Origin of the sequence: Pseudomonas grimontii (genome assembly GCF_007858185.1) — a bacterium.
Taxonomy (GTDB): Bacteria; Pseudomonadota; Gammaproteobacteria; order Pseudomonadales; family Pseudomonadaceae; genus Aquipseudomonas; species Aquipseudomonas grimontii.
Map to the genome: position 1 here is coordinate 112,697 of NZ_VFES01000008.1, position 57,146 is coordinate 169,842.

The following is a 57,146-nucleotide window of genomic DNA, read 5'->3' on the forward strand; positions in this document are numbered from 1 at the left end:
TTCTGTCCCGGGCCGCTGAAGAACGCCGTCGTCAGTGCCGCATGACGTTCGGTGGCGCTGAACAGCCAGGCCGAAACATCCAGCAGGACACGGCGGTCGCCATCGACTTCGGTGACCTTGGTCTAGGGAACGCCAATGGCTTCGTACCCGGCGACGATCAGGTCCTCCTTGTCGCGAAAGTGCGCGTAGAAGGTGGAGCGCGCGACCCCTGTACTGTCCAGTATTTGCTGGACCGTAATTCCCTCGTAGCCCTTCTCCAGCGCCAGGCGATACATGTGGTCCAGCAACAATTCCCGGGTGCGTTGGGAACGCAAGGCGTGGCGTTGACTGGCGTGATTTTTATCGGCTGTTTGCACGGAAGCAAGGTGAGACATTCTGAACCTCGGCAGCGCTTTTTATTGGTTTCATGACGGCGGGTACAAGAGCTTCTCGGCGGTGATCAGCACACAATGACAGAGGATGTTTTGCACCAGTAGGGTTGGTTTTAGAACATTTTAAGTGAAAGTGTTAATTAATTCCGTTTGTGCCGTACAGATTTGCGCTTCTGTTCGTTGTGGCTTTGTTCCTGCGGCCTTACCGTTTCTCCAGTCCGATAGAGACCTGGAGAACAATAATGAATAACGCTCCTGAAACGCCTGCACCTGTTCCTGCGCACATTCCCAAGCACCTTGTCCGCGATTTCGATCTATGGGCAGAGCTCACCGCCCAGGGTGAAAATGCTTACACCTGGGCCGCCGAACTGCACCAGACGACCCCACCGATTTTCTGGATTCCACGTCTGGGCTTTTTACCCGGCACTTGGGTACCTCGGCGTGCCGAGGACCTGCGGCGCATTTTGCAAGACCCTCAGACCTTCAGCAGTGTCGGCTTGACACCCTACGCGATGTTGCTCGGGGAAAGCTGGCGCCTGGCGCCACTGGAAATCGATCCACCTGAACACGCCAAATATCGCGCATTGCTCAACCCGCTGTTCACACCGAAAAAGGTTGACGCGCTGGAGCAGAACATTCGCCAGTTGGCCAACCAGCTGATTGACGAGGTGCAAGCCGACGGTCGTTGCGATTTCAACGAAGCGTTCGCCAAACCGTTTCCCACGTTGATCTTCTTGACCCTGATGGGCTGGCCGCTGGAAGACCGGCCATTGTTCCAGCACTGGACGCAGACGCTGATCAAAAGCGTCGACCTGCAAACGGTGACCGACAACGCGGGGGCGATCACCGCCTGGATCCGCAACCACATCGCCGAGCGTCGTGCCGATCCCGGTGATGACTTCTACCAGCTATCTGCTGAACAGTCAGATCGACGGTCGGCCGCTGACGGACGATGAAATGCTCGGCATCAACTCCGACTGCGTAGGTCATGCCCGCTGCAACAACGTCGCGCCCGCGCTCTATCCACTCGATGACAACGGCTACATCGCCAGCAGCGGCTTCAGTGTGCCGATTGGGCAAGAGGGGCTGGCAAAACGCGGTGCCCGTGCCTGCCCGGAACGGGTCATCGAGGTTCGCGATACATCCGACGAACACCGGTGAGTACCGCCCTGGAGATGGAAGGCTTACAGCAACCAGCGAAAGAAGAACCACAATGAGCAAAACCTACGACTACATCATTATCGGTGCGGGGTCATCCGGCTGCATCCTGGCCAATCGCTTGTCTGCCGACTCGACCGTTTCGGTGCTGCTGATCGAGAGCGGACCGGATCACACCAGCCCGTTGATTGCCATGCCCCGTGGCATTGGCAAACTGCTCTGCCCTGGCAATCCGCATGTGTGGAGCTACAAGGCCGCACGCGGCGAGGGTATGACCGACGAGCAATGGCTCAAGGGCAAAACAATCGGCGGCTCCAGTTCGGTCAACGGAATGGTCTATGTGCGCGGAGCGCCAGCCGACTATGACCATTGGGAAGCGCAAGGCTGCGCGGGCTGGGGCTGGAAAGACATGGGCCGGCAGTTTGTCGTCCTCGAAGACCACCAGTTGGGCAAGAGCCAATGGCGCGGAGTCGGTGGCCCGCTCAAAGTCACCGTGCACCCGTCGGGCCACGCCCTGTGCGATGCCGTCATCAACGCGGCCGGTGAGCTGGGTGTGGCGCGTACTGAAGACACTAATCATATCGACTCGGTCACCCAGGGTGGCTTTGGCTATCAGCCGCAAACCACTTGGAAAGGCCAGCGATTCAGCGCAGCTAAAGCCTTTCTCGACCCGGTGCGTACACGCCCGAACTTGACTGTTATGACCAGCACGGATGTGCAACGCATCGAGTTCAGCAATCACCGTGCCTGTGCCGTGCTGGTCAACAACAATGCCGGCAAGGGACGCTTCGACGTGCGGCGCGAGGTGTTGTTGTGCGCCGGTGCCATTGAATCGCCGAAGCTCTTGCAACTGTCTGGCATCGGCCCGGCCGCATTGTTGAACTCGCTGGGTATCAGTGTGCTGCACGACGCCCCCGAGGTCGGGCGCAACCTGCGTGAGCACGTGTACATGGCCATGTAGTACCGGGTCACCCGTGGCAGCTTCAATCACTGCTTCCATGGGATTGGGTTACTCGGTGCAGTGGCCCAATACTTTTTGCGCAAGAAGGGACCGATGACCCATGCCGCCCACGAGGCCGGTGGTTTCTTCAAGACGCGCCCGGAGCTGGATCTTCCGGACGCGCAAATCGGCGTCAGCCTCTATTCCATGGACGGCGACGGCAACAAAGTCGAAATCGACAAGCAGCCCGGCCTGACCATCGGTGGCTATTTCCTGCGTCCGCAGAGCCAGGGTGAGGTGCGCATTCAATCGGCGGACGCCACGGTTCCACCCCGGATCAACGCCAATTACTTGAGCGCCGAGATCGATCGTACCTCCGCGATTGCCTTGTTTCGCTGGTTCCGCCGTCTGGCTGCACAGCCGGTGCTCAAGCCATTCATTGTCGGCGAGCTGACACCGGGGCCGAAGGTAGAAAGCGACGCGCAAATTCTTGCCGCGTTCCGCCGCTTCGGCCAGACCGCCTATCACGTTTCGGGGACCTGTCGCATGGGTGCCGACAGCGCGTCGGTGCTCGACCCCGAACTGCGAGTGCGTGGCGTCGAGGGGCTGCGTGTGGTCGACACCTCGGTGATGCCGTGCCTGGTTTCTGGCAACACCAATGCCTCAGCCATGGCCATGGCCATTGCCATTGCCATGCGCGCTGCAGAAATTATCACCGGCAAAGTCTCAGGAGATCCAACACCATGAGAGTTCCCTTTACCCAGCTGGACAAGCTGTACATCGATGGTGCGTGGGTGGGTGTCAACGGTCCGCGCGAAGCGGTGCTCAACCCGGCCACCGAAGCGGTCATCGGTCATGCACCGAGCGGTGATCTGCACAGCGCCGACGCGGCCATTGCCGCTGCTCGCAACGCCTTTGATAACGGCCCTTGGCCGTGGTTGAGCATGGCCGAACGAGTCGGGTACATGCGGCGGATGCACGCCGCTTTGGTGGCCAAAAGGGAGCAGCTTGCCGCGCTGATCATTGCTGAAGTCGGTTGCTCGCAAGGCGTGACTTACGCCATGCAGGTGGACATGCCGCTGGGCCATGTGCTGACCGCGATCGAGCAGTCTCTGGACAGTGACAGCCTGCAGATTCCGGTGCAGGCCAATCCCAATCCCTTCAACCCGACCGGGCCGATGATCCTCGGCAGCGGCACGGTGGAGCGTGAGGCGATTGGGGTGGTGGCCGGTATCACCGGCTACAACTTTTCGTTTCTGCTCAATCTGGCCAAGGTGTTTCCAGCCTTGCTGGCCGGCAACACCCTGGTGCTCAAGCCTTCGCCATTTACCCCGTACTCGGCGCTGTTGTTCGGTCAGATCGCTGAAGAAATCGGCCTGCCCAAGGGCGTACTCAACATTGTCACCGGCGGTATTGAAGTGGGCAGCCTGCTGAGCAGCGACCCGCGGGTGGACATGGTCTCGTTCACCGGTTCGGAAACGGTGGGCATGAGCATCATGAGTCAAGCGGCGCCGACCCTGAAGCGCGTGCATCTGGAACTGGGTGGCAAATCGGCATTGATCGTGCGCGCCGATGCCGACATTCAGGCCACCGTCTTGGGGGCCGTCGCCGGGCTGGCGGTCAACGCGGGGCAGGGCTGTGCGTTGCTTACGCGCTTCGTGGTGCATCACTCGGTACGTGAGCAATTCGTGCAATGCGCCAAAGCCATTTCCGGGCAGTGGAAGGTCGGTGATCCGGCGGACCCCAGCGTGATGATGGGCCCGCTGATCCGCGAGTCCCAGCGCGCCAAGGTCGAGCATTTCATCGCCAGCGGCCGCGACGCCGGGGCCACGCTGGTGTGTGGTGGGGGGCGGCCTGCGTACCTGAGCCAGGGCTTTTTCAGCGACATCACCCTGTTCGATGACGTGCGCAACGACATGCTGATTGCCCAAGAGGAAATCTTCGGGCCGGTGGGGGGGGGTGATCGGTTTCGACAGCGATGACGGAGCCGTGGCCATCGCCAATGATTCGCGCTTTGGCCTCAACGCTGCCGTGGCCTCGGCCGATGCCGCCACCGCCTACGCCCTGGCCAGACGCGTTCGTGCGGGCAGCGTGTACATCAATGGCGGCAGCGGCAGCCTGCCTTATGCGCCGATTGGCGGCTTCAAACGTTCAGGCCTGGGTCGCGAATTCGGGCCGAACTGGCTTAAAGAGTTCACCCAGGAAAAATCCATCATTTACCCCATCGGGCGCTAGCCATGACGCCCTGCGGCCGGGGTGCAGCCAAAACGACTGACAATAAAAACAAAAGGTGGTTTGCATGAAAAAGATGAGTAAACAGGGGCGCATGCGAGCCCAGCGGGCGATGGTACTGCTGGCGGTCGGGGAAATGGCGTTGGGTTACGGTGGTGCGGTGCTGGCGGCGCCGATCGAACTGTCCAACCCGGACTTTCACCTGCGTTGGGACAACACCCTGCGCTACAACCTGGGGATGCGCATGGAGGACCAGGACCGGCGCATCATGAACAACCCCAACTACGATGAATCCGACGGCAAGTTCGACAAGGGCGACATCGTCACCAACCGCATCGACTTGCTCACCGAACTCGATTTTGCCTACCGCAAGGACTGGGGAGCGCGGCTCAGCGCTGCCGGCTGGTATGACCAGGCGTACCACGATAACGATGTGCGCAGTCATGTTGCCGGCTTCCAGACCAGCTACGACAACGATCACTACAGCTCTGAAGTGAAGCGCTACGTCGAAGGGCCGTCGGGGGAAATTCTCGATGCCTTTGTCTGGAAGAACCTGCGCCTGGGCGATGCTTCGGTGAACGTCAAGATCGGCCGCCATACCAATTACTGGGGCGAGGGATTGCTATTCGGCGCCCATGCGATTTCCTATTCGCAAGCACCACTTGATGGGGCCAAGGCGGTGACCAGTCCCGGTATCGAAACCAAGGAAGTGTTCTTGCCCATCGGGCAGATTTCCGTCAAGGCCCAGGCCACCGACAACCTGACCCTGGCCGCGCAGTATTTCTACGAATGGGATTACACCCGTATCCCGTACGGCGGCACCTACTTCGGCGCGGCGGACCCGTTTTTCGAAGGCCCGGACCGCTTGCCGGTAGCCCCGGGTTTTTCCTTTAACCGGGAGAAATCGAAATACGGTCGCGACTCCGCCAACTGGGGTCTGATGGCCAAGTACGACGTTGAAGCAATTCAATCGACGTTGGGCGCGTATTACCGCCAGTTCGATGACTACCAACCCTGGCTGGCGCCAGAAGTCTCGGCCGCTACCGGCAGCTACCGTCTGGTGTACCCACGCAGCGTCAAACTGGTCGGCTTGAGTTTGTCGACTGTGCTCGACACGGTGTCGATCGGAAGCGAGATTTCGTATCGCAAGGGCGGTGCGTTGAATGCGGTCGGCGTCGATCCTTCTGACAACGAAGGGCCGCGTGGCGATACGTTCCACTTCGTCGCCAACGCCGTGTATGGCGTGCCGCGTAACTTTATCGCCAACAACGCCACGCTGATCGGCGAGTTCGCCTACAGCCACCTGCGCAAAGTAACCGAGCACGAAGAACTTTACCTGGGTGAGAACAGCAGCAACTGTGTCGATCCACGAGTCGGCACGCCCGGTTCAGGGGACAAACGCGACGGCTGTTCGACCCGAGATTACGCGGCCATCGCGGTCAATTACACACCGCAATACCTGTCGGTATTTCCATCTTGGGACATGACCGTGCCGCTGACCGTCAATTATGGCCTGTCGGGCAACGCCGCCAGCGCCGGCGGTGGTAACGAAGGCGCGTTGACCTGGTCTGCCGGCGTGCAGCTGACGTATGCCCAGCGTTACGAATTTGGCTTGCGTTACTCCGACACCGACGCCCAATCGAAGCACATTCCCGGGGACACCGTCGGGGGTAACGGCGCCGTAGGCGGAACCGACCGTGGCTGGCTGGCCTTTACCTTCAAAACCTCCATCTAAAAAAGCCAAGAAGCGGAGTACCTGTTTATGAAAGGACAATTTCCATGGGCGGTGGCGCTGTTGAGCATTGCCACCGCCAGCCTGGCTGCGGCACCGGCCGACCAGGTTGCACAAATCGGTAAAACCCTGACGCCATTCGGTGCGATTATCGCGGGCAATGCCGATGGCAGCATTCCTCCGTACACGGGTGGCCTGACGCAGAGTCCGCCTGGCTTCAAGCCCGACAGCGGCTTCTGGGCCGACCCCTTCAAGGATGAAAAACCGCTGCTGCGGATCAACTCGAAAAACATGGAGCAGTACGCCGACCGCTTGAGCGGCGGGCAAAAAATGCTGCTGAGTAAATTTCCCGGCTACTACCTGGATATTTACCCGACCCACCGCACCGCGGCGTACCCGCAAGCGTTGCTCGATGCCTCGCAGCGCAACGCCAGCAACTGCCGCACGACCAAGGACAACCTCGCGGTCGATCCGGCGTGCCGAGGAGGGCTGCCGTTCCCGCTGCCGCAAAACGGCAATGAAGTCATCTGGAATCAGCAACTGCGCTACAAGGGCACGGGTTACACCACCACGGCATCGTCCAACAGTTGGGTAGTAGATTCCCAGGGTTCGGTGACCAAGACCGCCGAGTCCGCGACCATGGAAGAGGCGCCGTACTACCAGACTCAACAGGCCGATCGCGATCCGCAGTTGTACTACCGCGCCTGGGCACTGGACAGTTACCCGGCTCGCAGCGCCGGGCAACTGATCATCCTCGCCGACTACCTCGACCCGCAAAGCCAGCCACGGCGTGCCTGGAGCTACACCCCAGGGATGCGCCGCATCAAGTTGGCGCCGGAGTTCGCCTACGACACGCCGGTGCCCAACCAGGGCGGTGTGAACCTGTTCGACGAATTGCAGATGTTCTCCGGTAGCCAGGACCGTTTCGACTACAAACTGGTGGGCCGCAAGGAGATGTACATTCCGTACAACGCCTACAAGTTCTACTTCAGTTGCGGCCAGGAAGAACAGTTCAAGCCGCATCATGCCAACCCGGCTTGCGAGCGCTGGGAACTGCACCGGGTGTGGGTGGTGGAAGCGACTCTGAAACCGGGCAAACGCCACGTCTACAGCAAGCGCACCTACTACCTCGACGAAGACACCTTTGGTGCCGGCCTTTATGACGCCTGGGACCAGGGCGGGGTGCTGTATCGCGCGCTGTTCCAGAGCGGCGTGCAGCTGTACGACAAAAACCTGCCGTACACGGTGAAAAACGTCAGTTATGACTTCAACAAAGGCATGTGGTCATTGCTCAACGATGGCCTCAAGGGCGGGTATCGGGTGCACGATGCGCCGCTATCGGAGCGCGACATGAAACCTGAGTCGATTGTTTCCCAGGAGACCCAACGCTGATTTCATCGAGTGGACACGCATTTGCGGCCTGAGAGGGCCACTTTTTTTTGTGCGGATTTTATAAAAAGGTAGCCCTGCGACTCATATTTAAATGAACACATATTAGAAATGTGTTTATATTATTGGAGGCGCAGTTATCCCTTAAATTGATCCGAATGCCCTGCGAGCGGGTCGTTCGGTCTGCTGGCTAATTACAACAAGGAGAACGCCATGCTGATTGATGTCCACGCCCACTTGCTGACTGAGGGCATGCTGAACCGCCACGAGTTCTGGGGGCCATTCATGAAAGTGCAGGGGCTGACCGTGGGGCATTTTTCCCTCGGCACCAAGCAACCGGCCAAAGCCGCGACGGATGCCGAAGCGCAGGCCAATATCCTCGCGCGTATGAGCCACGCCAGCCGTCGCAAGCTAATGGCCGAGCGGGGTGTCGACAAACTGGTGATGTCCACGCCGTCTCACTGTTTTATGTATTGGGCGGGTGATTTCGCCAATGAATACGCGCGCATTTGCAACGACGAGTTGTCGGCATTTTGCCGGGCTGATCCCGACCACTTCGATTTCTGGTGCCACGCCAACCTTGCGGACCCGCAAAACGCTGCGAAGGAAATTGAACGCGCGGTGACTCAGTTGGGCGCCAAGGGTGTGTGCGTCGGCGGGGCCAACTTCAATGGTCTGGAGGCTCACGACGAACGCCTGTTCCCCGTCTGGGAAAAACTCACCCAGCTGGATGTACCGATCATGGTGCATGGCTTCAACCAGTCGATTTACTGGGGCGAAAAACACACCGACGACAAGTTCGAAACCACCTCCATCGTCGGTGACTGCGTCGATGAAACGCTGTTCTTCTGGTACCTGATCTGCGGCGGCGCACTGGATGTTTTCCCGACGTTGAAAACCTACATCACCCACGCCGGTGGCATGGCGGTATTCCAGTTGGGACGCCTGAGCGAACTGAACCGGGCCATGGCACCGGACTCGCGCAACCAGCGACCGTTGATGGATTACCTGCAGAACTTTTACTTCGACCTTGACGTTCATGCGCCCGGCTTGCGCCGCGGTGTCGCCGAGGTGGTCGGCGCGGAGCGTCTGTTGTACGGCACCAACTTTGGTGGTGCGTATGACCATGGCGATCTGACCGAAGGCATCGGCTTGTCCGCTGAAGACCGCGAGCGGATTCGCAGCGGTAACGCGATCGAACTGCTCAAGCTGAAGGTGCCGGCCAACGCTGGTCGGGTGCTGACGCCGTGACGGCTAGCCCGCTGGGGCGGCCATACCCGCAGTGTAGCGGGCGCCTGCCTCGGCAACTGGGCGAGGTCAATGCGACGTGGCTCACGCAGTTATTACAGCCGCGCTACCCAGGCATCGAGGTCTTGGCGTTGACCGTGGTCGAGGTCCGTAACGGCCACACCACCAAGCTCCGCGCCAGACTCGAGTTGAACGAGGTCGGCCAGCGTGCGGGCATTCCGCCGCATGTGTGCCTGAAGTCGAACTGATCCGAGGGTTTCGAGAGCGGCGATATCTGTGAGCTGGAAGCGCGCTTTTATGGCCCGACGCGGCGCTGCCAGCCCTCTATTTCACCGACTGGGACGCCGATGGCGGTGCTCGTGGTGTGGTGGTGATGGAAGACCTCGGCCTGGCCGTCGGGCATTTCGGTCACAGCACCGATCGCCTCGGTATGGACGGGGTCGCCCGGGGGCTGGAGTCACTTGTGACGCTGCACGCGGCAACCTGGAACAGTCGGCAATTGCAGAGGCAAAGCTGGCTGCCACAGTCGATGGACAACCCGGTGGACAGCGACGGCCTGCTGCGCATGTACAACTACATCAAGGTCAATCTGCGCAAACCGGAATACCAGCAACTGTTGCCGACATGGATGTACGAGAAACCGGAGTTGTTCAGCCATGCCTTTGACGAACTGGCTGCCTTCGAACTGGAGCAGACGTCACCCGGCTGTATGATCCATGGGACTCCCATCAGGGCAACAGCTTTTTACGCAGCGACGGCCAGTGGGTCTGGATGGATTGGCAACTCGCCCGATACGGCCGGCCATGGCGCGACGTTACGTACTTCATGCTGGGTGCGCTGACCGTGGCGGAGCGTCGCGCCGATGCATGGCGCCTGTTAGAGGTGTACCGGGATAAACTGACCAGCCTCGGTGCCGAAGGCGTGCTGGGCCAGGACGCCGCCTGGGAGCAGTTGCGGCGTTGGCCGGTCTGGGGCATGCAGACCTGGATGTCGAACATGGATGACTGGGGACAGACCGGGTTACCGATGGTGGAGCGGTTTTTTGCCGCCGCCGAAGATTTCGATACCGTGCGTTTGCTCACCCACGGGCGCAAGCAGCGCCGCACGTCGACCCTGGGGCAGGGCGCCCGGCCGTTGACGCCAGCCTATCAGCACCTGTTGGAGGATGAGCAAGGCCAGCGCGTGTCGCTCAGGTCGTGATCCGAGCCAGCACCCGCGCGGGTTTCCACTGTGCCAATCCAATCCCCAGCAAAATCAATCCGCCACCCACGGCGTGGTACAGGTGCAAGGTTTCCCCAAGCAGCACAATCGCCAATACCGCGGTAAACAACGGCACTAGGTTCATCAAAACCGCGGTTTTCTCTCCGCCAAGGGTCTGCAGGCCGCGCATCCACAAACCGGGGGCCAACGCCGAGGCGAACAGGCCGGCGAACAGCACCAGCGGAATGTTCCTGGCGGTCAGGGCAATCGACGGTGCCAGTAAAAAGGGCGGCACCAGCAGCAAGGTGCCGCAGGCTATCTGTACATAAAGGCTTTCCCAGGTCGGCAGGGGAATCTGCCAGCGCTTCACCAGCACGCAGTACAGCGCGTACGACAGCGACGCCAGCAACATCAGCAGTTCGCCTTGGCCAACGCCATGCTGCCACAGCGAAGACAAGTCGCCGGCGGTCAGCAACCAGATCAGTCCGGCAAATGAAATCAGCGCGCCGACCAGCAGTGTCGCGGTCGGTCGCGTATTGAGCACCGGAAAGGCCAGGAGCACGGTCAGCAGCGGCATGGTCGCCAGAATCAGGCCCATGGAGGTGGCACTGATCGTGTGCGCTGCGAAGTAGGCTAACGATTGGTACAGCGACATGCCGAGCAGCCCCAGCACCCCGAGCTTTGGCAGGTGCGGCCGAATCTGCCGACGCAAGCGCCAGACCCTGGGCAACAACACCGGCGATAACACCAGCAACGCGATCAGCCAGCGATAGAAGGAAATGGCTGCCGGGTCGATCACCCCGACCGACAGGCGATTGACCACCGTACTGGCAGCCCAGATCAGTGTGGCGAGGACAGGTATCAGCAGATTCATCGAGGACGCGCCAACGTTGAGGGCGCGCAGAGCGCACCAGGACTGCTGCCGCGTTCACGGCAGTCAGTGAATGCTCGCGTTATTCGCTGGCAGCGTTTCGTGCCGCGATGGCCACGGCGAAATCCCGCTTGAGGGTCGGGAAGTAAGCAATCTGGCCGCCCATACCGCCGGCAATGTCGATCGAGGCCGCGCTGATAAAACTGGCATATTCGCTGGCTAGGAAAAGTGCCATGCCCGCCACGTCTTCTGGCTTGCCGTAGCGCCCGAGCGGCACGACTTTCATCACCATGGCATCGAACTCCTCACGACTGACACCCGGCCCCATTTCCTTGTAGTGACGGTCCCATTGGCCGGTGTCGATCCAGCCCATGTTCAGGCTGTTGACCAGGATGTTGTCCTTGGGCAGCGACATGCCCAAAGAGCGGGAGAGGGCGATGCACGATGCGCGGTTGATCACCGAAGGAATGCCGTCGGGCGTAGGAATCGCGCCGGCGAGGGCATTGATTTCGATGATTCGCCCCCAGCGCTGTTCGCGCATGAACGGCACCACGGCCTGGACGAAACGGAAGTGGCCCATCTGCAGAATGTTGGCGTGTTCGAGGATGACCTCGGGTGTCAGGGTATCGAGATTGCCGCCACGACCTTGACCGGCGTTGTTCACCAGCACATCGACACCGCCCCAGGCGTGTGCAACTTCCGCCACGAAAGCTTTGACACCATCACTGTCGGTGACGTCGACCGCACGGGCTATGACCGCCTGGGCATGCTGCGAGAGCTCCTCTCCGGCTTCGCGGACGGCTGACTCGCTGCGGGCGCAAATCGCTACGCGCGCCCCTTCCGCCGCGAACGCCCGGGCGATGGCCAGGCCGATGCCCCGGGACGCGCCCGTAATGATTACGCGCTTGCCACTCAAATCAATGTTCATGCTGGCTCCTGTTGTTTTTTTTCTGCCGGTTCAACTGCCGTTTTTCATGCCGGACACGCCGAATTCAAGGGGTGTGTCGGAGCTATTGAAAGCCCAAAGGTGAAAAGCGTCAAAGATTATTTGAACGTTTATGTATTTTGTGTGCAGTATTTAGCCTGGCATCGCCCCTGGCCGAAACTTCCCTCCAGGGAAACGGGTTAGAAATTCTGTATATAGAATTGAAATCTTTATGTGGAATTGTTGGCTCTGATCCGTTACGGTGGCTTTCAGCTGAGGAGGAAAGTGGTCCTGGAGCGTGCCAGGCCTCTTGAGCGGACTGTCCAGGCGAGACTTGCAACGATCCTGTAGGGTTTGCAGATCGTTGCAATGACTGCTTGAACGCACATAACGACTGAACAATAAAAATAAAAGGTAGTGTGTATGAAACAGAAGACCAAGCAGGGTCGGCGGGTGCTGACTCAAGGTGCGCTGACACTGTTGATGGTTGGCAGTGCACAGGGTTTGATGGCGGCCTCGTTCGACATGTCGAACCCAGACTACCGCGTGCGTTGGGACAATACGGTCCGTTACAACCTGGGTATGCGGACCGACAGTCAAGACCACCGCATCATGAATACGCCGAACTACGACGAGTCGGACGGGAAGTTCGATAAAGGCGATATTGTTACAAATCGTCTCGATCTGTTCAGTGAATTCGACTTTTCCTACCTGAACGACTGGGGTGCACGACTCAGTGCTGCCGCCTGGTTTGACCAGGCGTACCACGACGATACGGTGAGCAGTAACATCCCGGGTTACGCCACCAGCTATCACAACAACAAGTACAGCAGTGAAGTCGATCGCTACATGAACGGGCCTTCGGGCGAGATTCTCGATGCGTTCGTCTGGCGCAACTTCAACATCGGCGACACGCCGGTCAACGTGAAAGTCGGTCGCCATACCAACTACTGGGGTGAAGGCCTGCTCTTTGGCGCGCACGCCGTGTCTTACTCTCAAGCTCCGAGCGATGGCGTTAAAGCCTCCACCAGCCCGGGTATCGAAACCAAGGAAGTGTTCCTGCCTGTCGGGCAAGTGTCGGCCAAGGCGCAAGTTACCGACCGACTCTCGGTAGCTGCTCAATACTTCTATGAGTGGGAGCCAACCCGTATCCCTTTTGGTGGCACCTATTTCGGCGGCGCCGACCCACTGTTCGAAGGTCCGGACCAGCTGCCGCTGGCCGCCAACGGCGCCACCCTGCAGCGTCAGGATTCGCGCTTCGGTCGTGACGGCAAGAACTGGGGTGTGATGGGCAAACTCAACGTCGAAGAAATCGAATCGACCTTCGGCGCCTACTACCGTCAGTTCGACGACTACCAGCCTTGGCTGGCTCCGCAGGTCAAAGCGGCATTGGGTTCCTATCGCGTGGTTTACCCACGTGGCGTGAAGCTCGCGGGCCTCAGCTTCGCCCGGGTCTTCAATACCGTGGCGGTGGGTTCCGAGCTGTCCTACCGCATGGGCGGCGCGTTGAACGCCACCGGTGTCAGCGCTCTGGATGATGAAGGTCCTCGCGGTGACACGATCCACTTTATTGCCAACGCCGTTTACGGCGTGCCACGTAACTTCATTTCGGATAACGCCACGCTGGTCGGTGAATTCGCCTACAGCCATTTGCAACGCGTGACGGAACATGAAGAACTGTACAAGGGCGTCGGTACGGCGGCCTGCACCAATGGCAGAACCCCGGGCATTCCAGATTCGGGCAGCGAGTCCGATGGCTGTTCGTCGAAGAACTACTACGCCGTTGCCGTGAACTACACGCCACAGTACATTTCGATCTTTCCGTCCTGGGACCTGGATGTTCCGTTGACCGTTAACTACGGTCTGCATGGCAACGCGCCCACGGCGGGTGGCGGGAACGAAGGCGCGCTGTCTTACTCGATCGGGCTGAAAGCTACCTACGCTCAACTCTATGAGTTCGGGCTGCGTTACGCCGACACCAAGGCACAACCCAAGAATCTGGCGAACGGCACCGTGGCCGGTAACGGCCCAGTGGGTGGTACCGACCGCGGGTGGCTGGCGTTTACCTTCAAGACCTCCTTCTGACAAATACAACAAGAATCGGAGAATGTGTTCATGAAACGACAACTTGCCCTATCCATTGCCCTGATGAGCATGGCCACCTACACCCTGGCAGCCGGTGACGCTTCGGAGCTGGGTAAAACGCTTACCCCGTTCGGGGCGATCAAGGCGGGGAACGCCGAGGGCACCATTCCGGCCTATGACGGCGGACTGACCAAGGCACCGGCCGGCTTCGTACCGGACAGCGGGTTCTGGGTCGACCCGTTCAAGGATGAAAAACCACTGTTTCGCATTGATGCGAAAAACGTCGACCAGTACGCGGACAAACTCAGTGAAGGGCAAAAGACCCTGATCAAGAAGTACCCGACCTATTACATCGACATTTACCCGAGCCACCGTACGACGGCCTATCCCCAGGCCGTACTCGATGCCACCGTGCGTAATGGCAGCAGCTGCCAGATCCAGAAAGACGGCCTGGCGGTCGATCCGTCCTGCCGTGGCGGCTTGCCGTTCCCGATCCCGAAGACCGGCAACGAAGTGATGTGGAACCAACAGGTGCGCTACAAGATAGGCACCGGCTACTCGACCACGTCTTCGTCCAATAGCTGGGTAGTCGACGCCAACGGCTCGATCACCAAGACCGCCGAACAGGCGACGTTCGAAGAAACTCCGTACTACCAGGTGACTCAAACGGATCGCGATCCGCTGATGTATGCACGGGTGTTCTCACGCAATGACTATCCGGCCCGGCGCTCCGGTGAAGTGGTGGTGCTCACTGACTTCCTCGATCCGTTGGCAAAGGCCCGTCGTTCGTTCAGTTATTCCCCAGGCCAGCGCCGGGTAAAACTGGCACCGGAATTTGCATTCGATACACCCGTGGCCAGCCAGGGCGGTGTGACGTTGTTCGACGAACTGCAAATGTTCTCCGGCAGCCAGGACCGCTTTGACTACAAGCTGGTTGGTCGCAAGGAAATGTACATCCCCTACAACGCTTACAAATTCTACTTTGGCGTCGGTAAGCAGGAAGATCAGTTCATGCCGCACCACGCCAACCCGGCGAACGAGCGTTGGGAGCTGCACCGGGTGTGGGTCGTGGAAGCGACGTTGAAGCCGGGCATGCGCCACGTCTACAGCAAACGCACTTACTACCTGGATGAAGATACTTTCGGCATCGGCCTGTATGACGCCTGGGACAAGAGCGGCGCGCTGTATCGCTCGATCTTCCTCAGCGGCGTCCAGCTCTACGACAAAAACATTCCCTACAACGTGAAAAACGTCGTGTATGACTTCAACAAAGGCATGTACGCGCTGCTCAACGATGGTTTGAAAGGCGGCTACAAGTTCATCGACAAACCACTCTCCGAGCGTGACATGAATCCTGAAGCCATTGTGGCTCGGGTCACCCAGCGCTGATGTGATTTCACCTGTCCTGCCTGCCGGTTTGCGCATCAAGCCGGGCAGGCAGAACAGGTGGGTTTGCCACGCGGGATGGTTAAGGAATAAAAATAATGACTAGCCCTTGCCCTGCTTCTTTTCTTCTTTCTACTTCGCGCCTGCTCCTGGCTGTCGCGTTGACGGTCGGCGCGAGCTCATTGCTGACGACGCCTGCCTACAGCGCCGTCGCGTTGTCGGCCGATTCGCTCGACGTGCCGGCGCAGCGGGTCGATGAACACCTGCCCGCACCTTTGCTGTCGGTCGCCACGGCAGGCAACACGATGATCGGCGTCGGCCTGCACGGGTTGATCCAGCGCTCCACCGATGAAGGCCGCACCTGGCAACAGGTCGCTAGCCCGGTGTCTAGCGATCTGGTGCAAGTACGGTTTCGCGGCGAGCGTGATGGCTGGATCGTCGGTCACGATGCGGTGGTCATGCACACCACCGATGGCGGTGACAGCTGGCAAGTGCAACTCGACGGGCGCCGCCTGTTGACCTTGCTTAACGCTTACTACCGCCCTCGCGCTGAACAAGGCGATGAAGTCGCCGCCCAGATGCTCAAGGAAGTAGCGATGGCCGCCAGTACCTCGGCGACGCCGGACGTATTGGCCGCACCCTTTCTCGATGTGATGTTCGATGAGCACGGCAACGGATTTGCAGTGGGTGCCTTCGGCATGTTGTTGCACAGCACGGATGACGGCCAGAACTGGCAGCCGTGGACCGAGCGCAGTGACAACGATCGGCGCATGCACCTGTATGGCCTGGCGGAACATGCGGGCATTTTTTACATCGGCGGTGAGCAGGGTCTGCTGCTGCGGCTGGATGGTCAGCAACAACGTTTCGTGAAAATCGATACGCCCTACACCGGCACTTACTTTGGCGTCCGCGCCTTCGACGGTCTGCTGCTGGCGTACGGACTGCGCGGCAACCTGTTTGCCAGCCGTGATGACGGCCAGCAATGGCAGCCTGTGGCAACCAATCTCAATAGCAGCCTGGTCAGCATTGTCGAGCAGGGTGATGCCTTGATCGTCGTGAGCCAGGGTGGGCAACTGGTCAGTGTTGACCGGCAGAGTTTGCAGGTCACCCCGCTGGCAGATGCGCGGGTAGGCGAGGTGTATGCAGCCAGTGCCACCAAACAGGCTGGGAGCCTGCTTGTCACGCGCTTCAGCGGCGCCAAGGTCATCGATATCGCCCAGGCCAACTAAAGCCCTCGGCACGATTCCCCTACGAGAAAGAAAAAATGGTCGAGCAAAAATTCAACAGCGGGATGCCAGTGATTGCCAACCTGGAGGACTTTGACAAAAACTCCGGTGGCTGGTTTGAACGGGTCATATTCCGTCATCGCATGGTGGTTGTCGTTGCCTGCTTGCTCGCCACCGTGGTGTTGGGCTTCTTTGCTACAAGGCTTCAGGTGAATGCCAGCTTCGAGAAAATGATTCCCAGCTCCAGCCCGTACATCAAGAATTACCTGGCCTATAAAAACCAGTTGCCAGGCCTGGGTAACAGCATTCGCGTCGTGGTGGAAAACAAATCCGGTGATATCTACGACGCCGACTATCTGCTGGCGCTGCAAAAGGTCAACGACACCCTGTACCTGATTCCGGGAATCGACCGTTCCTGGATGAAATCGCTGTGGATGCCCATCGTTCGCTGGAAAGAAGTGACGGAGGAGGGCATTGATGGCGGTGCGGTCATGCCATCGGATTACGACGGCAGCGACAAGTCGATCAAGGCCTTGCGCCGCAACATCATGCGCTCCGGGATCATTGGCAACCTGGTGGCTAACGACGGCCAGTCGAGCATGATCGTCGCGCCGCTGCTCGATACCAATCCGCAGACCGGACAACCCCTGGATTACGGTGATTTTTCCAAGCAACTGGAAGCGCAGATTCGCTCGCTGGAAAGTGACAAGGTTGGCATCCACATTGTCGGTTTCAGCAAGCTGGTGGGCGACCTGATCGACGGCCTGTATTCGGTCATGCTGTTCTTTGGCGCATCGGTGCTGATCGCCGGATTGTTCGTCTATTTCTATACCCGCTGCCTGCGCAGCACGTTGCTGCTGGTGAGCGTGGCGGTGGCGGGGGTGGTGTGGCTGCTGGGTTTGATGCAAATCCTCGGCTACGAGCTGGACCCTTACTCGATCCTGGTGCCGTTCCTGATTTTTGCCATCGGGATTTCCCATGGCACGCAAAAAATGAACGGCATTCTTCAGGACATTGGCCGTGGCACCCATAAATACATCGCTGCACGCTATACCTTCCGCCGTTTGTTTCTCACAGGCCTGACTGCGCTCCTGACCAATATCGTTGGTTTTGCCGTGCTGGTGATCATTGATATTCCGGTGATTCGCGACCTGGCCCTGACCACCAGCATCGGTGTCGCCGTGCTGATTTTCACCAAACTGCTGCTGATTCCGGTGGCGCTGTCGTACCTGGGCGTCAGTAAGAAAGCCGCGCGTATCGCCATCGCCAAAGATCAGGCCGGCGCAGAAAACCGGGGTTTTCTCGGGCGTCTGTGGAGCGGCCTGGATCGCTTCACGGAACGGCCGATGGCCACGGCGGTGATTGCCGTATCGCTGGTGGTGACGCTGATTGGCAGCGTGGTGATGATGCATCTCAAGGTGGGCGACCTCGATCCCGGTGCGCCGGAGTTGCGTGCGGATTCGCGCTATAACCGCGATAACGCCTACATCACTAGTCACTACGGACTTTCCAGTGACCAGTTCGTGGTCATCATGAAGACCAATGAAGATAGTTGCCGTCTATACCAGTCGTTGCAAAGCATGGACAAACTGGCCTGGCGGCTGCGCCAGACGCCCGGTGTACAGACGACCCAGTCGCTGGCCGAAACCGTGCGGATGATCAGCTCCGGCATGGCGGAAGGCAGCCCGAAATGGCTGAGCATAAGCCGTGACCAGGCGATCACCAACTCGGCGGTGGACGCGGCGATGATTTCTGCTCCGGGGATCACCAACCAGCAGTGCTCGGTCACTCCATTGATCGCCTATCTGGCCGATCACAAAGCCGACACCCTGAGCCGGGTATTGAAGGTCTCTGAAGAATTCGCCAAGGAAAACAACACGGTCGCTGGCGCTGAACAGCCTGTGGAGTTCCTCCTGGCTGCGGGTAACGCCGGGATCGAAGCTGCCACTAACATTGAGGTAGAGAAGGGCATCATCACCATGTACCTGGCCGTGTATGGCGCTACGGCCTTGCTCTGCCTGCTGACCTTCCGCAGTTGGCGCGCAACCCTGGTGGCGCTGATTCCTTTGCTGATGACCACGATCATCTGCAAGGCGCTGATGGTCTGGTTGGGGATCGGCCTGAAAGTAGCCACCTTGCCAGTGATCGCCGTGGGTGTCGGTGTCGGCGTGGACTACGCGCTGTATCTACTCAGTGTGCAACTGGCGGTGCAGGAACGTGGCGGTAGCCTGGCGGTTGCGTATCGCCGCTCGCTGGACTTCACCGGTCGTGTCGTTGCCCTCGTTGGCCTGACCATGGCCGCCGGGGTGATTACCTGGGCCTGGTCGCCGATCAAGTTCCAGGCGGACATGGGCATTCTGCTGACCTTCATGTTCCTGTGGAACATGCTCGGTGCGCTGGTGCTGATCCCGGCACTCTCGCATTACCTGCTCAACCCGAAAGGCAACTCCAAGGCCGGCGTGACCCTCGATCTGGAGGACGCGCGCGCGCAACAGGAACCGCGCAAACCCGCGGCCAGCGCACCTACACCCCTATTGACCGAGCTCGCCTTACCCCGGCGTGTCCGCTGACTAATAGCCGGGCACAGACCTGGCTGGCAACTGCAAGGAGAGAACAATGTTCGAGTTATTGATGAGTGCCGACATGATGGTTCCGGACCCGGACGGCATGACGGAAATGTTGGTCGACAAGCTCGGCATCTACAAACACGAACGCTGGCGCCAGGCGTTCGATAATCACCCGTACATTGCGCATTTCCTGCGGGTACACAAATCCCTCGCGGTGTCGCCTACGCGCATCGAACCGCAGTGGCACCCGGATCGGCCGAACCCCGGTGATCCGTTGTTCCATGACTTTCTGGAAAGCCTGAAAGATTTCCAGGGGCATCATCGGCCGATGATCACGCACTCCATCGTGCTGGCCCTGCACGGGGACAAGTTCGACGCGCTGGTAGACAAACTGATGCGTCGTCGCTTGCCGTTCCGCATGGCGCAGCGCACCCCGGAAATGCCGTTCGACCGTTTGTGGCTGGGTGCTACTCCCGAGCAACCGTATTACCAACCCACTGTGGATGGCGGTTTGTGCATTGAGATCATGCCGACCGAGCCTTTGCAGATGCCGCCGGAAACCTATCAGTTGCCACCGATGCAGCCGCGTGATCTCAAGCCCGGCGACATGGTCCGCGTCACCGCCCGTGGCTTCCTGGTACGCGACCTCGATGAAACCCTGCGTAAGGTCTCGACCAACCTCGACTGGGAACCGAGCGGGCCGGTCGAGAGCATCGGCAGCGAAGGTTACCGCCGTGCGCGTATGGGTTTCACCGTGCCGAACAGTGCCACCCTCGATGTGCTCGAGGCGACCTACTGGAACACCGACGCCGGCCACTACGTCAATAACTGGGGGCCGGGTCCGTACTACATCCGCATCGGTGTCAACGATCTGGCTGCCAAGGCCGAGGATCTGCGGTCACGCGGCACGCGGTTCCAGTGGATCGAATCCTCAGAGGCCGTCGGCGGCCGTGCGTTGATCAAGATCGACCCACAAGAACTCAATGGCCAGGTCTTCGAGTTCGAGGAGTGCCCTGTATGAGCACAGCGCAAAAACCGCAGTCTCCCGTGCTGATCAACGATGCGGTGCGCCTTGAGCGTGATGCCATGGTGGGTTGGGTGGTACTGACCCGGCCCCGGCAGATCAACGCCATCAACGACGATATTCGTCAGGGCGTGCCGCAAGCACTGGCGCTGTTGCAGCAAGACCCGGACATTCGCGTGATCGTGATTCGCGGGGAAGGTGAGCGAGGCTTTTGTGCGGGTGCTGATATCAAGGAGCGCCGTGGCCCGGAATCGAGCCTGCAAGTGCGGCAGCGCATGGAACAGGTGCGCTGGATCGAAGCGCTGGATGGCATCAGCAAACCGGTGATCGCTGCCATTCATGGTTATTGCATGGGCGGTGGGTTGGAACTGGTGCTGGCGTGTGACATCCGCTTCGCCGCGCCCGATGCCGTGTTCGCCCTGCCGGAAACCGGCCTGGGGCTGATTCCCGGCGGCGGTGGTACGCAACGGCTTTCCCGAGTGGTTGCACCAGGCCAGGCGTTGGACATGTTGCTCACTGGAGACCGGGTGGGCGCCGAACAAGCGCAGCGCATTGGCCTGGTCAGTCGCTTGGCCAGTGACAATGCCAGCCTGGTGGACGAAGTGCGAGCCTTTGCTCAGCGCATCGCCAGCAAACCACCCACCGCGTCGGCTTTTGTCAAACAAGCGGCTCGGGCGGCACTGGACATGGACCTCAAGCGTGGCCTGGATCTGGAGCTTGATCTGTTCGCCTTGCTGGCCCCGACCAAGGATGCCCGAGAGGCAGCCCAGGCGTTCAGCGAGCGGCGCGAACCGCGGTTTACCGGCGAGTAAAGCGCCACCCAAAACAATAAGGAATAGAACATGAGCACAGGAAAACTGGCAGGGAGAGTGGCCATTATTACCGGCTCCGGTGGCGGCCTGGGCGCTGAGTGCGCACGGGTGCTGGCGTCGCATGGTGCAAGTATTGCGGTGGTCGATATCAATTTCGAGGGGGCCACAGCCGTGGCCCAATCACTCCTCGCCGAGGGTCATCAAGCCTTGGCAATCGCCACTGACGTGTCCTCGGAAGACGCCGTGCGGGCGATGGTTGCTCAGGTTAAACAGCATTTTGGCCGTATCGACATTCTGCACAACAACGCGGCGATCCTGAACGCCGAGCAACGTCAGCTGGACCGCGATTTTGTCAACCTCGACATGCAGGCCTGGGACCGGGCCATCGCCGTCAACCTGCGCGGCGCAGTGCTGTGCACCAAACATGTGATTCCGGTCATGCTGGAGAACGGCAAGGGCTCGATTATCTTCGCCACTTCGGGTCTGGGCATGCAGGGCGATATGTCCCTGACCGGCTACGCCACCTCCAAGGCGGGGCTGATGATGCTGCCGCGCATGGTCGCCTCGCAATACGGCAAACAAGGCATTCGCGGCAACGCCGTGCAGATCGGCCTGGCGCCTTCGGAACACGCCATGCCTGAACCCTTGCTCGACATCCTGCGCGACAACCACTGCACTGCCGAGCTGGGCACGCCTCGGCAGATTGCCGATGTGGTGGCGTTCCTGGCCAGTGACGAATCCTCCTTCGTCACCGGCACCACGCTGGTCGCCGACGGCGGTTTCAGCAGCCACACCCCCTCCCTGGTGGCGATGCGCGCGCTGTTTGCGCAGATGGGTCGCACCGGCATGTAACCCTTGCCCGGCGCACCCTGTGCGGTGCGCCGCGGTTGATCTTTGCCGCCATAGCCGCCGCGTGCCGCTGTGGTTGAACTTCGACTTGGAATTAATTGATGAACCAGAACCAAAATGCGAGCACTACGGATTTTGATGTGATCATCGTCGGCGGTGGCACCAATGGCCTTTCGGCTGGCTGCTACCTGGGCCTGGAAGGCAAGAAGGTGCTGGTTCTGGAGGCATTGGACAAGGTCGGCGGGATGGCCTCCTCGGGTTACCTGATACCCGAAGCGCCGCAGCATCTGGTTCATCCCTGTGCCCTGGACATGATGTCGATGCGCGTGCATTCCCATGTACCAGCGGAACTGGGACTTGATCGACACGGTTTCAAATCGATAGAGCTTGCGCCGGGGTATGTGTACTTGCACCCGGATGGGCAATCGCTGATCTTCTGGCGCGATCGCGAGAAAACCGCCGCCGAGATCCGCCGGTTCAGCAGCAAGGATGCCGAGGCGTTTCTGCAGTTCATGAAAGTCATCGACATGTTCCTCGATATCGCGCTGCCGATGATGCGTGTCGACCCGGCCAAAACGAACCTCGGCGTGAAGCTGAAAATGCTTGGCACCGCGATCAAACACAAAGCCTTGAAACCCGAATTGATGGCGCTGATGACGGGCTCTGCATTGCAGGCGGCGCGTGAGCGCTTCGAACACCCGGTGACCATTTCCGCAATGTGCGCACTCACTGGCCTGGCGGGGGACATCAGCGCCGATGGCGGTGGCATCTATTACGCCTTGCTTGGTTTCCTCCATCGTTTTGGCGTGGGCCGGGTATTGGGTGGCATGCAGCAGTTGAGCAATGCCATGCAGGCTCGACTGGAAGAGCTGGGCGGGCAAGTGCTGGTGTCGGCCAGCGTCAGTGAAATCGTTGCCAGGGACGGTCTGATCAAAGGCGTGAAACTGGCGGATGGTCGTCAGTTCACCGCACGGGCAGTCATTGCTGGCTGCCACCCCAAGCCGGCGCTGGATATGGTTACCCCCGGCGAGATTCCCAAACACCTGTTGACCCGCATCGCCATGGCGCCGGCCAACGGCAAAGGCTCGGGGCCACTAAAGATAGATGTTGCCTTGCGTGGGCAGATTTCTGTGCCACGTTTCGCTGCCATTCGCGGCGATGGCGTGGATTTGCGTAAAACCGTCATGCTGATCGGCACCGAAGAAGCCGTGCTGGAAAACTTCGCCGCCTGCGCCCGTGGCGAAGTACCGAAATTGCCCTATATCACCGTCGCCGCTCCGAGTTCGGCTGACCCTTCACAAGCGCCAGCCGGGCAGGATGTGTTGTACATCTATCCGCCGGTGATGCCGGTAAATCCCAATGAAGGTTGGGACGCGCTGCGTGAGCGGGTGGCTGATCAGGTACAGGAACAGCTGTATGACTACATCGATGGGATCGAGGGGCAGGTGATTGGCCGACACATCGAGGCGGCTCCGGATTTTACTGCGCGCTTGAACACGGTGAATGGCTGCGTGGTGCATATCGACACCACCTCGATGCGCTCGAGCACCATGCGCCCGGCGTACGGTTTGGGCGGCGATACCTTGCCTGTGGCGGGGTTGTATCTGGGCAGTGCCGGTATTCATCCGGGCGGCGGGGTCAATGGCATGGCCGGGCGCTTGGCGGCCAAGCGGGTGAGCAAGTATTTGCGTAAAAAGGCTGACTGAAGCGGGTCGCTGATTCCAAGCCCAACAGAGAACCCACTGTGGGAGCGAGCAGGCTCGCTCCCACAGGGAAAGCTTATTGGGCGAGAGTGTGTGAACGGTGCTTAAACGCCGTCGACGTTTTTTTCTGCCCCCAGCGAAATACTCGCCAGCACAAAATCCGCCGAGTACTGCCGCCACGTGGCCATGCCTTGCTCCGAGTCCGTATCCAGCCCGGCAAGCGCCGACATCGAATAGCGGTTGGTAAACCAGCCAGTAGTCACCAGCGAAGCGCTGGCCAACAACAGGCGCGGGTTGATGTCTGCGCGAAAATCACCACTGGCCGCCCCCCGCAACAGAATCGCATCGAGCTTGGCAATCAGCTTCGGTGCCATTTCCAGAAAGTGGTTACGCGGCGTTTCGTGGGTGTCATGGTAGCGAATGCCTTCCAGCGCCAGGCTGCCGAGGAAGGGGTCCAGACGGTACTGGTCGAAAAAATGGTTGAGCACGGCGCGCATCGCCACTGGCGGTGAAAGCTCTTCGACATTGAGATTGACCAGCTCGGACATGATGTTGTCCGAGGATTCATCCAGTACCGCTACAAACAGGCCTTCCTTGGAGTTGTAGTAGTGGTAGACCAGCTGCTTGGTGACGCCGGCTTCCCGGGCAATTTCTTCCACTCGCGCACCAGCCAGGCCTTTTCTGGCGAACTCCACGCGCGCTGCCGCGAGCAGGCGATTCATCGTATTGCGTTTGCCCTGTTCGCCACCTTCTCCTGCCTTTACCGCCACCTCGTCCTCCTCATGCCAGTTTTGGCCAGGTTATTCACACCTTGAAGCATTTCCCCGGGGGCCTTCGTTTGACCCCGAGTCAAACGAAGCGGACTACCGGGGCAGACACAACCACATACCATGGGTTGGCAGCCGGGTAATCTTGGTGTGCAAGAAGAATAAAAACAAGACAGGAGCTCCTGATGAGCAACGAAAGCGCAGCACTGGACCTGGCAACCGCATACTCCGCTGTGTCGGAAATGTATCGCGGCACCGACCTGGATATTCACGCGGTGTGCCGCGAGCAACGGTTGAAATCGCCCATCTATGAAGGCGACTTCATCACCCAGTTTGGCGTGCCGACCAATGCCGGCACCCAGCAGGGCACTCGCCCGACCTTCGCCTTGTTCAAATACCAGGATGTAATGACTGTTCTGCGCGACGGTGCGACCTATACCAGCGGTTTTATTGCCGAAGGTCTTGGAGCGTTTTTCGATGGTTTGATCATTCTTGCCATGGACGGTGACGAGCACCGCAAGGTGCGCGCCCTGCTGCAACCGGCCTTTATGCCGGAGACCGTGAACAAGTGGCGCCCCCAGATCGATCAAGTGATTCGCGAGGAGTACATCCAGCCGATGTTGCCGGCGAAGAAGGCCGACTTGATGAAGTTTGGCCTCGAGCTGCCGATTCGCGTCATGTACGCTTTGATGGGCTTCCCCTCGGATGAGCCCTCCAAGTACAAGCAATACGCTGCGTGGGCCTTGGCCATTGTCGGCGGCAACCAGATTGACCCGAGCAAAATGGTTGAAGCGCGACGTCAGGCCGGCATCGCCGTCAAAGGTCTGTACGACGCGCTTGCCGAGGTGGTGGTGCAACGTCGTGCAGAGGGCAGCCAAGGCGATGATGTAGTCGGGCGTTTGCTGCGCGCGGAGTACGAAGGGCGCACGCTGGATGACCACGAGGTGATCACCTTCACTCGCTCGCTGTTGCCAGCCGCGGGCGAAACCACCACGCGCATGTTCGGCTCGGTGATGACCTTGCTGCTCACCACGCCCGGGTTACTGGACCGAGTCAAGGCCGACCGCTCGCTGATCGGCAAGCTGATGGACGAAACCACGCGCTTTGAACCAGTGGCCACCTTCAAGGTGCGCGAAACCGCCAGGGAAGTGGAATTTCACGGCGTGAAAATCCCCAAGGGTTCGTTCGTCCAATGCATGGTGGTGTCCGCCAACCGCGACGAAGACTCCTTTGAAAACCCCGATGTATTCGACATTGATCGCAAGCCAAAACCCTCCTTTGGTTTCGGCTTCGGCCCGCACATGTGCATCGGTCAGTTCGTTGCCAAGGTGGAGATCAGCTGCGCGGTCAACGCGATCCTCGATCTGTTCCCAAACTTGCGCCTCGACCCGAGCGAGCCTGTGCCGCTGATAGGCGGTGCGCAACTGCGCGGCGTGTCCAAGCTCCCGGTGATCTGGGACTGAACCAGGCTGAAAATCCGTTTCCAGGCCTCAACAAAAACAACAGAGGGCATTATGAGAACGTTTAAAACCATTCCAGAACGCGGTGATTTCGGCTTCCAACAATTGGTTGGGCCGCACCAGGTCACAGGCGCGTCGATGTCATCGGAACGCGGCTTCTTCGGCCTGCACCTGAGCAAGAGTTCGCCGTTCGGATCTGTGCGCGATGAGCAAGGCAATATCTATTCCTTCGTCCGCTCGCTGATGGCGCCCAACGGCACACCGAACCCGACCAAGTTCTTTTACCTGAACAATCACGTCGATAACGTCAACCTGCGCATGGACCACGAAAAAATGGCCCGCCAGGCGCTGACACCGCTGCCGGTGCACAGCCTGGAAGGCGATGTCGCGCGCTGGGCCAGCCAACCGGGTGAAGCCGGCAACGGCTGGGAAATCACTGCTAGCAGCGAACGGCTGACCTGGAAAGAAGAAGGCCTGTTTCACCTCGAAGGGCGTCTGCTCGGTCCGGGACTGCAGTGGTATTTACCCGGCGTGGAATGGGGCACCTTCTACGTTTCGCAGTTGTGGGACATCGCCGGTGTCTGTGAGGGGCGTCCGGTCAAGGGCGCCATGGCACTGGACCAGTTCTACATGGCCGAAGGCGGCGCCATTCACTTCAAGAAAGACCTGGTGGTGAACAACAACAAGCATGTGATCTGGTGGTCCTTTGTCACCGTTTATAAAGACGGCACCTGGGATACCGGCTCTTTCATGGTCGGTCACGACCATTTGGGCTACGCCATTTTCAACAATGAGAAAGGCGAGGTTCGGGTCACCACCGATATCGAAGGACAAACCGAACACAAGGACGGCAGCTACTTCCTGAAGTCCGCGAAAATCGTGCTGGAAGGCAAGGAAGAGTGGGAGTTTTTGCCTGATGAGAAGGGCGAGATGATCGACTTCGTCGGCGGCTTCCCGATCACGGCGCAGCAGGAAGGGCGCTGGCGTCGGGTTGGCGATACCCGCGAGCCTTCGCACTGGCTGGGCTGGGGCGAATCGGACCGGCGTAACGGCTCGGCCCGCAACGTTCCAGGCAAGGACCTGTAATCAGCCGGGTGCGCCGGGTTGCGATCATTATCCGGCGCATACGCTGCATCAGTAGCCTCTCTAATAACAACAATGAGGAATCACGATGAAATTCCGTGACAAAGTCGTGCTGGTCACTGGTGCCGGCCGAGGCATGGGCCGCGCCATTGCCCTGGCCTATGCCCGAGAAGGCGCCAAGGTGGTGGTGTCGGCACGCACCGCTCGATACGGTGAAGAAACGATCGCACAGATCAAGGCCCTGGGTGCGCAAGCCTGCCTGGTCGGTGGCGACATCGCCGACCGCGAGGCGATCAAGTCAATGGTGCAAGGTGGTGTAGAGCACTTTGGTGGCCTGGACATCGTGGTGCATTGCGCCGCCGATACTAGTCACGGGCTGATCGCCGAAATGGCCGATGACACTTTTGATCACATCGTTCGCAGCAATATTCAATCGTTGTTCTGGTTGGCCAAGGACTGCGCACCTTATCTGTCGAAAGCCGCCGACAAAGGCCGGCTGATTTTCATCTCGTCCGGCGAAGCCAACCGCAAATACACCCCTCGACTGATTGCCTATGGTTCCAGCAAAGCCTTCATGAATGCCTTCGCCCGTGGCCTGGCGGTGGAATTCGGCGCCATGAATATTCTGGTCAACGTCGTCGAGCCCGGACTGATCGGCACTGACCACATGCTCGAAACCCTTGGCAATGAACTGCCGCATAAACTCGCTGCACATTTCCCGGTAGGGCGTCTGGGCGAGTCCGCCGACATTGCCAACGCCGTACTGTTTCTGACCTCCAACGAGGCTTCCTATATCACTGGCACCTCGTTGCTGGTGGATGGCGGCGCCACCATGATCGCGTTGCCCAAGGTCGAAGAAATCCTCAAGGGCCAGTAATCAAGTCGCACGTCCGCGATGGGAGTCAGGTCATGACATCGGATACACGCAGTAGCAACACCACGGCCCACGCTGGCAATGATTTTACCGAGTTCAAGCGCGGCTGGCGCGTGGTTGTGTTAGGCCTGTTTGGCATCTGCACCAGCATTACCGCTGCGTTGCTGTACGCCTTCGGCACCCTGGTGATTCCGCTGGAACAGGCGTTCGGCTGGAGCCGGGGCGACTTGCAAGCCTCCATCACCTTTCTCTTCGCCGGGGTGGCGATTTCCACGCAACTGGTCGGCTGGCTGTACCGTCGCTTCGGCCTGCGCCGGGTGGCGATTGTTTCGATCGTGCTGCAGATCGTCGGTTACTTTGCGATCACGCGGATTCAGGGTTCGATCGGCTGGTTGTACCTGGCGTTTTTCAGCATGCCGATCATCTGTGCCGGCACCATTGCGATCACCTGGACGCAATTGGTCAACCTTTGGTTCGAGCGTAACCGTGGACTGGCGCTGGCCGTGATTTTGTGTGGCACCGGGCTGATGGCAATGATTCTGCCACCCCTGTTGTCGCGGCTGATTGCCGCCTACGGTTGGCAAGCCGGGTTTATTGCATTGGGCGCAATGCCTTTGCTGTTTACGCTGCCCTTGTCATTGATGTGGCTGCGCATGCCGGCGCTGCTCGCCAGTCCTGACGCGACAACGCAGAAGGAACTTCCGGAGCTGTCCGGCATGTCCTTCAAACAAGCATTGCGCTCAGGCATGTACTGGGGCTTTAACGTCGCGTTGATATTGTCGGTGTCGTTGACCGTCGGCATGGTCACCAACATGGTGCCGATGCTGCAAAGCAAGGGCCTGAGTGCGCAGCAAGCCAGCCAGATCTTCAGCACCTTTGGTATTTCCATCATCGGCGGGCGTTTGTTGGTGGGTTATCTGCTGGACCGCTATTCACCTTCGGTGGTGGCCGCCGTGAGCCTGGCGCTACCCGCATTGGGCTGCGCGATCTTTCTCTTTGGCGGGGCGCAGAACACACCGTTGCTGGTGCTGGCGACCCTGTGCATCGGCGCCAGTGCCGGAGCTGAGTTCGATCTGGCGGCATTCCTGATGGCGCGCTATTTCGGCTTGAAGGACTACGCGCGGATATTTGGTCTGCACCTGTGCCTGATCACCATTGTTTCCGGTCTGGTGCCCATGCTGTTCGGCCATCTTTATGACCTGTACGGCAGCTATTCCGCCGTGCTGGTGTGCTGTTTCTGCTGCGCCATTATCGGCCCGACCATTCTGCTGTGGTTGAGGATGGAGCTAAGTTTCCTCGCCCGTCAGCAAAATCTCCAGCTACGACCACATGCCTGAACCCACTTGAGGATGAACGTGAAATGAGCATGGACAAACACACCATCGAGCACTTTCTGCACGGGCAGATCGACTGCTGGAACCGAGGCGATAAAGAGGGCTTTTTCGCTCACTATCGCAGCGTCTCGCCCAACGGCTTGAGTATCGAATACGTCGGCAAGCCGCAGGCTGATGCATGGCAGGTGCTGGAAGGCATGTGGGCGCAGCAGCAAACCAGGGTTCGCGTCGAGGTGCGCCAGTGCATCGTCAATGGCAATGAAGCGGCGTGCCATCACCTGAACGCCTTTCGTGAGCAGGAAGGTGGCATCGAAACGATCGAGTTGTATCGGTTCGAAGATGGAAAGTTGTCCGTACGTTACTTCATCAACCAGTAATCGTTGCGCACAGCCTCGTCAGAAAGGCTGTGCGCGTCGGCGCCTAGACGCCATCGGTGGAATGGGACAACTGCTGCCATTGCTCGATTTCCGCGAGCATCCTGTTGAGCTTGTCGCTGACCTGCTGATAAGCGTCGGAGCCCGCCAGATAACGCAACGGTGGATGTTCGCTGTTGGCCAGGTGCACCAGCGCATCGCCCAGTTTCGCCGGGTTGCCGGTTTGCTGATGGTTGTAGGCGGCCGAAGCGCTTTTGACCTTGGCGGTGAATGCAGCGTAATCCTCCAGCCCGCGGGTACCGAAGACCGCGGAGCTGGGGTCGAGAAAGTCCGTACGGAAAACCCCGGGCTCCACCAGCGTGACCTTGATGCCGAACTGCGTCACTTCCTGGGCCAGGGATTCGGAAAAACCTTCCACGGCAAACTTGGATGCGCAGTACAACGCCGCACCGCCCATCCCGACCATGCCCCCCATTGAAGACACGTTGAACACCCGGCCGCTGCGTTGCTGACGCATGACAGGCAGCACGGCGCGGCAGACGTTGAACACACCAAACACATTGGTCGCGAATTGCTGGGCGGCGTCGCTGGCGAAATTGTCTTCAAACGGCGCCAGTTGGCCATAACCGGCGTTGTTGACCAGCACATCGATTCGTCCAAAACGCGCGACGGCAGTCTCTACGGCGGCAAGCGCCTGGGCTTCGTCGGTCACATCCAGGGCCACTGCCATAACGCGCTCACCGTACTCGGCGAAGACGTTTTCAAGCGGTTCGATACGCCGGCCGCTGACCACCACACGGTCACCGTCGGCCAACGCGGCTTTGGCGATCGCAGCACCCAAGCCTCGGGCCGCACCGGTAATAAACCAGACTTTGTTCATTGCATCGCTCCAGTCGTTGTGCAAAAAAAATGCCGCGTCAGCTTTGAGGCGGGCGCGGCAGCGGGCGTGAAAGATCAGTGCGACGCTCAGTCGCGGTTGGCCGCTTCCCAAGCTTTCAGATCGAACCCGTCAGTGGCGGCTTCGACTGCCGTCAGCTTGGGCGCGCGAGCGAGAATCTTGCGCGCCGCCATGTGATCGCCCATGCGATTACAGGACTCCACGGCCACCAGACGGTCATTGCGGAAGCACAGCACGGACGCTTGATGTTCTTCGACTGAACCGAGCACGACGGTACTGTCATAGCCATGGGAGAGTCCGGCGATCTGCAGTTTCAAGTTGCCTTGGTCGGTCCAGAACCAGGGGAGGGCGCTATAAGGCGCTGGTTTGCCCATCAAGCGTGCAGCCACTGCGCGGGCCTGGTCGATGGCGTTCTGCACCGACTCGAGGCGGGTGTGTAACTCATTGTTTTGCAGGCATGGGAAGCTGGCGACATCCCCCACTGCGGAAATTTGCGGGTCAGAGGTCAGCAGACTGGCGTCCACCTTGATGCCGTTCTCGATGTCCAGACCGGCTTCAGTCGCCAGTTGTGCATTGGGGATCACACCGATACCAAACACCACCAGGTCAGCTGGGAGCGCACGTCCATCACCGGTTTGCACCGCGCACACATTGCCGTTGTCGCCGTCGATGCGGCTCAAGCCTTGGCGAAAGTCAAAATGCACACCCCAGGCTTCATGTGCCTGGCGAAACAGCTCGGACATCTCCCGCGAAACGGCGCGGGCCATGGGACGCTCGCCCAGCTCCAGTACGTGCACGTTAGCCCCTAGGGCAGCGGCCACTGCCGCGAACTCGAGGCCGATAAACCCGGCACCAATCACCACCACGTTGCGCGCTTCTTTAGCCAGCGGCGCCAGCGAGTCGGCATCGGCTTTGGTTTTGATACCGAACACTTGCGGCAGCTCTGCGCCAGGAACCGGCAGGGGGCGGTTGTGCGCGCCGGTCGCCAGCACCAAATGGTCGTAACTGACGGCAGCACCCGAGGCCAATATCACGCGTCGGTTCAGGCGGTCGATCGCGGTTGCCTGGTCATGCAGCAGTTCAATGCGCTGGGTGGTGTAGAAATCCGCAGGACGAAACAGCAGATTGGTCGCCTGAATCTTGCCGAGCAGATAGGCCTTGGACAATGGCGGGCGCTGGTAGGGCAGGCCTGGCTCATCGCCGATCAGGGTGATGCGCCCGTCAAAGCCTTCCTGACGCAGGGAGGCAGCGACCTGAAATCCGGCCTGGCCAGCACCGACGATAACGACTGAGGCGAGGGTCATGGGAGCTCCTTCAAGCGCATTCAGAATTGCGACGACGGCAGGTGCAGAACCATGCCGTCCATGTCTTCGCTGATGATCATTTGACAGCTCAAGCGGCTGCTGTCACGGCGCTCGAAAGCGTACTCGAGCATGTCGTTCTCCATGCCTTCCGCCGCTTGCACTTTGCCCAGCCAGGCATCGTCAATGTAGGTGTGGCAGGTGGCACAACTGCATGCACCACCGCAGTCCGCAGAAATACCCGGCACCGAGGCGAAGGTCGCGGCTTGCATCACTGATTGGCCGATGTCGCCTTTGACCTGATGGGCGGTGCCGTTGTGTTCAATAAACGTCAATGTGGGCATGTTCTGCTCCGATCTTGTTGGGTGGGGCTCAGGATTGTCTGGGAATGGTTTGCGCATTGAAGCGCGGCACACGCCCCAGGGTCAGTAGCAACAGCGGACCGATCAGGCAGCAAGCGGCGCTGTACACCAGCATCGCGCTATACGAACCGGTGCGCGCCAGCATGTACGCGAAGAGCAGCGGGGCCAGCGCCGAGGCCACGGTATTCAGGCCCTGATGCACGCCGAACAGGCGGCCGTATTCGCGCAGGCCGAAGTAGCGGGCAATCAGGAATGCGGCAATATCGAACTCCGCCCCGGCGCCGAAACCAACCAGCACCGCCGCCAGCATGAGCGGGGCAAATTCGGTGGTTGGGCTCAGGTAGATGAAACAACCGACGGCGGGTAGCACCAGGCTTAGTGCAGACACGGCTGGCGGCCACAGGCGATCGAGCAAATAACCAATCAGCATTCGGCCGAAGATCAGCGAAATACCGAAACAGCTGAAGATGGTGGCCGCGTCCCCAGCGGACAGACCTCGGGATTGCAGCATGGGCACGGTGCTGGTGACCATGCCGACAATCGAAGAAATCACCAGGCTGAGCGCCAGGTTGCAGGTCCAGAATTTCAGCGAGCCCATACCTTCACGAAAAGACATGCCGGGCAATTGCTCCAGCACATGGCCGTCGTCACGGTGACCTGCAACAGTGGGTAGCTTGAACCACAGCAGAATCAGCGGCAGCAGAACCAAAAGGTTGAGCAGCGCGAGAATCACGAAGGCCGCACGCCAGTCCCATTGCTCTATGCCCCAAGCCATCAGGCGGGGGATGGTGGCGGCGGTGACGCCGGTCCCGGACAGACCAATGGCTAGCGCCAGGCCGCGATTGCTGTCGAACCAAAGGCTGATCAGTTGGGTCCAGGTCACCGCCAGCGCGCCCATGCCGACGATGGGCAGTAGCGCAAAGGCGATGTACATCGACCATATCGATTGGGTCAGTTGCGTGGTCGCCAGGTAGCCGAGTGATAACAGCAGCAGGGAAATAACCGTAACGCGCTTCATGCCGTAGCGCAGGTTGAACCAACCCACCAACTGCAATGACACCACCGCGCCGCCAAACAGAAAGGTGATGCAGGCTTGCAGTTCACTTTTGCTCCAGCCAAAGGCATCGCCGAGCGGCACGACCAGTGTGCCGAAGCCATAGAGCAGGGCGGCGTTGATGCTGATGGCCACTCCGGCGACCGACAAAATCAGGATTTTCCAGCTTTGGCGGAACTCGCGCAGATCGATTGCCGCTTCGTTTCTAGACGGGTGCATGAAGTTGGCTTCCTTATAGGTTTTGTTGAGCCAAGCACTGCTACAAGTGGTGATGTGGACCACCGCCAGCAGATTCTTTGAACAGAATCTGGTTTTTTAATCAGAATAAAATCAGAAATTCGGATTTGTCCAGCGCAGCTATCTGACTAACGGACAAACGAATTTCATGCGTTGCACCCACTGTTGAATCACTCTGAAGCCAGCCGTGTTCAACATCCTGCTGCGATTCACCCGTTTTGATGCCAAGGCAGTGATTAGCGACAGCGGATGAGTCTCAGCATATCCGCGTTAAAAATTAATTGCACATAAAATAAATAAGTGTTCATAATTTGCAGAGGCTGAACCTGATAAAGGAGAAAAAAATGAGTTCAGAAAAAGCGCAATTCAAAGCGGTGGCCGACCGAAGCCGCTGCTGTGGTTATGGTTTGTGTGCTGCGATTTGTCCCAGCCTGTACAAGCTTGATGCCGATGGCATGGTGTACCTCGACGATGCCCGTGTGCCGCCGGAGTTGGAGGAGGAGGCTCGTGAGGGTGCAGCCGCCTGCCCTGCGGAGGCCATCTGGCTTGAGCCCATCACCCCGGATGACGAAGCTGTTTGATGGCGTGAGCGTCAGCCGCAACGTGATAACCACTGAGGTGAGGATGTGCTTATGGGACGATTACCAAACAAGGTCGCGCTGATTACCGGTACTGGCGGCGGCCAGGGCAGGGCGGCGGCGCTGCGTTTTGCCCGCGAAGGGGCGATTGTGGTCGGTTGCGATTTCAATGCCGAAGGCCACGAGGAGACGGCAGCCTTGATGCGAGCCGAGGGGTTTACCCTGTATGGCTCGGCACCCGTGGACCTGGGCGATCACAAACAGGCCAAGGCCTGGATCGATGCCTCCGTGGCTGAACACGGGCGCATCGACATTCTCTACAACAACGCTTCCGCCGCACGATTCGGGCTGGTCAGCGAGCTGTCGATCGAAGATTGGCAGTACACCATGCGCAACGAAATCGACCTGCTGTTCTATACCACCAAATATGCCTGGCACCACTTGGCCGAACAGCGCGGAGTGATCATCAACGTATCGTCCACCGCCGCGTGGGGTGGCTCGAAAGTCGCCGGCATTTCCGCGCATTCCGCTGCCAAGGGCGCTGTGGTGTCCTTCACTCGCCAGTTGGCGGTAGAAGGCGCGCCGTTCGGTATCCGTGCGGTCAGTTTGAGCCCGGGATTTGTCGCGACGCCGGGCACCCGGCCGTTTCTGGAAGACCCAAAAATGCGCGCGATGCTGCTGGATGGGGTATTGATGGATCGCCCCGGCGAACCCGAGGAAGTGGTGGCGATGGCGGTCTTTGTCGCCTCGGATGAAGCTTCATTCATTACCGGTTCGGACTTCGTCATCGACGGCGGGTTACTCGCGATCTAGCACGCGCGGCGCCCTGGCAAGGGCTACCGGCACCCTTTCATCTCGAACAATAACAAGGTGAATAACGTGGACATCATCGGTATCGGTTACATGGGCTTTGAGTCCCCCAATCTCGACGCGTGGCGCGAGTACGGCCCGCAGGTGATGGGTTTTGGCATCGGCAAGAACCCCGAGAGTGACCCCGATTCGCTGTACTTCAAAATCGATGATCGCCGCCATCGCGTCGCTTTCCATCCAGGCAAGGTTGACCGAATTGTCTACATCGGTTGGGAAGCGGTGGGGCGCATGGCGTTCGAGGACGGTATCAAGAAGCTGGCGGCCGCCAATATCGACTTCACCCGCGGTGACGCTGAACTGTGCGAAAAGCGTGGCGTGCGTGAATTAGTGCGTTTTCGTGACCCGGTGGGGTATCAGCACGAATTGTTTTACGGGCAAAAATGGATGCCGCGCTCGTTCCAGCCGGGCCGTCCGCACAGTGGTTTCCTTGCCGACGAACGAGGTGCGGGTCATGTGGTGCTGATCACTCCGGACTACACGCCAGAACTGGAGGACTTCCTGCTTAACGTCATGGGTTTCAGTTGGTATGGCGCCGGTGCGGGCAAAGGACGAACCGGATTCTTCCGCTCCAAACTCAACCATCACACCAGTCATGACATCGCGTATGGCCACGGGCCGGGTCGCATGGGCGTGCAGCATGTCGGGTTGTTTGTACGCAACGTGCGTGATGTCGGTGAGACCTACGACATCGTGCGTCAGCGTGAACTGCCGATGATGATGACCCTCGGCCAACATGCTCAGGACCCCCATCTGTCGTTTTACCATTTCAATCCGTCCGGGTTTGCCTTCGAGACCATTGCTGAAATCGAGCCATGGCAAGGCGATCCCTACGAGCTGAATCCGGAAAAACTCAGCCTGTGGGGCCACGAAATGGTCGGGCCAATTCTCGGCGCCAGCGTCAAGACACCGGAAGAAGTGCTCGACGCCGAGTACCTGCCGACGTACCTGGCCAAGCGCTGACATGCGTCTGGCGCGGGTCGAAGTTGCAGGGCAAGCGTTCTGGGCGTTGCTGGATGCGCAAACTGACCGCCTGCGGCGTATTGATGCGCCGTTCACCCACTGGGCCGGGCTAGGGGCGGATCTTGCGTCAGACGCCCTGGACCTGAGTGGCGATTGGTTGCCGTTGTCGGCTGCGCGCCTGCTTGCGCCGCTGGAACCGGGCAGTCGGGTGTTTGGTGTGGGTCTCAATTACCTCAGCCACCTCAAGCGCCTCGGCAGTGATGCGCCGGCACACCCTCTGGCCTACATGAAACCTGAGTCAGCGCTGGTCGGCGCCAATGACGAGATCGAATATTCGCCGCTGACAACCCAGCTTGACTATGAGGTCGAATTGGTCGCAGTGGTGGGCCGACCGTTGCTGGATGAACCCCATGCCAGCGACTGCCTGCTGGGGTACACGGTGGGCAATGACATCAGTGCTCGAGATGCCGGTAAACAGATCGGCCGCCTGGACTTGTTGACCCAGAAAGCCATGGACCGCACTACTCCGGTAGGTCCCTGGATTGTGACGGCAGACGAATTGGGCGTAATGGGGCAACCGGCGCTGGATATACGCCTCAGCGTCAACTACGAACTGCGCCAGCAGGACAATACGCGGCAGATGATTTTTCCTCTGGATGAGTTGCTCAATTATCTGGATGCACGCATCAGTCTGCGTCCTGGCGACCTGGTGTTTACCGGTTCTACCCACGGTGTGGGCCTGGAAAGCGGGCGCTTTTTGCGGCCGGGTGATCGGGTCGAGGCTGAAATCCAAGGCGTCGGCCGACTGCGCAATACCGTCGCTCTGCCACGCCAGCTCTGCCCCGCACGTGCGGCTGGGCGACTGGGTCAGCCGCTGGGTAACTAACCCGCTGATTTTGACAGGAATAGACGCTGAGGAGTGATGATGAGCGAGGGTTCGGCGTGGGCGCCGTTTCGCAACAAAGCGTTCCGCGGCTTATGGCTGGCAGCCGCAGTGGTCAACATGGCTATCTGGATGCAGACGGTCGCCGCGGCGTGGATCATGACCACATTGACGACGTCGGCAGCCATGGTCTCTCTGGTGCAAACCGCCGTGACCCTGCCGGTATTCCTGTTTGCCTTTCCCGGTGGGGTGATTGCCGATCGGGTGGACCGTCGCAGTTGGCTGATCATTACCCAGTGCATGATGCTGTTCGCCGCACTGGTGTTGTGTGTGCTGGCGTACAGCGCGCACCTGGAAACCTGGGGCTTGTTGGCGTTTACCTTTGTGCTCGGTACTGGCAGTGCGCTGGGCATGTCGGCGTGGATGGTGACCATGGTAGGTGTACTGCCCCGCGACCAGGTGCCGGCCGCAGTGTCCTTGAACGGAATTTCCATCAACGCCACCCGCGCTTTGGGCCCCGCGTTGGCGGGTGCACTGATTGCATACTGGAACACGACCTCGGTATTTCTGGTGATCGCGCTGTGTATGTTCGCGGTGCTGCTATTCCTCTTTCGTATCGCTCCCAACCCGCCTGCCGTGGGCTTGCCACCGGAAACCCTGACCGGTGGCATGCGCAGTGGCCTGCGCTATATCCGGCATTCAGCGGTCCTGTTCAGCGCCATGAAGCAGGTTCTGGTGTTCACCACGAGTGCCAGCGCTTTGTGGGCCTTGATGCCGCTGGTGGCCAAGCAGGAATTGGGTATGGACGCCGGTGGTTATGGCTTGCTCATGGCGTTTCTTGGCGCCGGTGCAGTGTTGGCTGCGCTCAGCTTGCCGCGGCTGTATCGCGTATTGGGCATGCGTCATCTGCTGGTTTGCGGCGCCATCTCCTTTGCCCTCGCCACCCTCACTGCCGCGCTATCCAACAACCGCTATGCGGTCTGCGCGATGATGCTGCTGGCGGGGTTCGGCTGGATGGCGGTCAACGCGACCATTTCCACGGTGGTGCAAACCTATGCCGCCAATTGGGTGCGCGCACGGGTCGCATCGGTCTATGTGTTGATCCTGATGGGCGCGATGGCGGCCGGCGGTGCGATATGGGGGGCATTGGCCGAGTATCTGGGGTTGAGCCAGAGCTTGTTGCTCTCGACACTGTTGTTGCTGGTCGGCATCGCGCTGACCCGAAATGGCCATGTGGAACTGGGCCAGGAAGCAGACTTTGCCGAGGTGCAGTTGACCGACACACTCCAGCTGGCCAGTCCGGTGTCCCATTCCGATGGACCGGTATCGGTGGAGATTGTGTACCGGGTGGCTGCGCCGGACCGCGATGACTTTCTGGCCGCTGTGTACACGGTAGGCAAGGCGCGACGGCGCAACGGCGCGCAAAACTGGCGTTTGTACCGCGACATGGCGGACCCGCAACTCTACAGCGAGCGCTTTATTGTCGAGTCCTGGCTGGAATACTTGCGCCAACAGGTTCGGGTGACCCAGGCCGACCATGCCCAAGAGCGTCTCATCGAGCGTTTTCGTCGCGAAGATCTGCAAACCCGTCGTTTGATCTATCAGCCGCCAGTGAAACTAACCGATTGAAGTGATCGAATAATTCCCAGATAAAACTTTTACAACGCCAATCATTCTCAGGTTAGAATGGCGCCACTCTAAAGTTACTGGATCGGGCATGGAACTCACTGACGTCAACGACAGCAGCAAATCGGCCGGCGCAACCCTCGTCAAACCCGTTTCCAACGCCATACGCATCTTGCGTTACCTCAGTCAGGTGGGTACGCCGGAACGTTCAGTGGACATCGCCCGGCAACTGAAAATCAATCCAAGCACCTGCTTCAACATCCTGCGTACCCTGGTGCAAGAGGAGGTGGTCGATTTCAGTGCTCTTTCCAAGCGTTACACCGTGGGCCTGGGCCTGGCGCGTCTGGTCGAACAATTGGTTACCCAGGGTCATCGCGTTCAGATGGCCAAACCGCTGTTGCAGAACCTGGCTGCACGCCAGCGGGTGACCATCACCCTGTGGCGAAAAATGAGCCCTGACCGCATCGTCATTGTCAGTTCCGCTGCAAGCCCGACCGATGTGCGTATCGACATGGCCGAAGGTCAGCGTCTGCCGATTCTGATGGGCGCCAGCGGCCGGTTGTTCGCTACGCAGATCGACCTCGACGATCCGGAAGTACAGAGCAGTTTCGAGACGATTCGTTGGGCTCAACCTCTTTCGCTGGAGGTTTACCGTGAGGAAGTGAGACAGGCTGCCGAGCGTGGTTGGGCAATGGACGACGGGCATTTCTCGGGGGGGATTCTTGCGATTGCGGCGCCGGTCTTTTCACCGACCAACAGCATCGATTTCACCGTGTCAGCAGTGATGTTCCGTGGCCAACGGGACGAAGAGGGCCTTGCCGAACTGGGCAAGGCGTTGATCGAGTTCTGTAGCGAAGTGGCCGGCGTACTCTACTGAGGCGCGCCGTTACTCGCGAACCAGTAGCAGGCTGCCCCCCAGCGGGCCGCCTCCGGCTGCCACCGTACTGGCGCGGTGTTCGCGGGTTTGCCGGCCTTCGGCACGGCCCCACAGTTGCAGGCAGGCTTCATGCACGTAACCCAGGCCGTGGGTGCGTCCGCCAGACAGCTGCCCGCCATTGGTATTGATGGGCAAGCTGCCCTCCAGTGCGATGCGCGTGCCACCCTCGACGAACGCACCACTTTCCCCGGTGGGGCACAGGCCCAGGGCTTCAAGCCAGATCAGGGTCAAGATCGAAAATCCGTCATACAACTGCGCAGATTCAACATCCTGCGGGGTGTAGTCGGTGCGTGCCCACATCATCTCTCCGACATCGAAGGCGGCCATTTTGGTCAGGGAGATCTGATCCCACGACCATGGCTGGTTCAACGCTGCGCCCATGGCCTCGATGCGGATCGGTTTGTTCGGCTGGTCCTGGGCGATATCGCGACGGGACAGGATGATGGCGGTGGACGCATCGCAATGCACGTCGCAGTCGAACATGCGCAGAGGCGTTGAAATCATCCGCGATGCCATGTAGTCGTCCATGCTCATCGGCGTGCGATACAGCGCCTTAGGGTTGCGCATGGCGTTCTGGCGACACGTCAGGGCTATCTGCGCCAGCTGCTCCGGTCGGGTGCCGTATTCATGGAAGTGACGCTGGGCATACAACGCCATCAGGTTGATGCCCGATTGCACATTGAACGGGGTAAACCACTGCCAGGCGTAGCTGCTGTCGCGACCCTGGGTTTTATTGGTCAGTGCGCCGGCCTGTTTGTTGACCATGCGCGCCGACGCTTCGGTGATGGTGCGAAACACCAGTACGTGCTTGCACAGGCCCGCCGCAATCGCCATGGCGCCGTTGATCACCCCGGTGAGCGGGCCGGGCCCTTCATAACCGCCACCGAACCAGTTGACGTTGAGCCCGAGGGCACTCTTCAGCGCACTGGGACCGACCGGTGAAAACGGGTCGCCATTGTTGTTGTCGCCCGGCCAGCAGGCCACGCCGTCGATGTCGCTGCGTTGCAGGCCGGCGTCCGCAATGGCTTCCAGGCAGGCATCCAGGGTCAGGCGCATCGCTGACTTGCTCGACGGTCGCCCGATCTCTGATTGACCGATACCGGTAATGGCTACGTCTTTTTCATAACGATGATCGAACATCACTGATCCTTCTCGAACAGAGGTAACCATACATCCTCGACATTGAGGAAGCTGACCCGTACCGGCATGTCGATCTGCACATCCGTGACCGGCATGCCCACCACGTTGCTCACGAACTGCAAGCCGGGTTGCTCAACCAACTCGATGATCGCCACCACATAGGGCACCTCCAGGTCGGGGGTCCAGGGCTGATAGTTGATGGTGAAGCTGAGCACTTTGCCCTTGCCGGACACCGCTTGCGGCGCCACGTCAAAGCTTGCGCAATGCGGGCAGAGCGGGGCGGGCGGGTGGAAATACCGGCTACAGGCCGCGCAGCGATGAACGAGCAGTTCGCCCTGTTGACCGCCTTGCCAGAAGGCGCGGTTGTCGGCGTTGAGTGCAGGCAGTTTTCTAGGCATCAGCGGTCCGCAGGTGAGTGTTTGACTTGAAGTCATACAGTATCATTTGTACATATTTTCTAAAAGTGTCATATATTTATCTGGACAAAGGCGCGAATCGACCGTTCGCGCCGTAAAACAACAACAAGAGGATTTCGCGATGTTCCAATCATTATTGGACAAGAGGGTAGTCGTCACCGGCGGGTTTGGTGCCCTCGGCAGCGCACTTGGCACATTTCTGCTGGCGCGAGGCGCGCGGGTTGCGTTGCTGGATCGCAACGAGGCCCCAGCTGCCTTGCTGGATACGGAAAACCTGCTGTGCCTGGGCGGTGTCGACCTGACCTCGAGCGAGTCGGCCAGCGCTGCGTTCGAGCAGGTCGCGGCGCATTTGGGTGGCATCGACGGTTTGGTCAATGTCGCGGGCGGTTTTGCCTGGGAGACCGTCGAAGGCGGCAGCCTGCTGACCTGGGATCGGCTTTACCAGATGAACGTGCGTACCGCCGTGGTCAGTTCCCAGTCTGCGTTGGCGCACCTGCTGGATTCCAAGGCCGGGCGCATCGTCAACATTGGCGCGCTGGCCTCGGTCAAAGCCGCAACCGGTATGGGGGCTTATGCCGCCTCCAAGGCCGGTGTAGCCCGGTTGACCGAGGCGTTGGCCGAGGAGCTGAAGGATCGTGGTGTAACGGTCAACGCTGTGCTGCCGAGCATCATTGACACCCCCGCCAACCGCGCCGACATGCCTGATGCCGACAGCGGCCGCTGGGTCACTCCGCAGGCGTTGGCGGCGGTAGTGGCGTTTCTGTTATCCGACGAAGCCGCAGCGGTAACCGGTGCACTGCTGCCTGTGAGTGGCCGCGTATGAGGCTGGTGACGTATACCGATGCCGAAGGTTTTGATCGCGCGGGGGCATTGCTCAATCGGGACCAGCAGGTGCTCGATCTGCAAAATGCTTACCGCCTGCGAGAAGGTCGTGACAGTGTGGCATTGAGCAGCATTCTGGCCTTGGTGGAGGCCGGTGAGCCGGCGTTGAACCTGGCCCGTGCGCTGGTCACCAAGGCACCCTCGGCGGCGGTGCTGGAGCGTGCCAGCGTGAAGCTGCGCGCACCGATCCAGCCACCTCCACAAATGCGCGACTGTTCCTGCTTCGAATTGCATCTGCGCCAGAGCTTCGCGGCGGCCCGTCGCGCGCGTGCGCTACGTACCGAAGACCCGGAAGCCACGCTGAAAGCGATGAACACTCGTGCTGACGATCGGGTCATCGAGACTTTCAACAAGCAGCCCATCTACTACAAGGGCAACCGTTTCGCGGTGATTGGCATCGACGATGAATTTCAATGGCCGAGCTACAGCCGGGCGATGGATTTCGAACTCGAGTTCGGTTGCTACATCGGTAAGCGCGGCAAGGACATCAGCCGTGAGGCCGCCCGGGCGCATATCGTCGGCTACACCATCTTCAACGACATGAGTGCCCGCGACGCCCAGGCCCTGGAAATGCCCGGCATGCTCGGCCCGGCCAAGAGCAAGGATTTTGATACGGCCAACATTATGGGGCCCTGCCTGGTGACAGCCGATGAACTGGGTGATCCCTATGACCTGAATATGGTTGCCCGGGTCAATGGCGAGGAGTGGGGGCGCGGTAATACCCGTGATATGCGCTGGAGTTTCGAAGACGTGATTGCCCACGTGTCCCGCTCGGAAACCCTGTACCCCGGTGAGTTTCTGGGCTCCGGCACGGTCGGCAACGGCTGCGGCCTGGAGCAATTACGTTATTTGAAGCCTGGCGATGTGGTTGAACTGGAGATCGACGGCATTGGTGTGCTGCGTACTCAAGCGGGCAAGCCATCGAGCAAGGATTGACGCATACGTGAATGACGGAAGAATTCACTTACAAGTAGAAAGTGAATTCTATGTACATAAATAGAGAAAGTGTCTTATATTTCGTTGCGACCACTGTCGTGACGCTCTGATCAGGAGGCAATCATGCTAACAAAAACAAGCCCCGTATTGTCTGATGGAACCAAGGTCTCGGACCTTATCTATCCATCCAGCCGTGAAGTACAAATGCGCGTGTTGTCTGACCGCGAAATCTACGAGCTGGAGATGGAAAAAATCTTCGGCAAGATCTGGGTACTCCTGGGTCACGAGTCGGAGATCCCCAATTCCGGGGACTTCATGGTCCGCGACCTGGGCTCCGACTCGGTCATTGTTGCCCGTGGCAAAGAGGGCGAGGTGTTTGTAAACCTCAATGTGTGCCCGCACCGCGGCATGCGCATCAGTACCGCTGATTGCGGCAATACACAAATTCATAAATGCATCTACCACGGCTGGGCCTTCCGCCCGAATGGCGACTTTGTCGGCTCACCCGTCGAGCGTGAATGCATGCACGGCAAAATGCTGCCCAAAGAAGAACTGGGCCTGAAAAAGGCTCGGGTCACGCTGTATGGCGGTCTGGTCTTTGCGACCTGGAATATCGATGGACCATCGTTCGACGAATTCCTGGGCGATGCCAAGTGGTATTACGACATGCTCTTCTGCCGCTCCGACAAAGGCATGGAAGTACTCGGTCCACCGCAGCGCTTTATCGTTAACGCCAACTGGAAGACGGCTGGCGAGCAATCGGCGGCCGACGGTTTCCACACACTGACCTTGCACCGCTGGTTAGGCGAAGTGGGTAACTACGCCAAGAAAGGCGAGGGCGAAACAGCCGACCTCAGCCCGGAAATGATCGGCGTCGAAATCAGCTCGCCGCACGGCCATGCGCTGCGTTGCATCGACCTGGCGCGCAAGATCAAGCGCCTCACCGGACTCGATCCGGCAGAGTTGAGTGTGCAGCAAAAGCTCGAAGCATTGCCGCCTGCCGGCATGACCGCCGACATGGTCGAACAGCTGGCACGCAACTTGACCGAAGATCAGTTGAAAGTGCTCACCAGCATGCCGCCGCAAGTCGGTGGGATGTTCCCGAATATTCTTTTCGGTTTTGTCTACATTCCGCAGCCGGATGGCACTGTCGTCGGCTCGATGACCCTGCACGCCTACGTGCCGCAAGGTCCGGACAAGCTCGAGTTCGTCAACTGGGTGTTTGCCGAGAAAGACGCTTCCCCGGAACTGCGCGACAAGATGCTCAAGCAAACCATCCAGCTGTTCGGCACGTCCGGCATGGTCGAGCAGGATGACTCCGATACCTGGCCGCACATGACGCTGGCTGCCAAGGGGGCGATGGGCCGCAAGAGCACGATGAAATACCAGGCAGTCTTTGAAACCGGAGCACCGGAAGGGTGGCCTGGCCCCGGCATCGTCAACGAAGGTTTCACCAAGGACGATACCCAGTGGCACTGGTGGTTGTACTGGCATGAGCTGATGACCGCATCGGACGAGAAATAAGCGTTCGCCAGTCCTGGTTCGACAGCGGTCCTAGCGGGCCGCAGTCGCCGGTAACAGCATTCACGAGTACAAGAATAAAAGTTAAGGAGTTACTCATGGCTCAGGTTCAACAACGCGGTGTGGAGGATATCCAGCCGGGTTCCCCAGTCGGTACCAAGCGAGTACCGGTGGGTTCGCCGATTTACAACGATGTGGTGACCTTTCTCTACGAGGAAGCCACGCTGCTCGACCAGATTCGCCTGCAGGAGTGGGCCGAACGCCTGGACACCGACCTGGTGTACACCGTGCCGCTGCGCCAGACGCGCTTGGCCGCCGAGTTGAAAACCACCATCGTGCGCAGCGTTCAGCATTACCACGATGACTACCGCTCGATCATGGGCCGAATCCTGCGCCTGTCCGGCAAAAGTGCCTGGGCGGAAGATCCTCCTTCGCGTACCCGACGTCTGGTGACTAACGTGTTTGTCGAAGAAACCGACAAGAGCGATGAGTTTGTGGTGACCAGTTACCTGCTGCTGACCCGTAGCCGTTTCAAAGATCACCATGTCGACATCATCAGTGGCGAACGGCGTGATGTGCTGCGTCTGAGTGAGGCGGGATTCAAGCTGGCGCGGCGCGAAGTCATCATCGACCAAGCGGTGCTTGGAACGCCAAATCTGGCCGTCTTCCTCTAGGCATTATCGGCGGTCTGGTTCGAATCCGGATCGCCGGGCCTTGCGGATGATGGTCGCGCGGCTTTTGATATGGGAGCCGTGTGACTATTGGTGCTGCCTAAGCCACTCCTGGTCCTGGGCGCACAATTTGAACTGTTCATTGCTGAAGTCCAGCGTCGAACCCTTCATGCGCAGTGCCTGTTCCGCGCGTTCGGGTTGTTGGCTGTAGCAGCGGCCGGTGTTCAGGGCATGAATCTGCTCGTCGAGGTTGTACGCGCGCCCCATCGAAATCAGGGTGCAGCGGCGAAGTAAAAGAGCCGCTTCGGCGGCTTCTTCATTGAGGGCATTCAGTGCCCAGCGTGCCATGCCTTCGCGAAGATTGATGCCGCAATAGGGTGAGGGTCCTTCGATCATGGTGCCGTCTACTTCCCAGGTCAGGTCTTCATTGCCATCGCGTACCAACGTAGAGCGGGTGCGGTTGTCGATGCGCTGGCCCACGCTAATGTCATAGCGGCGCTGGCGGGAGCCACGTGCGGCAGCAGCAATGGCGAGCCCCGCGAGATCGAGCAAGTGGGTGCATTGATGACTGGCGTCGGTCTGCCGGGTGACTGAATGGGCTATCCGGTCCAGCTTCATCCCCCGCAATTGCTGTAATTGATTGCAAGCCTGCGGGCACAGGGAATAGGGATAGCGCAGCGCTTCACCGCCAATGGCGATGACTTCACCTGCGCGGTAGCTGACCCACACCCGGAAGTGGTGGAAGTCGTCTTCCAGAGCGGCGCGAACTTCGCCCGTGCCATTGGCATGCTGAGCAATGATGTCTACGCGGCGACGAAATGCAGTCATCCTCAATATCCTTGTTTCAATGCTGTTCAGGCTGACGAAATAAGCTATATTTGAACACTATAACCAAAAATGTTCACTAAAAAACAAGAAGTGGAGTGACTATGGCACTGCTAAATGAACAGGTTGCGCTGATTACTGGCGCAGGTGGCGGAATCGGCCGCGGCATTGCGCTGAACTTTGCCAAAGAGGGCGCTGCCGTGGTGGTCGCCGAGCTGGATGTCACCAGTGGCGAGGCCGTAGTCGCCGAACTCAAAGCGCTGGGTGCCCAAGCGGTGTTCATCAAGACTGACGTGTGCAGCAAGGCCGATATCGAAGCCGCCGTGCAATTAGCCGTTGATCAATTTGGTGGCCTGGACATCCTGGTTAACAATGCCTTTGCACCCACCCCTAATGTCCTTCTGGAAGAAAAAACCGACGCGATGCTGGAGCAAACCCTCGGCTCTACAGTGTGGGCGGCCTGGTGGGCGATGAAAGCCGCACTGCCGCATATGAAAGCGCGGGGCGGTGGCAAGATCATCAACTTCTATTCAATCGATATCGAGATCGGCGCCTGGCTGCACGGCGATTACAACACGGCCAAGGCAGCGATCGTCGGGCTGACTCGCAGCGCCGCCTCTGAATGGGGGCGGTTCAACATTCGAACCAATGCCATCGCACCTACCGCGATGGGCGCCACCTTCCACAAACTTGCCGCAGAAAACCCGGGCTTTGCCGAAATGTCCGCTTCAATGCGTCCGCTGGGCCGCTGTGGCGAGCCTGAAGCCGACATTGGCCCGGTGGTGGTATTCCTCGCGTCGGAGATGTCGCGCTTTATCACCGGCGAGACCATTCACGTCGACGGTGGCCTGCACCTACCCGGTTACAACTCCCGCCCCAAAGGCATTCCCGTGCGCGAGTATTGATTTCACACGATTAATGCAGGAGCGAGCTTGCTCGCGATGGACGTTAACGATAACGCGCACGTTCTTGTAAAACGCATTGTCCTTGAGTTCATCGCAAGCAAGCTCACTCATACAAAGGCGACACCAGGCCCAAGAGAAGCGAAAGCTCGCTTCAAAGCGGGCTTTCGGCGTTGGATGGCCGACACATGCCAGGTAGTACTGTTACTTTTTGGACACCACGATCGATGTGGTTTCCAGATCCCAGGTGGCGTCGGTTTTACCTTCATCGCGCAGCAGATACTTCAACACCCGGCCCTGCGGGTTTTTCGGCAAGCTGCTGCGAAACTCGATGTAGCGCGGCAAGGCATAGTAGGGCACCGAGTCGGTGGCCCAATGGAACAGTTGCTCCGGCTCAAGCGTCACGCCTTCATGCAGCACGGCAGTCACCTTCACATCATCCTCGCCTTTATCTGAAGGCACGGCATGCACCGCCACTTCGGCCAGTGCCGGGTGAGAAGCAAAGGCTGCTTCCATTTCAAAGCTGGAAATGTTCTCCCCCCTGCGACGCATGTAGTCCTTCTTGCGGTCGACAAAGTAGAAGAAGCCAACATCATCGAATTTGCCAACGTCGCCGGTGTGGAACCACATATTGCGCATCAGCTTCTGGGTATCCTCCGGACGACGCCAGTAGCCCTGGAACATGATGTCGGGACGGAGCGGGCGCACCACGATTTCGCCAGGGGAGTTGGGCGGCACTTCCTGATCGAGGTCGTCGACGATCCTTACGTCAAAATCTGCAATACGTTTACCCGACGAGCCGGGCGCGGCGTATTCCCCGGCAGCCAGCGAAGTGATAACGCAGGCTTCGGTCAGGCCATAGCCGTTGCCGCCTACCAGCTTGGTGCCGAAGCGCTCGCGCCAGATCTTTTTGGTTTCTTCGGTATAAGGGTTGCCACGGGCGGTATGGATCTGCCCGACGCAGCGCAGCATCGCTTCGTTGTCTGGCGCCTGGGCGAGGAGGCCGCCCATGCCACCCAGGATCGAGGCAATGGTCGCGCCCGAGCGCTCCACTTCCGGCCAGAAATTCGAGACCGAGAATCGCGCAAGAATGGCGGCGCGCGCGCCCACCAGAATGCTGGCAATGATCGATACACACAGCGCATTCATGTGAAACAGCGGCAGCGGCGTGATGGTGACGTCGTCGGCACTGGCCGGACCGGCACGTAGTTGCAGGCGCGCCAGATTGCACATGAAGTTGTAGCTGATCATGCAGCCCTTGGAAGGGCCCGTGGTGCCCGAGGTGTAAATCAGGCAGGCAAGGTCTGAAGGTCGCGGTTTATTGGCGAGTGGGGTGGCGTCATGGCCACGCCATTCATCCAGTGGCGCAATACGAATCGGGCAATCAGGAACTGCCTCGAGGGTGCCACGGTGAAGAATGTGGTGTACGTCCTGCAGTTGTTCGGCGAGTGGTGTGATGCGCAGCAGGTAGGCCGCTTCGCAGATCACCACCGAGGTGCCGGTATCGGCGATCTGATGGCGGAGGAACTCGCCCTTGAGCGCGGTGTTGATCGGCACACTCACGGCGCAGAGCTTGTTGATGGCCAGCCAGGTGGTGACGGCATCGATGTTGTTATCCAGCATCGTCAGCACGGTTTCACCGGCCTTGACGCCCAGGGTGGCAAGTGCGTTGGCCATCTTGGTGGAAAGTGAGTCAACCTGAGCATATGTGTATAACTCACCGCTGAAATCCAGCAATATTTTGTCTGGATGCCTTGCTACCGCACGATCTAACGCATCAATGACAGTGTCTCGTTCTCCCACTGTCCAGGTGTCTGGATTTCCACTGCTACCCATCAGTTTTCTCCTTTTAGGCACCCATAACCGGTCGGGCTGCCTGATTTTATTTTGAAGAGAGAATCCAATTCTAAATACAAACTCATCAAATGTCTTTAGCAATAAGTTGAACATATAGTGTTATTTATGCACAGATCCTGTGGTAACGTTGCACAATCTTTACTCTTCATGAGCCCGTCACGCCATGCCAAAAGTCGCATCCAAGAAAGCAGAGGCGCCTGCGCCGGCTCCCAAATCCAAAAAAAATGCGCCATCTGAAGCAGGGGCGAGCCCGGCTAAACCCGTAGAGCGACGTGCTGCTGCCAACTCAGTGGCAGGCACCAAGGTCAAGCCGAATCGCCGTTCGGAAGAAACCATTGCCAACATCCTTAAAGCCACTGAAGAAGTCGTGCTGATGTCTGGCGCGGATCGTATTTCGATTCTGGATGTGTGCCAGGTAGCGGGCGTTTCCCGTGGCACCTTTTATCGCTATTTCGCCTCGCAGGAGGACTTGTTGGACACCTTTTCGCGCCACAAGCGCGAAAGCTTTCACAGCTCGCTGTCCCAGGAACTCGGTCACATCAGTGATCCGGAAGCGCGCTTGAATGCGCTATTTGCCTATCTTGATAACTATCTAGAGCAAAGTCGGGCTCGTCGTCTTCTTGTGGTTGCGCCCGACTACGCGCTGGGCTTCTTCCGACGGATTTTCCACGATTCGATCGTGCGCTTTCAGGATGGCCTGGGCATCGTTTTCGACGACTGGGACGAACGCCTCGGGGTGCGTCTTGACCGTGAGCTGATCTGCGAAATGATCATTCGTTACGTGTTGAGCGAAATCCTCGTGCCAGAAGCCGCAGGGCGTCGATTGTTCCCGGTCCGGGTGAAAAAACTCCTGGGCGCGCTGATCATGGGTTCTACCTCGCGCACCCGCCGCTGACCTTAAAGAACTACCCATCGCGCTAACCAAAGCCCCCGTTTATCGGGGGCTTTGCGTTTTCGTACGCGAATTTTCTGCCACCTGCATTCCATTCTTTTTCAAGGCTGACTCGTAGTTTTTAACCTCGCAAAGCATTTTTCGACTCGGGTCGAGGGCTCTGGGTCAGGCCTCTCCGCGCGCCAATAAAATAAATTGAACAGTATTTTGATTTATGATCAATTTAATCTTAAGCTCTGGTCTTAGCAGTGAGCCGTCGGCTTCCCCTTTTCGCGGCAATTTGATCCAGGCCGCGTGAAGGCACCGCGCAAATAACCAACAAAAAGTGCCAACTTCGAGGTACCTAAACATGCTTATCGATCTTCACGCCCACGCACCGCACCCTGGCTATTACAACCAGCACCCTCACTGGGGGCCGTTCTTCGAGCAGCACGCCGATGGCGATATCAAGCTGCGTGTAGGTGACTGGATTCTCGGTCTTGGGTCGCCAGAGCGTAAGGCTGCCGTGCGCTCCGGCAAGGGTCCCAAGCTTGAAGAGTATTTTGCGCGCTGGGCTGATCCGAAAGTACGCTTGGCTGGCATGGACGCAGCGGGACAGAATTTGCAGGTCGTTTCCGTCCCATCCCACTGCTACATGTACTGGACCGAAGCCGAATTCGCCGTACCTTTCGCCCGCACCGTCAACGAGACACTCGCGGAATACTGCTCCGCGGCCCCTGATCGCTTGATGTTCTGGGCTCACGTGCCTTTGAATGCGCCAGAAGCGGCGGCGGCTGAATTGCGTTACGCCTGCACCGTACTGGGCGCTAAAGGTCTGGTTGCTGGCGGCGCCAACTTCGGCGGCCTGGAGTTCGATTCGCCGGAACTCGACGTGGTGTGGAAAACCCTCTGTGACCTGGATCTGCCGATGTTTATTCACGGCTACAACCAGTCGGTCACCTGGGGCAAGAACGCCAACGACGACCGCTACGAAACTACCGCGATCGTGGGTATGCAGTACGACGAAAGCCGTTGTTTCTGGAACCTGATTTGCGGCGGCGTGCTGGATCGCTTCCCCGACCTTAAGGTGTACATCACCCATGGCGGCGGCTATGTCCCGTACCAACTCGGTCGTCTGGCCAAGACCAACGAGAACCTCGACGTCAAATACAACAAAAAGCCGCTGCTCGAGTACATGAAAAACTTCTACTTCGACGTTGAGCTGCATGAAGTACCGATGCGCCAAGCCTTGGTCGATATCATCGGTGCAGACCATGTGCTGTACGGCAGCAACTTCGGCGGTAGCGATGCCGTGCGTCACGACCTGACCCATGGCCTGAAGTTGTCCGACGCCGACTTGCGCAAGATTCGCTATGAAAACGCATGCCGCTTGCTGCACATCGATCCTGCCAAGTTGGGCAAGGTAGGTGCCTGATGAAACTGGCGCGATGTGAGTATTTTGAAACGGGCGTTTTTTGGGCGGTGGTCGATGTCGCCCAAGATCAGGTGACACCGATTTCCGGCAATTTCAAGGATTGGGCGCCCGGCGTGGCTGCCGGACGCGGCATCAGTTCGTTGCGTTTCGCCGGGCCTGCGCTGCCACTCTCCAAAGTGCGCCTGCTGCCACCGATAGAACCCGTCAACCGGGTGGTCGTGGCAGGCGCCAATTACGCCAAGCATTTGGTGGAGTTTGGATTGAGTGCGCCGTCCCAGCCAGTCGCCTTTCTCAAGGCTTATGGCGCGCTGATTGGCGCCAATGACCCGATCCGCTTTCCACCGTTGACTGAGGAGCTCGATCACGAAGTTGAATTGGTGGCGGTCATCGGTACTGACGAGATTGACCTGGAAAACCCGCTCGCTTGCGTGCTCGGTTACACCGTTGGCAATGACGTCAGCGCGCGAGACCTGCAGCGTAGCGGGCCGGCGGGTATTGGCATGGATCTGTTCGCGGCCAAAAGCCAGGATCAGACCACCGGGCTGGGTCCCTGGATCGTCACGAAGGATGAATTTCCGCAAGGGTCACCAACGCTGCGCCTGACCTTGAAAGTAAATGGTGAAACGCGCCAGGACGGCTCCACCGGCGAAATGACCTGGGGTGTTGATCATCTGATCCGCTTTGTCCAGCAGCGCTCGAGTTTTGCCTGTGGCGATGTGTTGTTCACGGGTTCGCCGGCGGGAGTGGGGATGGGCACCGGTCTGTTCCTCAAGGAAGGCGATGTGGTCGAAGCCAGCGTCGAAGGCATTGGCACGTTGCGCAATGTGGTCAGTAAAAAGAACCGCGCCTAATCGAGAGCCAAACATGAACGCCAATAAAGAAAAAGTAGTCGTCGTCGGTGCGGGTCTGATGGGCACCGGTATTGCGCATGCGTTCGCCAGCTCTGGTTTCAGTACGCTGTTGGTCGATACCAATGCCACCTCCCTGACAAACGCCAGGACGAGCATCGAAAAAATCCTTGCCGATGGCGTGCGCCTGGGCAAAGTCAGCGAAGAAAAAGCCCAGCAATCGTTGGCCAATCTACTGACCTGCAGCGACTTGACTGAAGCAGCGAGTGGCGCCAATTGGCTGGTTGAGACGGTCTCCGAGCAGTTGGCAGTGAAGAAAGCGGTGCTCACGCAAGCGGCGCCACTGCTGGCACCGGACGCGATTATCGCGACCAATACGTCGGCCCTCAGCGTGACCGAAATTGCGGCGTCAGTGGAGTGTGCAGATCGCGTGATCGGCATGCACTTCTTCAACCCTGTGCACAAAATGAAACTGGTGGAGCTCGTGCGGGGGTTGGCTACCAGTGATGAAGTGGTGAATCGCACTCGCAACCTGTGCGATCAGATCGGCAAAACCTCCATCATCGTCAATGAATCGCCCGGACTGACCACCAGCCGCATGTCCGCACTATTGGGCAACGAGGCGATGTGGATGCTGCAGGAAGGCACCGCGACCGCCGAAGACATCGACACGGCACTACGTCTGGGTTTCAACCATCCGATGGGCCCGTTGGAACTGGGTGACCTGACCGGTTGGGATACGCGGCTGTCTGTTCTGCGTTATCTGCACCAGACCTTGGGCGAAAAATTTCGGCCCTGCCCACTGATCATCAAAATGGTCGCTGCCGGACGATTTGGGCGCAAGTCGGGGCAGGGGGTTTACCGCTACGAAGACGGTAAACAAGTACCGGGTTCAGGGCTCAAGGCGAGTGCGTTATGAAAGACATCGTCATAGTTGATGCGGTACGCACGCCAATCGGCAAGTTCCGTGGCAGCCTGGCCGGCGTGCGCGCCGATCACCTCGGGTCGCTGGTGCTCAGTCACTTGCTGGAACGGGTCGATGTGTCGCCGACGTTGGTCGACGATGTGATATTTGGCAATGTCACGCAAATTGGCGAACAGTCCGCCAACATTGCCCGCACGGCCTTGCTCGGCGCCGGTTGGCCGGTCAGCGTGCCGGGGCTGACCATCGACCGTAAATGTGGTTCGGGCGAAGTGGCCGTGCATTTGGCCGTTGGTGCTATCGCGGCGGGTTCCGCTGATATCGTGGTGGCGGGTGGCGCGGAAAACATGAGCCGCGTGCCCATGGGCAGTAACCGTGAAATCCACGGCGAGGCGTTTGGCTGGATGGCAGCGCAACGCTATGAACTGACCAGTCAGGGCGAGGCTGCTGAGCGTATCGCCGACAAGTGGGCGCTCAGTCGCGATGCGCTAGATGATTTCGCTTTTGCCAGCCATCAGCGCGCTGCCGCGGCGTCCGATGCCGGTTATTTCGATAATGAAATAGTGCCGGTTGCGGTCGAGGAGCTACGTGAGCAGGTGCTGACGGAGCCAGCTGTTGTGTTGCGCCACGATGAAACCATTCGTCGTGATACTTCGCGGGAAAAGCTGTCGACGCTTAAAACCAGTTTTCGTCCGGATACCGGCCGCATCACTGCTGGTAACTCGTCACAGATCTCCGACGGAGCAGCGGCATTGCTGTTGATGAGTGCCGAAACCGCGAAAAAACTCGGGCTCAGGGCTCGAGCGCGGATTGTGGCGTTCACAACCGTCGGTTCCGATCCGACATTAATGCTCACCGGCCCGATTGCTGCCACTCAAAAGGTGTTGAGCCAGGCTGGGCTGAACATCAACGACATCGACTTGTTCGAGGTCAATGAAGCGTTTGCCTCGGTGCCGCTAGCCTGGATGCAGGAGACAGGTGTGCCGCACGACAAGTTGAACGTCAATGGTGGCGCCATTGCCCTCGGTCATCCATTGGGCGCCAGTGGTGCACGATTGATGACCACGTTGTTGAACGAGCTTGAACGCCGAGGCGGGCGTTTTGGCTTGCAAGCCATTTGCTGCGCCGGCGGTATGGGCACGGCGACCATCATCGAACGGCTCGATTGAGATGGCACGCCTACCGCTGATCCCGCTGGATGCCATGCCGTCTGCGTTGCAAGACGCGGTAGAGCGGGGCCAGCGCAGTCGCATGCTCAGTTCAACGACGCCGGTGCAGGTCTGGGCTCACCGACCCAAGGTAGCCCTGGCCTGGCTGGGTTTGATGGAGAGCCTGCACAGCGACAGCCTGCTTGATGAGCGTTTGCGCGAGTTGGTGCGGCTGAAAATCGCCAGCATCACCACTTGCCAGGCCTGCCAACTGGCGCGCAAGTCCGACGCAGTGACGGAAGAGGATATTGCGTGCATGGCCACAGACAGTGAGTCCTTCACGCCAGTCGAACGTGCCGCGTTGCGTTATGCCGAATTGTTTGCCAGCGATTACCTGGAGATCGACGACACGCATTTCTTGCGACTCGGGGAGTTTTTCTCTGACGCCCAGGTGGCAGAGCTGGGGCTGTACTGCGCCCTGATGTTGGCGGGTGGCCGCATGACACTGGTGCAGCAGGCCTACTGACACGTCTCGCAGCACAAATAGTTGATCGAAATATTAATAAGTGTCCAATACATATCTAGTCAGGCCTATTATCAGTCGGAAGGTATGGCCTTCAGCAGCTGCCTGACAAAAAATAATGACAAAAATAGCGGAGACGATCATGTCCACACCGGCACAGAACGACCTGACGAAGGCTTTCACCGATGTAGCCAGTAATTATCGCGGTACCAGCGATATCGACCTGCACGCGACCTACCGCGATATGCGCGCCAATTCGCCTGTGCTGCAAGGCAACTTCATGGCGAGTCTGGGCGTGCCGTCGATTGCCGGCCTGGATGCCAGCCGGCCGACCTTCACACTGTTCAAATACGACGATGTCATGGCGGTCATGCGTGACGCCGGCACCTTTACCAGCGGTTTTATCGCCGAGGGGCTGGGGGCGTTTTTCGATGGTTTGATCCTTACCGCAATGGACGGGGATGCTCACAAGAACATCCGTAACCTGCTGCAACCGGTATTCATGCCCGAGACGGTGAATCGCTGGAAGGAAACCAAGATCGATCGGGTGATTCGCGAGGAGTATCTCAAGCCGATGGTGCCGGCCAAGGGCGCCGACCTGATGGACTTTGCCCTGTATTTTCCGATCCGGGTGATTTACTCGTTGATCGGCTTTCCCGAGGATCGTCCCGAGCAGATCGAGCAGTACGCGGCCTGGGCGCTGGCCATCCTGGCGGGCCCGCAAGTCGATCCGGAAAAAGCCGCCGCGGCCCGCGGCGCCGCCATGCAGGCCGCTCAGGCTCTATACGATGTGGTGAAAGTGGTGGTGTCCGAGCGTCGCGCTGAGGGCGCATCGGGCGATGACCTGATCAGCCGGCTGATCAACGCGGAGTATCAAGGACGGTCGCTGGACGATCATGAAATCGCCACTTTTGTACGCTCACTGCTCCCGGCTGCCAGCGAAACCACGACTCGCACCTTCGGTACCTTGATGTCGTTGCTGCTGCAAAATCCGGATGTGCTGGAGCGGGTGCGTAATGACCGAAGCCTTGTAAACAAGGCCATCGACGAAGCGGTGCGCTTCGAGCCTGTGGCCACTTTCAAGGTGCGTCAGGCCGCCAAGGACCTGGAGATTCGCGGTGTAGCCATCCCCAAAGGGGCAATGGTGCAATGCATCGTGACCTCAGCCAATCGCGACGAAGATGCATTCGAAAACGCCGATAAATTCGACATCGACCGCAAGCCCAAACCTTCGTTTGGTTTTGGCTTTGGCCCACACATGTGTATCGGTCAATTCGTGGCCAAAACCGAGATCAACTGCGCACTGAATGCGATCCTCGATCTGATGCCCAACATCCGTCTCGACCCTGACAAACCCGGGCCGCAGATCGTCGGCGCACAGCTGCGCGGTCCGCACTATCTGCACGTGCTGTGGGAGTGATGGGGGGATGCATTTGATTTAATATGAACACATTCAAAAAATGTGTTTAATTAAGTCGAGATGTGCACTATGATTCAGGCACAACAACAAGCCCGAATGCGAAGGGGAAAACAATGAAAGTTGAAGATCTGATTCTTGTCAGTGTCGATGACCACGCGATCGAGCCGCCGAATGCTTTTGCTCGCCACATGCCTGCCCGCTTCAAGGGTCGTGAGCCGCATGTGGTCAAAAAGGGTGATCGTGATGTGTGGGTCTTCGAGGAACAGGCCACTGGCTACATGGGCCTCAATTCCGTGGTCGGTCGACCAAAAGAGGAATACGGCATGGAGCCGCTGGGCTACGAGCAAATGCGCCGTGGCACCTGGAACATCAAGGACCGCGTCGACGACATGAACGCCAACGGCGTGCTCGGTTCATTGTGCTTCCCCACCTTCCCGGGCTTTGCCGGGCAACGTTTCCAGGTACACGCTGATCGCGACGTGTCGATGGCGGCCATCCAGGCCTACAACGACTGGCATTTGCACGACTGGTGCAACGCTGCGCCAGGCCGCTTCATTCCGCTGATGATCGTGCCGTGGTGGGACATGAAAGCCGCTGCTGCCGAAGTCGAGCGTCTGGCCAAACAGGGCGTGCACGCGCTTTCGCTGTCGGACAACCCGGCCATTCATGGCTACCCGTCGATCCACAGTGATTACTGGGACCCGCTGTGGAAAGCCTGCAGCGATAACAAGGTGGTGATCTGCTGTCATATCGGTACCGGCGTGAAAGCTCAACACGCTTCGGATTTGTCGCCTATCGACGCCTGGATCACCTCCATGCCGATTTCCATCGCCAACTCCGCCGCTGACTGGATCTGGGCGCCGATGTGGAAGAAATTCCCGGATCTGCGCATGGCGCTTTCCGAAGGCGGCATCGGCTGGATTCCTTATTTGCTGGAGCGTGCTGACTTCACCCACCGTCACCATAACGCGTGGACCAATTCCAACTTCGACGGGAAGATGCCTAGCGACATCTTCAACAAGCACTTCATCACCTGCTTCATCGAAGATAATTTTGGCCTGAAGAACCTCGATTACTTGAACGCCGAGATGGTCACGTGGGAAAGCGATTACCCGCACTCCGACTGCACCTGGCCGAACTCGCCGGAGACCGCTTGGGAAGGGTTGCAGCACCTGCCCAAGGAGATGATCGACAAGGTCACTCACCTGAACGCCATGCGTGAGTTTTCCTTTGATCCGTTCTCCATCCATGGTCGGGAAAACTGCACGGTCGGCGCGCTACGGGCTCAGGCCACGCACGTCAGCATCGAGCCAGCCCTGGGCTTGGGTGGTGCCGATCACGGTCGCCACGACAACAAGCCGGTGACCTCCGGCGACATCAATGCGATGTTCGCCGAGGCTGACGCGCAAACCGCGTTGTAAGTTGCCGCTGTTCCTACAGTCGCCGGCCAACGGCGACTGTGGAGCGGTTGCCGTTCTGTGGTCGCTTCGTTCGAAGCGATTGCGCCTGTGTT

General features: G+C 59.1%; 54 protein-coding genes and 1 pseudogene (1 of these 55 cut by a window edge). 42 read left to right on the top strand and 13 right to left on the bottom strand.

What is annotated here, in order from left to right:
* A protein-coding gene (locus FIV39_RS33430) for a TetR-like C-terminal domain-containing protein (protein WP_311775936.1) crosses the window boundary here: on the bottom strand, positions 1-86 show its start. It extends 250 nt beyond the left edge of the window; 86 of the gene's 336 nt are visible here — the first part of the coding sequence; the start codon lies at positions 84-86; the stop codon falls past the left edge of the window.
* Positions 87-122: 36 nt separating this feature from the next.
* On the bottom strand, positions 123-374 hold the full coding sequence (locus FIV39_RS33435) for a TetR/AcrR family transcriptional regulator (RefSeq protein ID WP_224788047.1): 252 nt from the start codon (positions 372-374) through the stop codon (positions 123-125).
* 239 nt (positions 375-613) lie between these two features.
* Here FIV39_RS33435 and FIV39_RS14430 point away from each other — a divergent pair, with 239 nt between their 5' ends.
* From FIV39_RS14430 to FIV39_RS33460, 10 genes and pseudogenes are all read left to right on the top strand, one after another.
* Positions 614-1,327, top strand: coding sequence for a cytochrome P450 family protein (locus FIV39_RS14430; protein ID WP_060765607.1), 714 nt, complete (start codon positions 614-616; stop codon positions 1,325-1,327).
* Entirely contained in the window at positions 1,266-1,532 is a 267-nt protein-coding gene (locus FIV39_RS33015; RefSeq protein WP_224788048.1) for a ferredoxin, read from the top strand. The genes FIV39_RS14430 and FIV39_RS33015 overlap by 62 nt, the downstream gene beginning before the upstream one ends.
* Positions 1,533-1,584: 52 nt before the next feature.
* Positions 1,585-3,216: pseudogene (locus FIV39_RS34110) on the top strand (GMC family oxidoreductase).
* Complete coding sequence (locus tag FIV39_RS14440; RefSeq protein WP_261384973.1) at positions 3,213-4,451, top strand: aldehyde dehydrogenase family protein; 1,239 nt, start codon at positions 3,213-3,215, stop codon at positions 4,449-4,451. Before FIV39_RS34110 ends, FIV39_RS14440 begins: the two are co-directional and overlap by 4 nt.
* Positions 4,429-4,704 carry an aldehyde dehydrogenase family protein gene (locus FIV39_RS33450; RefSeq protein WP_261384974.1) on the top strand — a complete coding sequence of 92 codons (276 nt, stop codon included), beginning with the start codon at positions 4,429-4,431 and terminating at the stop codon, positions 4,702-4,704. The genes FIV39_RS14440 and FIV39_RS33450 overlap by 23 nt, the downstream gene beginning before the upstream one ends.
* A gap of 64 nt (positions 4,705-4,768) precedes the next feature.
* Positions 4,769-6,436, top strand: coding sequence for a DUF1302 domain-containing protein (locus tag FIV39_RS14445; protein WP_047531047.1), 1,668 nt, complete (start codon positions 4,769-4,771; stop codon positions 6,434-6,436).
* A 27-nt stretch (positions 6,437-6,463) separates the two neighbouring features.
* The gene (locus FIV39_RS14450) at positions 6,464-7,825 is read left to right on the top strand and encodes a DUF1329 domain-containing protein (RefSeq protein ID WP_047531045.1); all 1,362 of its coding nucleotides are present in this window, start codon (positions 6,464-6,466) and stop codon (positions 7,823-7,825) included.
* 210 nt (positions 7,826-8,035) lie between these two features.
* A complete protein-coding gene (locus FIV39_RS14455) occupies positions 8,036-9,073 on the top strand; it encodes an amidohydrolase family protein (protein WP_047531042.1) in 1,038 nt (345 codons plus the stop codon).
* 370 nt (positions 9,074-9,443) lie between these two features.
* Positions 9,444-9,911, top strand: a complete 468-nt coding sequence (locus tag FIV39_RS33455) for a hypothetical protein (protein ID WP_224788052.1) — start codon at positions 9,444-9,446, stop codon at positions 9,909-9,911.
* Positions 9,896-10,270, top strand: coding sequence for a hypothetical protein (locus tag FIV39_RS33460; protein ID WP_230962044.1), 375 nt, complete (start codon positions 9,896-9,898; stop codon positions 10,268-10,270). The genes FIV39_RS33455 and FIV39_RS33460 overlap by 16 nt, the downstream gene beginning before the upstream one ends.
* Here FIV39_RS33460 and FIV39_RS14465 read toward each other — a convergent pair.
* Together FIV39_RS14465 and FIV39_RS14470 are read right to left on the bottom strand one after the other, a co-directional pair.
* Positions 10,260-11,144, bottom strand: a complete 885-nt coding sequence (locus FIV39_RS14465; RefSeq protein ID WP_047531040.1) for a DMT family transporter — start codon at positions 11,142-11,144, stop codon at positions 10,260-10,262. The genes FIV39_RS33460 and FIV39_RS14465 overlap by 11 nt on opposite strands.
* Positions 11,145-11,223: 79 nt before the next feature.
* Positions 11,224-12,069, bottom strand: a complete 846-nt coding sequence (locus FIV39_RS14470) for an SDR family oxidoreductase (RefSeq protein ID WP_047531038.1) — start codon at positions 12,067-12,069, stop codon at positions 11,224-11,226.
* A 420-nt stretch (positions 12,070-12,489) separates the two neighbouring features.
* Here FIV39_RS14470 and FIV39_RS14475 point away from each other — a divergent pair, with 420 nt between their 5' ends.
* The 8 genes from FIV39_RS14475 (at position 12,490) to FIV39_RS14510 (ending at position 23,721) form a co-directional block, all read left to right on the top strand.
* A complete protein-coding gene (locus FIV39_RS14475; RefSeq protein WP_047531036.1) occupies positions 12,490-14,151 on the top strand; it encodes a DUF1302 domain-containing protein in 1,662 nt (553 codons plus the stop codon).
* 30 nt (positions 14,152-14,181) lie between these two features.
* Positions 14,182-15,540: a DUF1329 domain-containing protein gene (locus tag FIV39_RS14480; RefSeq protein WP_047531033.1), complete on the top strand. Its 1,359-nt coding sequence runs from the start codon at positions 14,182-14,184 to the stop codon at positions 15,538-15,540.
* Between the two features lie 95 nt (positions 15,541-15,635).
* Complete coding sequence (locus FIV39_RS14485) at positions 15,636-16,766, top strand: YCF48-related protein (protein ID WP_090406391.1); 1,131 nt, start codon at positions 15,636-15,638, stop codon at positions 16,764-16,766.
* A gap of 35 nt (positions 16,767-16,801) precedes the next feature.
* Positions 16,802-19,333 (top strand): efflux RND transporter permease subunit, encoded by a 2,532-nt coding sequence (locus tag FIV39_RS14490; protein ID WP_047531029.1) that lies wholly within the window; start codon positions 16,802-16,804, stop codon positions 19,331-19,333.
* Positions 19,334-19,379: 46 nt separating this feature from the next.
* Positions 19,380-20,351, top strand: a complete 972-nt coding sequence (locus FIV39_RS14495; RefSeq protein ID WP_090406387.1) for a VOC family protein — start codon at positions 19,380-19,382, stop codon at positions 20,349-20,351.
* Entirely contained in the window at positions 20,348-21,166 is an 819-nt protein-coding gene (locus FIV39_RS14500) for an enoyl-CoA hydratase/isomerase family protein (RefSeq protein ID WP_047531027.1), read from the top strand. The genes FIV39_RS14495 and FIV39_RS14500 overlap by 4 nt, the downstream gene beginning before the upstream one ends.
* A 30-nt stretch (positions 21,167-21,196) precedes the next feature.
* Complete coding sequence (locus FIV39_RS14505; RefSeq protein ID WP_032904481.1) at positions 21,197-22,018, top strand: SDR family NAD(P)-dependent oxidoreductase; 822 nt, start codon at positions 21,197-21,199, stop codon at positions 22,016-22,018.
* Between the two features lie 98 nt (positions 22,019-22,116).
* A complete protein-coding gene (locus FIV39_RS14510; protein WP_060766166.1) occupies positions 22,117-23,721 on the top strand; it encodes a phytoene desaturase family protein in 1,605 nt (534 codons plus the stop codon).
* A gap of 101 nt (positions 23,722-23,822) precedes the next feature.
* Here the strand turns inward: FIV39_RS14510 and FIV39_RS14515 are convergent, their stop codons facing one another.
* The gene (locus FIV39_RS14515; RefSeq protein WP_020300807.1) at positions 23,823-24,488 is read right to left on the bottom strand and encodes a TetR/AcrR family transcriptional regulator; all 666 of its coding nucleotides are present in this window, start codon (positions 24,486-24,488) and stop codon (positions 23,823-23,825) included.
* A gap of 182 nt (positions 24,489-24,670) precedes the next feature.
* On the opposite strand from FIV39_RS14515, the gene FIV39_RS14520 reads away from it, so the two are divergent.
* The 5 genes from FIV39_RS14520 to FIV39_RS14540 all read left to right on the top strand — a co-directional run bounded on the left by FIV39_RS14520 (position 24,671) and on the right by FIV39_RS14540 (position 29,613).
* On the top strand, positions 24,671-25,948 hold the full coding sequence (locus FIV39_RS14520; protein WP_171902596.1) for a cytochrome P450: 1,278 nt from the start codon (positions 24,671-24,673) through the stop codon (positions 25,946-25,948).
* Positions 25,949-25,999: 51 nt separating this feature from the next.
* Positions 26,000-27,031, top strand: coding sequence for a hypothetical protein (locus tag FIV39_RS14525; RefSeq protein ID WP_047531019.1), 1,032 nt, complete (start codon positions 26,000-26,002; stop codon positions 27,029-27,031).
* 85 nt (positions 27,032-27,116) lie between these two features.
* A complete protein-coding gene (locus FIV39_RS14530) occupies positions 27,117-27,905 on the top strand; it encodes an SDR family NAD(P)-dependent oxidoreductase (protein ID WP_090406384.1) in 789 nt (262 codons plus the stop codon).
* A 32-nt stretch (positions 27,906-27,937) separates the two neighbouring features.
* A complete protein-coding gene (locus FIV39_RS14535) occupies positions 27,938-29,239 on the top strand; it encodes an MFS transporter (protein WP_047531015.1) in 1,302 nt (433 codons plus the stop codon).
* Positions 29,240-29,262: 23 nt separating this feature from the next.
* A complete protein-coding gene (locus tag FIV39_RS14540) occupies positions 29,263-29,613 on the top strand; it encodes a nuclear transport factor 2 family protein (protein WP_047531013.1) in 351 nt (116 codons plus the stop codon).
* Positions 29,614-29,656: 43 nt separating this feature from the next.
* Here the strand turns inward: FIV39_RS14540 and FIV39_RS14545 are convergent, their stop codons facing one another.
* From FIV39_RS14545 to FIV39_RS14560, 4 genes are all read right to left on the bottom strand, one after another.
* A complete protein-coding gene (locus FIV39_RS14545; protein WP_047531012.1) occupies positions 29,657-30,490 on the bottom strand; it encodes an oxidoreductase in 834 nt (277 codons plus the stop codon).
* 86 nt (positions 30,491-30,576) lie between these two features.
* A complete protein-coding gene (locus FIV39_RS14550; protein ID WP_060766162.1) occupies positions 30,577-31,812 on the bottom strand; it encodes an NAD(P)/FAD-dependent oxidoreductase in 1,236 nt (411 codons plus the stop codon).
* Positions 31,813-31,832: 20 nt separating this feature from the next.
* Positions 31,833-32,153, bottom strand: a complete 321-nt coding sequence (locus FIV39_RS14555; RefSeq protein WP_047531008.1) for a 2Fe-2S iron-sulfur cluster-binding protein — start codon at positions 32,151-32,153, stop codon at positions 31,833-31,835.
* A 28-nt stretch (positions 32,154-32,181) separates the two neighbouring features.
* On the bottom strand, positions 32,182-33,444 hold the full coding sequence (locus FIV39_RS14560) for an MFS transporter (protein ID WP_047538900.1): 1,263 nt from the start codon (positions 33,442-33,444) through the stop codon (positions 32,182-32,184).
* Positions 33,445-33,806: 362 nt separating this feature from the next.
* On the opposite strand from FIV39_RS14560, the gene FIV39_RS14565 reads away from it, so the two are divergent.
* The 6 genes from FIV39_RS14565 (at position 33,807) to FIV39_RS14590 (ending at position 39,256) form a co-directional block, all read left to right on the top strand.
* Positions 33,807-34,043 carry a ferredoxin gene (locus FIV39_RS14565; RefSeq protein WP_020300797.1) on the top strand — a complete coding sequence of 79 codons (237 nt, stop codon included), beginning with the start codon at positions 33,807-33,809 and terminating at the stop codon, positions 34,041-34,043.
* A 51-nt stretch (positions 34,044-34,094) separates the two neighbouring features.
* Positions 34,095-34,853, top strand: a complete 759-nt coding sequence (locus FIV39_RS14570) for an SDR family NAD(P)-dependent oxidoreductase (RefSeq protein WP_047531006.1) — start codon at positions 34,095-34,097, stop codon at positions 34,851-34,853.
* 66 nt (positions 34,854-34,919) lie between these two features.
* Positions 34,920-35,870 (top strand): VOC family protein, encoded by a 951-nt coding sequence (locus tag FIV39_RS14575; RefSeq protein WP_090406381.1) that lies wholly within the window; start codon positions 34,920-34,922, stop codon positions 35,868-35,870.
* A 1-nt stretch (position 35,871) separates the two neighbouring features.
* On the top strand, positions 35,872-36,756 hold the full coding sequence (locus FIV39_RS14580; RefSeq protein WP_047531002.1) for a fumarylacetoacetate hydrolase family protein: 885 nt from the start codon (positions 35,872-35,874) through the stop codon (positions 36,754-36,756).
* Between the two features lie 39 nt (positions 36,757-36,795).
* On the top strand, positions 36,796-38,382 hold the full coding sequence (locus FIV39_RS14585) for an MFS transporter (RefSeq protein WP_060766161.1): 1,587 nt from the start codon (positions 36,796-36,798) through the stop codon (positions 38,380-38,382).
* A gap of 88 nt (positions 38,383-38,470) precedes the next feature.
* Positions 38,471-39,256 (top strand): IclR family transcriptional regulator, encoded by a 786-nt coding sequence (locus tag FIV39_RS14590; RefSeq protein WP_047530998.1) that lies wholly within the window; start codon positions 38,471-38,473, stop codon positions 39,254-39,256.
* A 9-nt stretch (positions 39,257-39,265) separates the two neighbouring features.
* On the opposite strand, the gene FIV39_RS14595 is transcribed toward FIV39_RS14590, so the two are convergent.
* On the bottom strand, positions 39,266-40,456 hold the full coding sequence (locus FIV39_RS14595; RefSeq protein WP_146371540.1) for a thiolase family protein: 1,191 nt from the start codon (positions 40,454-40,456) through the stop codon (positions 39,266-39,268).
* Positions 40,456-40,854, bottom strand: a complete 399-nt coding sequence (locus tag FIV39_RS14600; protein ID WP_047538897.1) for a Zn-ribbon domain-containing OB-fold protein — start codon at positions 40,852-40,854, stop codon at positions 40,456-40,458. Before FIV39_RS14600 ends, FIV39_RS14595 begins: the two co-directional genes overlap by 1 nt.
* 139 nt (positions 40,855-40,993) lie before the next feature.
* On the opposite strand from FIV39_RS14600, the gene FIV39_RS14605 reads away from it, so the two are divergent.
* From FIV39_RS14605 to FIV39_RS14620, 4 genes are all read left to right on the top strand, one after another.
* Entirely contained in the window at positions 40,994-41,695 is a 702-nt protein-coding gene (locus tag FIV39_RS14605; RefSeq protein WP_047530994.1) for an SDR family NAD(P)-dependent oxidoreductase, read from the top strand.
* Positions 41,692-42,690, top strand: coding sequence for a fumarylacetoacetate hydrolase family protein (locus tag FIV39_RS14610; RefSeq protein ID WP_047530992.1), 999 nt, complete (start codon positions 41,692-41,694; stop codon positions 42,688-42,690). Before FIV39_RS14605 ends, FIV39_RS14610 begins: the two co-directional genes overlap by 4 nt.
* Positions 42,691-42,813: 123 nt before the next feature.
* On the top strand, positions 42,814-44,214 hold the full coding sequence (locus FIV39_RS14615) for an aromatic ring-hydroxylating dioxygenase subunit alpha (protein ID WP_047530990.1): 1,401 nt from the start codon (positions 42,814-42,816) through the stop codon (positions 44,212-44,214).
* 95 nt (positions 44,215-44,309) lie between these two features.
* Complete coding sequence (locus FIV39_RS14620; protein WP_020300786.1) at positions 44,310-44,885, top strand: aromatic-ring-hydroxylating dioxygenase subunit beta; 576 nt, start codon at positions 44,310-44,312, stop codon at positions 44,883-44,885.
* A gap of 84 nt (positions 44,886-44,969) precedes the next feature.
* On the opposite strand, the gene FIV39_RS14625 is transcribed toward FIV39_RS14620, so the two are convergent.
* On the bottom strand, positions 44,970-45,710 hold the full coding sequence (locus tag FIV39_RS14625) for a DUF2889 domain-containing protein (protein WP_047530986.1): 741 nt from the start codon (positions 45,708-45,710) through the stop codon (positions 44,970-44,972).
* 101 nt (positions 45,711-45,811) lie between these two features.
* Here FIV39_RS14625 and FIV39_RS14630 point away from each other — a divergent pair, with 101 nt between their 5' ends.
* Complete coding sequence (locus FIV39_RS14630) at positions 45,812-46,612, top strand: SDR family NAD(P)-dependent oxidoreductase (protein ID WP_020300784.1); 801 nt, start codon at positions 45,812-45,814, stop codon at positions 46,610-46,612.
* Positions 46,613-46,813: 201 nt separating this feature from the next.
* Here FIV39_RS14630 and FIV39_RS14635 read toward each other — a convergent pair whose 3' ends face one another.
* Positions 46,814-48,445, bottom strand: a complete 1,632-nt coding sequence (locus tag FIV39_RS14635) for an ATP-dependent acyl-CoA ligase (protein WP_032904478.1) — start codon at positions 48,443-48,445, stop codon at positions 46,814-46,816.
* Positions 48,446-48,629: 184 nt separating this feature from the next.
* Here FIV39_RS14635 and FIV39_RS14640 point away from each other — a divergent pair, with 184 nt between their 5' ends.
* The 8 genes from FIV39_RS14640 to FIV39_RS14675 all read left to right on the top strand — a co-directional run bounded on the left by FIV39_RS14640 (position 48,630) and on the right by FIV39_RS14675 (position 57,054).
* Positions 48,630-49,361 (top strand): TetR/AcrR family transcriptional regulator, encoded by a 732-nt coding sequence (locus FIV39_RS14640; protein ID WP_032904476.1) that lies wholly within the window; start codon positions 48,630-48,632, stop codon positions 49,359-49,361.
* Positions 49,362-49,707: 346 nt separating this feature from the next.
* Positions 49,708-50,772, top strand: a complete 1,065-nt coding sequence (locus FIV39_RS14645; protein WP_020300781.1) for an amidohydrolase family protein — start codon at positions 49,708-49,710, stop codon at positions 50,770-50,772.
* Positions 50,772-51,623 (top strand): fumarylacetoacetate hydrolase family protein, encoded by an 852-nt coding sequence (locus tag FIV39_RS14650; protein WP_020300780.1) that lies wholly within the window; start codon positions 50,772-50,774, stop codon positions 51,621-51,623. Before FIV39_RS14645 ends, FIV39_RS14650 begins: the two co-directional genes overlap by 1 nt.
* A 13-nt stretch (positions 51,624-51,636) precedes the next feature.
* Entirely contained in the window at positions 51,637-52,539 is a 903-nt protein-coding gene (locus FIV39_RS14655) for a 3-hydroxyacyl-CoA dehydrogenase (protein ID WP_020300779.1), read from the top strand.
* Positions 52,536-53,711, top strand: a complete 1,176-nt coding sequence (locus FIV39_RS14660; RefSeq protein ID WP_020300778.1) for a thiolase family protein — start codon at positions 52,536-52,538, stop codon at positions 53,709-53,711. Before FIV39_RS14655 ends, FIV39_RS14660 begins: the two co-directional genes overlap by 4 nt.
* A 1-nt stretch (position 53,712) precedes the next feature.
* Positions 53,713-54,216 carry a carboxymuconolactone decarboxylase family protein gene (locus FIV39_RS14665; RefSeq protein WP_020300777.1) on the top strand — a complete coding sequence of 168 codons (504 nt, stop codon included), beginning with the start codon at positions 53,713-53,715 and terminating at the stop codon, positions 54,214-54,216.
* 139 nt (positions 54,217-54,355) lie between these two features.
* Entirely contained in the window at positions 54,356-55,633 is a 1,278-nt protein-coding gene (locus tag FIV39_RS14670; RefSeq protein WP_020300776.1) for a cytochrome P450, read from the top strand.
* A gap of 113 nt (positions 55,634-55,746) precedes the next feature.
* Positions 55,747-57,054: an amidohydrolase family protein gene (locus tag FIV39_RS14675; protein ID WP_020300775.1), complete on the top strand. Its 1,308-nt coding sequence runs from the start codon at positions 55,747-55,749 to the stop codon at positions 57,052-57,054.
* The last annotated feature ends 92 nt before the right edge of the window (positions 57,055-57,146 follow it).

Bases quoted from the DNA above. Each gene is read 5' to 3' on its own strand.
- FIV39_RS33435 (WP_224788047.1), bottom strand. From the start codon at position 374: ATGTCTCACCTTGCTTCCGTGCAAACAGCCGATAAAAATCACGCCAGT.
- FIV39_RS14430 (WP_060765607.1), top strand. From the start codon at position 614: ATGAATAACGCTCCTGAAACGCCTGCACCTGTTCCTGCGCACATTCCC.
- FIV39_RS33015 (WP_224788048.1), top strand. From the start codon at position 1,266: ATGACTTCTACCAGCTATCTGCTGAACAGTCAGATCGACGGTCGGCCG.
- FIV39_RS14440 (WP_261384973.1), top strand. From the start codon at position 3,213: ATGAGAGTTCCCTTTACCCAGCTGGACAAGCTGTACATCGATGGTGCG.
- FIV39_RS14445 (WP_047531047.1), top strand. From the start codon at position 4,769: ATGAAAAAGATGAGTAAACAGGGGCGCATGCGAGCCCAGCGGGCGATG.
- FIV39_RS14450 (WP_047531045.1), top strand. From the start codon at position 6,464: ATGAAAGGACAATTTCCATGGGCGGTGGCGCTGTTGAGCATTGCCACC.
- FIV39_RS14455 (WP_047531042.1), top strand. From the start codon at position 8,036: ATGCTGATTGATGTCCACGCCCACTTGCTGACTGAGGGCATGCTGAAC.
- FIV39_RS33455 (WP_224788052.1), top strand. From the start codon at position 9,444: ATGGAAGACCTCGGCCTGGCCGTCGGGCATTTCGGTCACAGCACCGAT.
- FIV39_RS33460 (WP_230962044.1), top strand. From the start codon at position 9,896: ATGCTGGGTGCGCTGACCGTGGCGGAGCGTCGCGCCGATGCATGGCGC.
- FIV39_RS14465 (WP_047531040.1), bottom strand. From the start codon at position 11,144: ATGAATCTGCTGATACCTGTCCTCGCCACACTGATCTGGGCTGCCAGT.
- FIV39_RS14470 (WP_047531038.1), bottom strand. From the start codon at position 12,069: ATGAACATTGATTTGAGTGGCAAGCGCGTAATCATTACGGGCGCGTCC.
- FIV39_RS14475 (WP_047531036.1), top strand. From the start codon at position 12,490: ATGAAACAGAAGACCAAGCAGGGTCGGCGGGTGCTGACTCAAGGTGCG.
- FIV39_RS14480 (WP_047531033.1), top strand. From the start codon at position 14,182: ATGAAACGACAACTTGCCCTATCCATTGCCCTGATGAGCATGGCCACC.
- FIV39_RS14485 (WP_090406391.1), top strand. From the start codon at position 15,636: ATGACTAGCCCTTGCCCTGCTTCTTTTCTTCTTTCTACTTCGCGCCTG.
- FIV39_RS14490 (WP_047531029.1), top strand. From the start codon at position 16,802: ATGGTCGAGCAAAAATTCAACAGCGGGATGCCAGTGATTGCCAACCTG.
- FIV39_RS14495 (WP_090406387.1), top strand. From the start codon at position 19,380: ATGTTCGAGTTATTGATGAGTGCCGACATGATGGTTCCGGACCCGGAC.
- FIV39_RS14500 (WP_047531027.1), top strand. From the start codon at position 20,348: ATGAGCACAGCGCAAAAACCGCAGTCTCCCGTGCTGATCAACGATGCG.
- FIV39_RS14505 (WP_032904481.1), top strand. From the start codon at position 21,197: ATGAGCACAGGAAAACTGGCAGGGAGAGTGGCCATTATTACCGGCTCC.
- FIV39_RS14510 (WP_060766166.1), top strand. From the start codon at position 22,117: ATGAACCAGAACCAAAATGCGAGCACTACGGATTTTGATGTGATCATC.
- FIV39_RS14520 (WP_171902596.1), top strand. From the start codon at position 24,671: ATGAGCAACGAAAGCGCAGCACTGGACCTGGCAACCGCATACTCCGCT.
- FIV39_RS14525 (WP_047531019.1), top strand. From the start codon at position 26,000: ATGAGAACGTTTAAAACCATTCCAGAACGCGGTGATTTCGGCTTCCAA.
- FIV39_RS14530 (WP_090406384.1), top strand. From the start codon at position 27,117: ATGAAATTCCGTGACAAAGTCGTGCTGGTCACTGGTGCCGGCCGAGGC.
- FIV39_RS14535 (WP_047531015.1), top strand. From the start codon at position 27,938: ATGACATCGGATACACGCAGTAGCAACACCACGGCCCACGCTGGCAAT.
- FIV39_RS14540 (WP_047531013.1), top strand. From the start codon at position 29,263: ATGAGCATGGACAAACACACCATCGAGCACTTTCTGCACGGGCAGATC.
- FIV39_RS14545 (WP_047531012.1), bottom strand. From the start codon at position 30,490: ATGAACAAAGTCTGGTTTATTACCGGTGCGGCCCGAGGCTTGGGTGCT.
- FIV39_RS14550 (WP_060766162.1), bottom strand. From the start codon at position 31,812: ATGACCCTCGCCTCAGTCGTTATCGTCGGTGCTGGCCAGGCCGGATTT.
- FIV39_RS14555 (WP_047531008.1), bottom strand. From the start codon at position 32,153: ATGCCCACATTGACGTTTATTGAACACAACGGCACCGCCCATCAGGTC.
- FIV39_RS14560 (WP_047538900.1), bottom strand. From the start codon at position 33,444: ATGCACCCGTCTAGAAACGAAGCGGCAATCGATCTGCGCGAGTTCCGC.
- FIV39_RS14565 (WP_020300797.1), top strand. From the start codon at position 33,807: ATGAGTTCAGAAAAAGCGCAATTCAAAGCGGTGGCCGACCGAAGCCGC.
- FIV39_RS14570 (WP_047531006.1), top strand. From the start codon at position 34,095: ATGGGACGATTACCAAACAAGGTCGCGCTGATTACCGGTACTGGCGGC.
- FIV39_RS14580 (WP_047531002.1), top strand. From the start codon at position 35,872: ATGCGTCTGGCGCGGGTCGAAGTTGCAGGGCAAGCGTTCTGGGCGTTG.
- FIV39_RS14585 (WP_060766161.1), top strand. From the start codon at position 36,796: ATGAGCGAGGGTTCGGCGTGGGCGCCGTTTCGCAACAAAGCGTTCCGC.
- FIV39_RS14590 (WP_047530998.1), top strand. From the start codon at position 38,471: ATGGAACTCACTGACGTCAACGACAGCAGCAAATCGGCCGGCGCAACC.
- FIV39_RS14595 (WP_146371540.1), bottom strand. From the start codon at position 40,456: ATGTTCGATCATCGTTATGAAAAAGACGTAGCCATTACCGGTATCGGT.
- FIV39_RS14600 (WP_047538897.1), bottom strand. From the start codon at position 40,854: ATGCCTAGAAAACTGCCTGCACTCAACGCCGACAACCGCGCCTTCTGG.
- FIV39_RS14605 (WP_047530994.1), top strand. From the start codon at position 40,994: ATGTTCCAATCATTATTGGACAAGAGGGTAGTCGTCACCGGCGGGTTT.
- FIV39_RS14610 (WP_047530992.1), top strand. From the start codon at position 41,692: ATGAGGCTGGTGACGTATACCGATGCCGAAGGTTTTGATCGCGCGGGG.
- FIV39_RS14615 (WP_047530990.1), top strand. From the start codon at position 42,814: ATGCTAACAAAAACAAGCCCCGTATTGTCTGATGGAACCAAGGTCTCG.
- FIV39_RS14620 (WP_020300786.1), top strand. From the start codon at position 44,310: ATGGCTCAGGTTCAACAACGCGGTGTGGAGGATATCCAGCCGGGTTCC.
- FIV39_RS14625 (WP_047530986.1), bottom strand. From the start codon at position 45,710: ATGACTGCATTTCGTCGCCGCGTAGACATCATTGCTCAGCATGCCAAT.
- FIV39_RS14630 (WP_020300784.1), top strand. From the start codon at position 45,812: ATGGCACTGCTAAATGAACAGGTTGCGCTGATTACTGGCGCAGGTGGC.
- FIV39_RS14635 (WP_032904478.1), bottom strand. From the start codon at position 48,445: ATGGGTAGCAGTGGAAATCCAGACACCTGGACAGTGGGAGAACGAGAC.
- FIV39_RS14640 (WP_032904476.1), top strand. From the start codon at position 48,630: ATGCCAAAAGTCGCATCCAAGAAAGCAGAGGCGCCTGCGCCGGCTCCC.
- FIV39_RS14645 (WP_020300781.1), top strand. From the start codon at position 49,708: ATGCTTATCGATCTTCACGCCCACGCACCGCACCCTGGCTATTACAAC.
- FIV39_RS14650 (WP_020300780.1), top strand. From the start codon at position 50,772: ATGAAACTGGCGCGATGTGAGTATTTTGAAACGGGCGTTTTTTGGGCG.
- FIV39_RS14655 (WP_020300779.1), top strand. From the start codon at position 51,637: ATGAACGCCAATAAAGAAAAAGTAGTCGTCGTCGGTGCGGGTCTGATG.
- FIV39_RS14660 (WP_020300778.1), top strand. From the start codon at position 52,536: ATGAAAGACATCGTCATAGTTGATGCGGTACGCACGCCAATCGGCAAG.
- FIV39_RS14665 (WP_020300777.1), top strand. From the start codon at position 53,713: ATGGCACGCCTACCGCTGATCCCGCTGGATGCCATGCCGTCTGCGTTG.
- FIV39_RS14670 (WP_020300776.1), top strand. From the start codon at position 54,356: ATGTCCACACCGGCACAGAACGACCTGACGAAGGCTTTCACCGATGTA.
- FIV39_RS14675 (WP_020300775.1), top strand. From the start codon at position 55,747: ATGAAAGTTGAAGATCTGATTCTTGTCAGTGTCGATGACCACGCGATC.